The 54868-nt window shown below is 57.4% G+C and carries 58 protein-coding genes and 1 other annotated feature (1 of these 59 cut by a window edge); of the genes, 38 read left to right on the forward strand and 20 right to left on the reverse strand.

What is annotated here, in order from left to right; genetic code table 11:
- Nucleotides 1-616 precede the first annotated feature (616 nt).
- From mnmE to rpmH, 5 genes are all read right to left on the reverse strand, one after another.
- Nucleotides 617-1981: a tRNA uridine-5-carboxymethylaminomethyl(34) synthesis GTPase MnmE gene (mnmE, locus tag IM267_RS06945; RefSeq protein WP_063868610.1), complete on the reverse strand. Its 1365-nt coding sequence runs from the start codon at nucleotides 1979-1981 to the stop codon at nucleotides 617-619.
- A 72-nt stretch (nucleotides 1982-2053) separates the two neighbouring features.
- The gene (yidC, locus tag IM267_RS06950; protein WP_003861138.1) at nucleotides 2054-3697 is read right to left on the reverse strand and encodes a membrane protein insertase YidC; all 1644 of its coding nucleotides are present in this window, start codon (nucleotides 3695-3697) and stop codon (nucleotides 2054-2056) included.
- Between the two features lie 2 nt (nucleotides 3698-3699).
- The gene (gene yidD / locus IM267_RS06955; protein WP_001307474.1) at nucleotides 3700-3957 is read right to left on the reverse strand and encodes a membrane protein insertion efficiency factor YidD; all 258 of its coding nucleotides are present in this window, start codon (nucleotides 3955-3957) and stop codon (nucleotides 3700-3702) included.
- Nucleotides 3921-4280, reverse strand: coding sequence for a ribonuclease P protein component (gene rnpA, locus IM267_RS06960; RefSeq protein ID WP_006808764.1), 360 nt, complete (start codon nucleotides 4278-4280; stop codon nucleotides 3921-3923). The genes yidD and rnpA overlap by 37 nt, the downstream gene beginning before the upstream one ends.
- A 16-nt stretch (nucleotides 4281-4296) precedes the next feature.
- Nucleotides 4297-4437, reverse strand: coding sequence for a 50S ribosomal protein L34 (gene rpmH / locus IM267_RS06965; RefSeq protein ID WP_000831330.1), 141 nt, complete (start codon nucleotides 4435-4437; stop codon nucleotides 4297-4299).
- 637 nt (nucleotides 4438-5074) lie between these two features.
- Between rpmH and dnaA the strand changes: the two genes are divergently transcribed.
- The 4 genes from dnaA to gyrB are packed head-to-tail and all read left to right on the forward strand — an operon-like array spanning nucleotide 5075 to nucleotide 11087.
- Nucleotides 5075-6469, forward strand: a complete 1395-nt coding sequence (gene dnaA / locus IM267_RS06970) for a chromosomal replication initiator protein DnaA (RefSeq protein ID WP_003861124.1) — start codon at nucleotides 5075-5077, stop codon at nucleotides 6467-6469.
- A gap of 4 nt (nucleotides 6470-6473) precedes the next feature.
- Nucleotides 6474-7574: a DNA polymerase III subunit beta gene (dnaN, locus tag IM267_RS06975; protein WP_003861122.1), complete on the forward strand. Its 1101-nt coding sequence runs from the start codon at nucleotides 6474-6476 to the stop codon at nucleotides 7572-7574.
- Entirely contained in the window at nucleotides 7574-8647 is a 1074-nt protein-coding gene (recF, locus tag IM267_RS06980; protein ID WP_107534311.1) for a DNA replication/repair protein RecF, read from the forward strand. The genes dnaN and recF overlap by 1 nt, the downstream gene beginning before the upstream one ends.
- A 28-nt stretch (nucleotides 8648-8675) precedes the next feature.
- The gene (gene gyrB / locus IM267_RS06985; protein WP_063452049.1) at nucleotides 8676-11087 is read left to right on the forward strand and encodes a DNA topoisomerase (ATP-hydrolyzing) subunit B; all 2412 of its coding nucleotides are present in this window, start codon (nucleotides 8676-8678) and stop codon (nucleotides 11085-11087) included.
- 33 nt (nucleotides 11088-11120) lie between these two features.
- On the opposite strand, the gene IM267_RS06990 is transcribed toward gyrB, so the two are convergent.
- Complete coding sequence (locus tag IM267_RS06990) at nucleotides 11121-12056, reverse strand: LysR family transcriptional regulator (protein WP_193033060.1); 936 nt, start codon at nucleotides 12054-12056, stop codon at nucleotides 11121-11123.
- Nucleotides 12057-12169: 113 nt separating this feature from the next.
- On the opposite strand from IM267_RS06990, the gene IM267_RS06995 reads away from it, so the two are divergent.
- The 8 genes from IM267_RS06995 to IM267_RS07030 all read left to right on the forward strand — a co-directional run bounded on the left by IM267_RS06995 (nucleotide 12170) and on the right by IM267_RS07030 (nucleotide 20389).
- Nucleotides 12170-13195 (forward strand): NAD(P)-dependent alcohol dehydrogenase, encoded by a 1026-nt coding sequence (locus tag IM267_RS06995; RefSeq protein WP_063868615.1) that lies wholly within the window; start codon nucleotides 12170-12172, stop codon nucleotides 13193-13195.
- 113 nt (nucleotides 13196-13308) lie between these two features.
- Entirely contained in the window at nucleotides 13309-14121 is an 813-nt protein-coding gene (gene yidA, locus IM267_RS07000; RefSeq protein ID WP_045308263.1) for a sugar-phosphatase, read from the forward strand.
- Between the two features lie 225 nt (nucleotides 14122-14346).
- Nucleotides 14347-15036 (forward strand): D-galactonate utilization transcriptional regulator DgoR, encoded by a 690-nt coding sequence (dgoR, locus tag IM267_RS07005; RefSeq protein WP_003861109.1) that lies wholly within the window; start codon nucleotides 14347-14349, stop codon nucleotides 15034-15036.
- On the forward strand, nucleotides 15033-15911 hold the full coding sequence (locus tag IM267_RS07010; protein WP_112792456.1) for a 2-dehydro-3-deoxygalactonokinase: 879 nt from the start codon (nucleotides 15033-15035) through the stop codon (nucleotides 15909-15911). Before dgoR ends, IM267_RS07010 begins: the two co-directional genes overlap by 4 nt.
- Nucleotides 15895-16512: a 2-dehydro-3-deoxy-6-phosphogalactonate aldolase gene (locus tag IM267_RS07015; RefSeq protein WP_107534319.1), complete on the forward strand. Its 618-nt coding sequence runs from the start codon at nucleotides 15895-15897 to the stop codon at nucleotides 16510-16512. The genes IM267_RS07010 and IM267_RS07015 overlap by 17 nt, the downstream gene beginning before the upstream one ends.
- The gene (dgoD, locus tag IM267_RS07020; RefSeq protein WP_063868621.1) at nucleotides 16509-17657 is read left to right on the forward strand and encodes a galactonate dehydratase; all 1149 of its coding nucleotides are present in this window, start codon (nucleotides 16509-16511) and stop codon (nucleotides 17655-17657) included. The genes IM267_RS07015 and dgoD overlap by 4 nt, the downstream gene beginning before the upstream one ends.
- Before the next feature lie 113 nt (nucleotides 17658-17770).
- Nucleotides 17771-19108 (forward strand): MFS transporter, encoded by a 1338-nt coding sequence (locus tag IM267_RS07025; protein ID WP_077221130.1) that lies wholly within the window; start codon nucleotides 17771-17773, stop codon nucleotides 19106-19108.
- Nucleotides 19109-19159: 51 nt separating this feature from the next.
- Complete coding sequence (locus IM267_RS07030; RefSeq protein WP_226847963.1) at nucleotides 19160-20389, forward strand: DUF3748 domain-containing protein; 1230 nt, start codon at nucleotides 19160-19162, stop codon at nucleotides 20387-20389.
- Here the strand turns inward: IM267_RS07030 and IM267_RS07035 are convergent.
- Nucleotides 20386-20718, reverse strand: coding sequence for a YceK/YidQ family lipoprotein (locus IM267_RS07035; RefSeq protein WP_063868628.1), 333 nt, complete (start codon nucleotides 20716-20718; stop codon nucleotides 20386-20388). The genes IM267_RS07030 and IM267_RS07035 overlap by 4 nt on opposite strands.
- A gap of 248 nt (nucleotides 20719-20966) precedes the next feature.
- Nucleotides 20967-21040 (forward strand) — a sequence feature (ROSE (Repression Of Heat Shock gene Expression) occurs in the 5'-region of heat shock genes and acts as an RNA thermometer to modulate expression.).
- On the opposite strand from IM267_RS07035, the gene ibpA reads away from it, so the two are divergent.
- From ibpA to IM267_RS07060, 5 genes are all read left to right on the forward strand, one after another.
- Complete coding sequence (gene ibpA, locus IM267_RS07040) at nucleotides 21034-21444, forward strand: small heat shock chaperone IbpA (protein ID WP_003861094.1); 411 nt, start codon at nucleotides 21034-21036, stop codon at nucleotides 21442-21444. Its footprint overlaps the feature before it by 7 nt.
- 136 nt (nucleotides 21445-21580) lie before the next feature.
- Nucleotides 21581-22009 (forward strand): small heat shock chaperone IbpB, encoded by a 429-nt coding sequence (ibpB, locus tag IM267_RS07045; RefSeq protein WP_006808781.1) that lies wholly within the window; start codon nucleotides 21581-21583, stop codon nucleotides 22007-22009.
- A gap of 200 nt (nucleotides 22010-22209) precedes the next feature.
- Entirely contained in the window at nucleotides 22210-23871 is a 1662-nt protein-coding gene (locus tag IM267_RS07050) for a putative transporter (protein WP_032626695.1), read from the forward strand.
- 92 nt (nucleotides 23872-23963) lie between these two features.
- Nucleotides 23964-24311, forward strand: coding sequence for a YidH family protein (locus IM267_RS07055; RefSeq protein ID WP_063452060.1), 348 nt, complete (start codon nucleotides 23964-23966; stop codon nucleotides 24309-24311).
- Nucleotides 24301-24648 carry a DUF202 domain-containing protein gene (locus IM267_RS07060; RefSeq protein ID WP_193033062.1) on the forward strand — a complete coding sequence of 116 codons (348 nt, stop codon included), beginning with the start codon at nucleotides 24301-24303 and terminating at the stop codon, nucleotides 24646-24648. The genes IM267_RS07055 and IM267_RS07060 overlap by 11 nt, the downstream gene beginning before the upstream one ends.
- Nucleotides 24649-24680: 32 nt before the next feature.
- Here IM267_RS07060 and dsdA read toward each other — a convergent pair whose 3' ends face one another.
- Nucleotides 24681-25967 (reverse strand): D-serine ammonia-lyase, encoded by a 1287-nt coding sequence (dsdA, locus tag IM267_RS07065; protein ID WP_193033063.1) that lies wholly within the window; start codon nucleotides 25965-25967, stop codon nucleotides 24681-24683.
- A 120-nt stretch (nucleotides 25968-26087) separates the two neighbouring features.
- On the opposite strand from dsdA, the gene dsdC reads away from it, so the two are divergent.
- Both dsdC and IM267_RS07075 read left to right on the forward strand, forming a co-directional pair.
- Nucleotides 26088-27002 (forward strand): DNA-binding transcriptional regulator DsdC, encoded by a 915-nt coding sequence (gene dsdC / locus IM267_RS07070; RefSeq protein ID WP_226847965.1) that lies wholly within the window; start codon nucleotides 26088-26090, stop codon nucleotides 27000-27002.
- Between the two features lie 84 nt (nucleotides 27003-27086).
- Nucleotides 27087-28175 carry a cellulase family glycosylhydrolase gene (locus IM267_RS07075; protein WP_193033065.1) on the forward strand — a complete coding sequence of 363 codons (1089 nt, stop codon included), beginning with the start codon at nucleotides 27087-27089 and terminating at the stop codon, nucleotides 28173-28175.
- On the opposite strand, the gene emrD is transcribed toward IM267_RS07075, so the two are convergent.
- The 4 genes from emrD to tisB all read right to left on the reverse strand — a co-directional run bounded on the left by emrD (nucleotide 28078) and on the right by tisB (nucleotide 30934).
- Nucleotides 28078-29262 carry a multidrug efflux MFS transporter EmrD gene (emrD, locus tag IM267_RS07080; RefSeq protein WP_107535638.1) on the reverse strand — a complete coding sequence of 395 codons (1185 nt, stop codon included), beginning with the start codon at nucleotides 29260-29262 and terminating at the stop codon, nucleotides 28078-28080. The genes IM267_RS07075 and emrD overlap by 98 nt on opposite strands.
- A gap of 175 nt (nucleotides 29263-29437) precedes the next feature.
- Nucleotides 29438-30271 carry a DMT family transporter gene (locus IM267_RS07085; protein WP_063868642.1) on the reverse strand — a complete coding sequence of 278 codons (834 nt, stop codon included), beginning with the start codon at nucleotides 30269-30271 and terminating at the stop codon, nucleotides 29438-29440.
- A 62-nt stretch (nucleotides 30272-30333) separates the two neighbouring features.
- Nucleotides 30334-30780, reverse strand: coding sequence for a GNAT family N-acetyltransferase (locus tag IM267_RS07090; RefSeq protein WP_063868644.1), 447 nt, complete (start codon nucleotides 30778-30780; stop codon nucleotides 30334-30336).
- A 64-nt stretch (nucleotides 30781-30844) separates the two neighbouring features.
- Complete coding sequence (gene tisB, locus IM267_RS21525) at nucleotides 30845-30934, reverse strand: type I toxin-antitoxin system toxin TisB (RefSeq protein WP_017383683.1); 90 nt, start codon at nucleotides 30932-30934, stop codon at nucleotides 30845-30847.
- A 487-nt stretch (nucleotides 30935-31421) separates the two neighbouring features.
- Between tisB and IM267_RS07100 the strand changes: the two genes are divergently transcribed.
- The 10 genes from IM267_RS07100 (at nucleotide 31422) to IM267_RS07145 (ending at nucleotide 40697) form a co-directional block, all read left to right on the forward strand.
- Nucleotides 31422-31736, forward strand: coding sequence for a type II toxin-antitoxin system HigB family toxin (locus IM267_RS07100; protein ID WP_193033066.1), 315 nt, complete (start codon nucleotides 31422-31424; stop codon nucleotides 31734-31736).
- Nucleotides 31736-32152 carry a type II toxin-antitoxin system HigA family antitoxin gene (locus tag IM267_RS07105; RefSeq protein WP_063452214.1) on the forward strand — a complete coding sequence of 139 codons (417 nt, stop codon included), beginning with the start codon at nucleotides 31736-31738 and terminating at the stop codon, nucleotides 32150-32152. The genes IM267_RS07100 and IM267_RS07105 overlap by 1 nt, the downstream gene beginning before the upstream one ends.
- Before the next feature lie 146 nt (nucleotides 32153-32298).
- The gene (ivbL, locus tag IM267_RS07110; RefSeq protein WP_057979964.1) at nucleotides 32299-32397 is read left to right on the forward strand and encodes an ilvB operon leader peptide IvbL; all 99 of its coding nucleotides are present in this window, start codon (nucleotides 32299-32301) and stop codon (nucleotides 32395-32397) included.
- A 106-nt stretch (nucleotides 32398-32503) separates the two neighbouring features.
- Nucleotides 32504-34192, forward strand: coding sequence for an acetolactate synthase large subunit (ilvB, locus tag IM267_RS07115; protein WP_193033067.1), 1689 nt, complete (start codon nucleotides 32504-32506; stop codon nucleotides 34190-34192).
- A gap of 3 nt (nucleotides 34193-34195) precedes the next feature.
- Entirely contained in the window at nucleotides 34196-34483 is a 288-nt protein-coding gene (gene ilvN / locus IM267_RS07120) for an acetolactate synthase small subunit (protein ID WP_010426528.1), read from the forward strand.
- A gap of 123 nt (nucleotides 34484-34606) precedes the next feature.
- The gene (uhpA, locus tag IM267_RS07125; protein ID WP_003861054.1) at nucleotides 34607-35200 is read left to right on the forward strand and encodes a transcriptional regulator UhpA; all 594 of its coding nucleotides are present in this window, start codon (nucleotides 34607-34609) and stop codon (nucleotides 35198-35200) included.
- Nucleotides 35197-36702: a signal transduction histidine-protein kinase/phosphatase UhpB gene (gene uhpB / locus IM267_RS07130; RefSeq protein WP_193033068.1), complete on the forward strand. Its 1506-nt coding sequence runs from the start codon at nucleotides 35197-35199 to the stop codon at nucleotides 36700-36702. Before uhpA ends, uhpB begins: the two co-directional genes overlap by 4 nt.
- Nucleotides 36695-38005: an MFS transporter gene (locus tag IM267_RS07135; RefSeq protein ID WP_193033069.1), complete on the forward strand. Its 1311-nt coding sequence runs from the start codon at nucleotides 36695-36697 to the stop codon at nucleotides 38003-38005. Before uhpB ends, IM267_RS07135 begins: the two co-directional genes overlap by 8 nt.
- Before the next feature lie 132 nt (nucleotides 38006-38137).
- Nucleotides 38138-39529, forward strand: coding sequence for a hexose-6-phosphate:phosphate antiporter (gene uhpT / locus IM267_RS07140; protein ID WP_193033070.1), 1392 nt, complete (start codon nucleotides 38138-38140; stop codon nucleotides 39527-39529).
- Nucleotides 39530-39692: 163 nt separating this feature from the next.
- Nucleotides 39693-40697 carry an alpha/beta fold hydrolase gene (locus IM267_RS07145; RefSeq protein ID WP_193033071.1) on the forward strand — a complete coding sequence of 335 codons (1005 nt, stop codon included), beginning with the start codon at nucleotides 39693-39695 and terminating at the stop codon, nucleotides 40695-40697.
- Here the strand turns inward: IM267_RS07145 and IM267_RS07150 are convergent.
- Entirely contained in the window at nucleotides 40685-41587 is a 903-nt protein-coding gene (locus IM267_RS07150) for a LysR family transcriptional regulator (RefSeq protein ID WP_107534340.1), read from the reverse strand. The two genes, IM267_RS07145 and IM267_RS07150, sit on opposite strands and share 13 nt — an antisense overlap.
- A gap of 99 nt (nucleotides 41588-41686) precedes the next feature.
- On the opposite strand from IM267_RS07150, the gene IM267_RS07155 reads away from it, so the two are divergent.
- The 5 genes from IM267_RS07155 to IM267_RS07175 all read left to right on the forward strand — a co-directional run bounded on the left by IM267_RS07155 (nucleotide 41687) and on the right by IM267_RS07175 (nucleotide 44589).
- The gene (locus tag IM267_RS07155; RefSeq protein WP_063452074.1) at nucleotides 41687-42139 is read left to right on the forward strand and encodes a DUF1198 domain-containing protein; all 453 of its coding nucleotides are present in this window, start codon (nucleotides 41687-41689) and stop codon (nucleotides 42137-42139) included.
- A gap of 97 nt (nucleotides 42140-42236) precedes the next feature.
- Nucleotides 42237-42764, forward strand: coding sequence for an SRPBCC domain-containing protein (locus IM267_RS07160; protein WP_131637328.1), 528 nt, complete (start codon nucleotides 42237-42239; stop codon nucleotides 42762-42764).
- A gap of 64 nt (nucleotides 42765-42828) precedes the next feature.
- Complete coding sequence (gene nepI, locus IM267_RS07165; RefSeq protein ID WP_193033072.1) at nucleotides 42829-44019, forward strand: purine ribonucleoside efflux pump NepI; 1191 nt, start codon at nucleotides 42829-42831, stop codon at nucleotides 44017-44019.
- Between the two features lie 56 nt (nucleotides 44020-44075).
- Nucleotides 44076-44348, forward strand: coding sequence for a type II toxin-antitoxin system Phd/YefM family antitoxin (locus IM267_RS07170; protein ID WP_080329782.1), 273 nt, complete (start codon nucleotides 44076-44078; stop codon nucleotides 44346-44348).
- Nucleotides 44323-44589 carry a Txe/YoeB family addiction module toxin gene (locus IM267_RS07175; RefSeq protein WP_112792470.1) on the forward strand — a complete coding sequence of 89 codons (267 nt, stop codon included), beginning with the start codon at nucleotides 44323-44325 and terminating at the stop codon, nucleotides 44587-44589. The genes IM267_RS07170 and IM267_RS07175 overlap by 26 nt, the downstream gene beginning before the upstream one ends.
- A gap of 1 nt (nucleotide 44590) precedes the next feature.
- Here the strand turns inward: IM267_RS07175 and IM267_RS07180 are convergent, their stop codons facing one another.
- The 6 genes from IM267_RS07180 to IM267_RS07205 form a co-directional block, all read right to left on the reverse strand.
- A complete protein-coding gene (locus IM267_RS07180; RefSeq protein ID WP_193033073.1) occupies nucleotides 44591-45496 on the reverse strand; it encodes an EamA family transporter in 906 nt (301 codons plus the stop codon).
- A gap of 134 nt (nucleotides 45497-45630) precedes the next feature.
- The gene (locus IM267_RS07185) at nucleotides 45631-47010 is read right to left on the reverse strand and encodes a carbohydrate porin (protein WP_063868667.1); all 1380 of its coding nucleotides are present in this window, start codon (nucleotides 47008-47010) and stop codon (nucleotides 45631-45633) included.
- Between the two features lie 136 nt (nucleotides 47011-47146).
- Nucleotides 47147-47449 carry a PTS lactose/cellobiose transporter subunit IIA gene (locus tag IM267_RS07190; RefSeq protein WP_193033091.1) on the reverse strand — a complete coding sequence of 101 codons (303 nt, stop codon included), beginning with the start codon at nucleotides 47447-47449 and terminating at the stop codon, nucleotides 47147-47149.
- A gap of 5 nt (nucleotides 47450-47454) precedes the next feature.
- On the reverse strand, nucleotides 47455-48831 hold the full coding sequence (locus IM267_RS07195; protein WP_193033074.1) for a glycoside hydrolase family 1 protein: 1377 nt from the start codon (nucleotides 48829-48831) through the stop codon (nucleotides 47455-47457).
- A 17-nt stretch (nucleotides 48832-48848) separates the two neighbouring features.
- On the reverse strand, nucleotides 48849-50177 hold the full coding sequence (locus tag IM267_RS07200; RefSeq protein WP_003861036.1) for a PTS cellobiose transporter subunit IIC: 1329 nt from the start codon (nucleotides 50175-50177) through the stop codon (nucleotides 48849-48851).
- 11 nt (nucleotides 50178-50188) lie between these two features.
- Nucleotides 50189-50503, reverse strand: coding sequence for a PTS sugar transporter subunit IIB (locus tag IM267_RS07205; protein ID WP_045336018.1), 315 nt, complete (start codon nucleotides 50501-50503; stop codon nucleotides 50189-50191).
- Nucleotides 50504-50796: 293 nt separating this feature from the next.
- Here IM267_RS07205 and IM267_RS07210 point away from each other — a divergent pair, with 293 nt between their 5' ends.
- The gene (locus tag IM267_RS07210) at nucleotides 50797-51747 is read left to right on the forward strand and encodes a LacI family DNA-binding transcriptional regulator (RefSeq protein WP_063452081.1); all 951 of its coding nucleotides are present in this window, start codon (nucleotides 50797-50799) and stop codon (nucleotides 51745-51747) included.
- Between the two features lie 255 nt (nucleotides 51748-52002).
- Entirely contained in the window at nucleotides 52003-52422 is a 420-nt protein-coding gene (locus IM267_RS07215; protein ID WP_193033075.1) for a GNAT family N-acetyltransferase, read from the forward strand.
- On the opposite strand, the gene IM267_RS07220 is transcribed toward IM267_RS07215, so the two are convergent.
- Nucleotides 52419-53066, reverse strand: a complete 648-nt coding sequence (locus tag IM267_RS07220) for a TetR/AcrR family transcriptional regulator (protein ID WP_193033076.1) — start codon at nucleotides 53064-53066, stop codon at nucleotides 52419-52421. The genes IM267_RS07215 and IM267_RS07220 overlap by 4 nt on opposite strands.
- A 79-nt stretch (nucleotides 53067-53145) precedes the next feature.
- Between IM267_RS07220 and IM267_RS07225 the strand changes: the two genes are divergently transcribed.
- Together IM267_RS07225 and IM267_RS07230 are read left to right on the forward strand one after the other, a co-directional pair.
- Entirely contained in the window at nucleotides 53146-54645 is a 1500-nt protein-coding gene (locus IM267_RS07225; RefSeq protein WP_063868676.1) for an MDR family MFS transporter, read from the forward strand.
- 117 nt (nucleotides 54646-54762) lie between these two features.
- Nucleotides 54763-54868, forward strand: partial view of an antitoxin gene (locus IM267_RS07230; protein ID WP_193033077.1) — the 5' portion only. 155 nt of this gene lie beyond the right edge of the window; only the first 106 of its 261 coding nucleotides appear in the window; its start codon is at nucleotides 54763-54765; its stop codon lies beyond the right edge, outside the window.

Consider the following 54868-nt stretch of genomic DNA (forward strand, 5'->3'; position numbering starts at 1 on the left):
CCTGGCTCTTTCCTTCACGGGCAGGTTTCTCATAAAAGAAATGCCTTCTTCTGCCAGCAGAGGGCAGAGAAAGCCATACTCCGTTTCGCCATACTGCACGCAGAATTCCCCCCCGCCGGTTGTCGTGCCTTCAGTAAACAAGACGCACGATACTCCGGCAGGTGAGCCACGATGCTTTCAGTATCCTGCTGCCGGAAGTGACGTAAAGTCTGGCGCAGGCGCTTCAGCGACACTGTGGCTTCTCCGTGATCCAGACGGGTCTAACCTTAGCGCCTGAGCCACACAGAAAAAATGGTTAATCCGGATAAAGGTGAAAACCAGGAATTTATAAAGGTATGTATAAACTGAGTTAATAGAATGGCCTGAACCAATTACTTTGATTGCGAGGACTTTGTTGCAGCAGATAACGCTCTGATTTTCTTGCCTCGCATTAACCAGGGCTGTTCGCGCATTCATTTTAAATGCCGTCAAGAAAGTTGGACTATGAGCTACAAGATTAGATATCGGATTTACTCTCTAAAAGCTTAAACTTACGCCAGCACGCAAAATAAAAACCCGCATTAACAGGTGGTTAATGCGGGTTAGTGAACGTTCACGGACGAAGATGGACTAAAACTTACTTACCAATACAGAAGCTTGAGAAAATCCGTCCCAGCAGATCGTCGGACGTAAACTCCCCGGTGATCTCGCTCAGATTCTGCTGCGCCAGACGCAGTTCCTCCGCCAGCAGCTCACCGGCCCACGCGCCGATCAGCTGGGCTTTGCCCTGCTCAAGGTGGCGAGCCGCCTCTTCCAGCGCCTGCAAGTGACGACGACGCGCCAGGAAGCCACCCTCCATGCTGGTGTCGAAGCCCATGCTCTGTTTGAGATGGTTACGCAGGTCTTCTACGCCTTCCCCGGTACGGGCCGACAGGCGAATAAGTGAGTGACCATTCACATCGCTGAGGCCCAGCGTTTCGCCGGTCACGTCTGCCTTGTTGCGCACTACGGTGATCGGCAGTTTGGCCGGTAGACGGGCGATAAAGTCAGGCCAAATCTCTGCCGGATCAACGGCGTCTGTCGTGGTGCCGTCCACCATAAACAGCACGCGATCGGCCTGCTCAATCTCCTGCCAGGCGCGTTCGATGCCGATACGCTCGACTTCATCGCTCGCATCGCGCAGGCCCGCGGTATCGATGATGTGCAGCGGCATGCCGTCGATATGGATATGCTCGCGCAGCACGTCGCGGGTGGTGCCGGCGATATCGGTCACGATCGCCGCTTCACGTCCCGCCAGGGCGTTCAGCAGGCTCGATTTCCCGGCGTTGGGGCGTCCGGCAATGACCACCTTCATGCCTTCACGCAGCAGGCTGCCCTGGCGCGCTTCGGCGCGGACGGCATCCAGATCGTTCATCACCTGGTTCAGCTGGGCTTCGATTTTGCCGTCAGAAAGGAAGTCGATCTCCTCGTCCGGGAAGTCGATAGCCGCTTCGACATAGATTCGCAGGTGAGTAAGTGCTTCCACAAGATGATTTACGCGTGCGGAAAATGCGCCCTGCAACGAGTTCAGCGCGGAGCGGGCCGCCTGTTCGGAGCTGGCGTCGATCAGGTCAGCAATCGCTTCGGCCTGCGCCAGGTCGAGCTTGTCGTTCAGGAACGCACGCTCGGAGAATTCGCCCGGCTTCGCAATGCGCAGGCCAGGCAGGGTCAGAATACGTTTTAACAGCAGGTCGAGGATCACCGGACCGCCGTGGCCCTGAAGTTCCAGTACGTCTTCGCCGGTAAAGGAGTTCGGGCCGGGGAACCACAGCGCGATGCCCTGGTCCAGCGGGGTGCCGTCGGCATCTTTAAACGGCAGATAATCAGCGTAGCGCGGCTTTGGCAGTTTACCCAGCACCGCTTCGGCCACCTCACGCGCCTTCAGGCCGGAGATACGCAGAATGCCTACACCACCGCGTCCCGGTGGGGTTGCCTGGGCGACGATAGTGTCGTTATGGCTCATGGTTGCTCTCGTTCAATACAAATAAAAAAGGCGGTCAATCGACCGCCCTTATTTTAGCGTTAACTTACCGAATCAGGACTTTTTCTTTTCGCGGCTATGCAGGCCACGTTTTTCCAGACCACGGTAAATCAGCTGCTGCTGAATGATGGTCACCAGGTTGCTGACGATATAGTACAGCACCAGACCTGACGGGAACCACAGGAAGAACACGGTGAAGATGACCGGCATAAAGGTCATGATCTTCTGCTGCATCGGGTCGGTCACGGTGGTCGGAGACATCTTCTGGATGAAGAACATCGTCACGCCCATCAGGATCGGCAGGATGTAGTACGGGTCCTGTGCGGACAGGTCATGGATCCACAGGGCGAACGGCGCGTGGCGCAGCTCAACGGAACCCATCAGCATGTAGTACAGCGCAAGGAAGATTGGCATCTGAATCAGCAGCGGGAAGCAACCACCCAGTGGGTTTACTTTCTCTGCTTTATACAGGGCCATCATCTCCTGGCTCTGACGCTGTTTGTCATCGCCCAGACGCTCACGCATAGCCTGAATCTTCGGCTGTAGCATACGCATCTTCGCCATGGAGGTGTACTGCGCTTTCGTCAGCGGGTACATGATGCCACGAACGATAAAGGTGATAACGATGATGGAGAAGCCCCAGTTACCCAGGAAGCTGTGGATGAACTTCAGCAGCTTAAACAGCGGCTGAGAGATGAACCACAACCAACCGTAATCAACGGTCAGATCCAGGTGCGGCGCAACGGCAGCCATTTTGTCCTGGATTTCCGGACCGACCCACAGGGTGCTTGCCAGCTTACCGGTTTGACCCGGCTGTACCAGAACCGGCTGAGATTTGTAGCCGATGGCTGCAATACCGTTGCCGAGGTTCGCGGTGTAGAAATTATTCGTACCGTCGTTGTTCGGTACCCATGCCGTCGCGAAATACTGTTGCAGCATTGCGACCCAGCCGCCTTTAGAGCTGACGTTCAGGTTTTCGTTATCGGCAATGGTGTCGAATTTGTATTTCTCGTACTTGGTATCTGGCGTGGAGTATGCCGCGCCACGGAAGGTATGCAGCGCAAAGTTGCTGCTTCCGGTGTCACGGTGAGACGGCAGATTGATGGACTGCTTCAGCTGACCAAAGGTAGAGATTTCCAGCGGTTTCGCACCGGCGTTCTGTACGCTGTAGCCCACGTTCACCGCATACTCACCGCGTTTCAGGGTGAAGGTTTTGGTGAAGGTGTTGCCTGCCGCGTCGGTGTAGGTCATCGGAATAACCAGTTCGTTCTGACCATCAGCCAGCACAAACGTGTCGTTTTCGACGTTATACAGTGGACGCGCACCGTTAGCCGGGTTATCCGGGCCATCACGACCGGTCAGGCCGCTCTGTGCCTGGTAGATAAATTCAGGCGTGGTTTCCAGTAACTGGAACGGTTCGGTAGACTTCAGCTCTTTCGGGTAGGTCAACAGCAGCGCCTGCTCAACATCACCACCACGGGTGTTGATAGTCAGCTCAAGCACATCGGTCTTAACCGTAATCTGTTTCCCCTGGCCACTGGCCGGTACGCCCTGGTCGGCGGCGCTACCCGCTGCGGTGGTCGTGGTCTGCGTGGTCTGCTGCTGGGGTTGAGGATTTTTATCCTGTTCCCATGCCTGCCAGATCATGAAAGACACGAACAACAAAGCGATGATAAGAAGATTGCGTTGCGAATCCATCGTTAGTGTTCTCTGGTATCAAAGGGTCCTGGAGGGACGGGGTCGTCTCCACCTGGGTGTAAAGGGTGGCATTTTAATACGCGTTTCACCGTCAACCAACTGCCTTTTATCACTCCAAACCTGCGCAATGCCTCAATTCCGTAGCTTGAGCACGTAGGGGTGAAACGGCAATGTGGCCCGAGTAGCGGACTAATCAGGCGTTGATAGACCCTGATAAGGGCTATCAGGACCCGCGAGCCAGGCGACAGTGGCGGCGCCATAATTTTTCCAACGCTTCCGAGAGAGCACGGTTATCGAGGTCGGCAACCCCTTTTTTAGCCACCACCACGAAATCCATAGAAGGCAGTTCGTGCTGACGTAAACGGAAGCTTTCACGCGTCAGACGTTTAATCCGGTTGCGTTCATGCGCACGCTTAACGTTTTTCTTGGCGACTGTGAGACCGATACGGGGATGCCCCAGCGAATTTTGGCGGCCGAGGATGGTGATTTGCGGCGTGCCAGCCCGTAATGGCTGCTGGAAGACGAAAGTGAAATGAGTGGGAGTTAACAAACGTAACTCCCTGGGAAATGCGAGCTTAACCACTCAGGGGTTAGCTTTATTACTTGGAAACGGTCAGACGAGCGCGGCCTTTAGCACGACGACGTGCCAGAACCTGACGACCATTTTTAGTAGCCATACGAGCACGGAAGCCGTGAGAACGGTTGCGCTTCAGTACAGACGGTTGAAAAGTGCGTTTCATGGCGATTTCTACCTAAACTTGAAAAAATTCATGACTTTTGCGGATGCCCGACCGAGTTTCGAATGACGGACGCCGAAGCCGTGGGTGATTAAAGAGGCCGGATTGTAATAATTGTACACTCCGGAGTCAATTCTCTTTCCTTATTTCCCGCGTATTTCCGCACGATTTCGCGTGGAAAATGAGCAACGGACGACGCAGGAAGATGAGCATCACGCGCCGGGTCGAGGATTATACGGAGTCATCCACAAAGCGCAAGGATCGTCCCGGATCTTCGTTAGATCATTTAAGCCAAAAATCGTCTGTGCTCATTAAATTTTCCAATATGCGGGCTAAATCGCGGGGCACCCGCGTCAGGATCGTTTACACTTACCCGATTCCGGATCATCCTGTGGATAAATCGGGAAGAATCTGTGAGAAACAGAAGATCTCTGGCTCAGTTTAGGCTATGATCCGCGGTCCCGATCGGGATCCAGCGATCCTGGTCGGGCATAAACACAACATCGTTCAGGTTGTATCAACGATAGCGTGTATAACCGCAGATAGCGGTTCGCACATCACCCTGATGGGGTCATGTCGATGTGCGCCAACAATCATGAATATTCAATAGTTTTCTTTTATTGTTCGAGTGGAGTCCGCCGTGTCACTTTCGCTTTGGCAGCAGTGTCTTGCCCGATTGCAGGATGAGTTACCAGCCACAGAATTCAGTATGTGGATCCGCCCGTTGCAGGCGGAACTGAGCGATAACACGCTGGCTTTGTATGCGCCAAACCGTTTCGTGCTCGATTGGGTAAGGGATAAATACCTTAATAACATCAATGGACTGCTGAACGATTTTTGCGGGTCAGATGCCCCACAGCTGCGTTTTGAAGTGGGCACAAAGCCGGTCACCCAAACCGTTCGTGAAGTTGTCAATGTGGCAGCCCCTGCACAGGCGGCGCCCGCTCCAGCGCCTCGCGTTGCTCCTGCTCGTCAGGGCTGGGATAACGTTCCTGCCCCCGCTGAGCCTACTTACCGCTCTAACGTGAACGTGAAGCATACGTTCGATAACTTCGTTGAAGGTAAGTCGAACCAGCTGGCGCGCGCGGCGGCTCGCCAGGTTGCTGATAACCCCGGTGGCGCGTATAACCCGCTGTTCCTGTATGGCGGCACGGGTCTCGGTAAAACGCACCTTCTGCACGCGGTGGGTAACGGCATTATGGCGCGTAAGCCGAATGCGAAAGTGGTGTATATGCACTCCGAGCGCTTCGTTCAGGACATGGTAAAAGCCCTGCAAAACAATGCGATCGAAGAGTTTAAACGCTACTACCGTTCCGTTGATGCGCTGCTGATCGATGACATTCAGTTCTTTGCCAATAAAGAACGATCGCAGGAAGAGTTTTTCCACACCTTTAACGCCCTGCTGGAAGGCAATCAGCAGATCATTTTGACCTCGGATCGTTATCCTAAAGAGATCAACGGCGTTGAAGATCGTCTGAAATCCCGCTTCGGCTGGGGCCTGACCGTGGCGATCGAGCCACCGGAGCTGGAAACCCGCGTCGCGATCCTGATGAAAAAAGCCGACGAGAACGACATTCGCCTGCCGGGCGAAGTGGCGTTCTTTATTGCCAAGCGCCTGCGCTCCAACGTTCGTGAACTGGAGGGGGCGCTGAACCGCGTTATCGCTAACGCCAATTTCACCGGTCGTGCGATCACCATCGATTTTGTGCGTGAAGCGCTGCGCGATTTGTTGGCATTGCAGGAAAAACTGGTCACTATCGACAATATTCAAAAGACGGTGGCTGAGTACTACAAGATCAAAGTGGCAGATTTACTGTCTAAACGTCGTTCCCGCTCGGTGGCGCGTCCGCGTCAGATGGCGATGGCGCTGGCAAAAGAGCTAACCAACCACAGCCTGCCGGAAATCGGCGATGCGTTTGGTGGCCGTGACCATACGACCGTGCTGCACGCTTGTCGCAAGATTGAGCAGTTACGCGAAGAAAGCCACGACATAAAAGAAGATTTTTCCAATTTAATCAGAACATTATCATCGTGACGCTATGAAATTTACCGTTGAACGTGAACATTTATTAAAACCGCTGCAACAGGTGAGTGGCCCGTTAGGCGGCCGCCCAACGCTGCCTATTCTTGGAAACCTGCTGCTTCAGGTCGCGGACGGTACGCTGTCGCTGACCGGCACAGATCTGGAAATGGAAATGATCGCGCGCGTTACGCTGACTCAGCCGCACGACGCGGGCGCGACCACGGTTCCGGCACGTAAATTCTTTGATATCTGCCGTGGGTTGCCGGAAGGCGCTGAAATCGCCGTGCAGCTGGAGGGCGACCGCATGCTGGTGCGCTCTGGCCGCAGCCGTTTCTCCCTTTCCACGCTGCCCGCTGCGGATTTCCCGAACCTGGACGACTGGCAGAGCGAAGTTGAATTTACCCTGCCGCAGGCGACGATGAAGCGTCTGATTGAAGCCACGCAGTTCTCCATGGCGCATCAGGACGTTCGTTACTACTTAAACGGCATGCTGTTCGAAACCGAAGGTGAAGAGCTGCGTACCGTGGCCACCGATGGCCACCGTCTGGCGGTCTGTTCCATGCCGATTGGCGACTCGCTGCCGAACCATTCGGTGATCGTGCCGCGTAAAGGCGTGATTGAACTGATGCGTATGCTCGACGGCGGTGACACGCCGCTGCGGGTGCAGATTGGCAGCAATAACATCCGTGCCCACGTGGGTGATTTTGTCTTTACGTCGAAGCTGGTTGATGGTCGTTTCCCGGATTATCGCCGCGTATTGCCGAAGAATCCGGACAAAACGCTGGAAGCAGGCTGCGATATCCTCAAGCAGGCGTTTGCCCGCGCGGCCATTCTCTCGAACGAGAAATTCCGCGGCGTACGTCTGTACGTGAGTGAAAACCAGATCAAAATCACCGCCAACAACCCGGAGCAGGAAGAGGCAGAAGAGATTCTGGACGTCACCTACGCCGGGGCTGAGATGGAAATCGGCTTCAACGTCAGCTACGTGCTGGATGTGCTCAATGCACTGAAATGCGAGAATGTGCGCATTCTGCTGACCGACTCCGTTTCGAGCGTACAGATTGAAGATGCGGCCAGCCAAAGCGCGGCTTATGTTGTCATGCCAATGAGACTGTAATGTCGCTCACCCGTCTGTTGATCCGCGACTTTCGCAATATCGAAAGCGCGGATCTCGCTTTATCCCCCGGCTTTAACTTCCTGGTTGGCGCGAACGGCAGCGGCAAAACCAGCGTGCTGGAAGCCATCTATACGCTCGGCCATGGCCGGGCGTTTCGCAGTTTGCAGATTGGTCGCGTGATTCGCCACGAGCAGGACTCTTTTGTTCTGCACGGGCGTTTGCAGGGCGCAGAGCGGGAAACTGCCATCGGCCTGACCAAAGACAAGCAGGGCGACAGCAAGGTCCGCATCGACGGCACCGATGGCCACAAGGTGGCAGAGCTGGCGCTACTGATGCCAATGCAGCTGATTACGCCCGAGGGGTTTACTTTACTCAACGGCGGCCCCAAATACAGAAGAGCGTTCCTCGACTGGGGATGCTTTCACAATGAAGCCGGTTTCTTTAACGCCTGGAGCAACCTGAAGCGTCTGCTTAAACAGCGTAACGCCGCGTTGCGCCAGGTCACGCGCTACGTCCAGTTGCGTCCGTGGGACATGGAACTCATCCCTCTCGCGGAACAGATCAGCCGCTGGCGTGCCGAATACAGCGCAGGTATCGCCGAAGACATGGCCGATACCTGCAAACAGTTTTTACCCGAGTTCTCTCTCACCTTCTCCTTCCAGCGCGGCTGGGAGAAAGAGACGGATTATGCCGAGGTGTTAGAGAGAAGCTTCGAGCGCGACCGCATGTTGACCTACACCGCGCACGGCCCGCACAAGGCGGATTTCCGCATTCGTGCTGACGGTGCGCCGGTGGAAGATACGCTGTCGCGCGGGCAGCTGAAGCTCCTGATGTGCGCGCTACGCCTGGCGCAGGGTGAGTTCCTCACCCGCGAAAGCGGGCGACGCTGCCTGTACCTGATAGATGATTTTGCCTCGGAACTTGACGACGCGCGGCGCGGGCTGCTTGCCAGCCGCTTAAAAGCCACGCAGTCGCAGGTTTTCGTCAGCGCCATTAGCGCTGAACACGTTATGGACATGTCGGACGAAAATTCGAAGATGTTTACCGTGGAAAAGGGTAAAATAACGGATTAACCCAAGTTGAAATGAGCGAGAAACGTTGATGTCGAATTCTTATGACTCCTCCAGTATCAAAGTCCTGAAAGGGCTGGATGCGGTGCGTAAGCGCCCGGGTATGTATATCGGCGACACGGATGACGGCACCGGTCTGCACCACATGGTATTCGAGGTGGTAGATAACGCTATCGACGAAGCGCTCGCGGGTCACTGTAAAGACATCGTGGTCACGATCCATGCGGACAACTCCGTCTCCGTTACCGATGACGGTCGTGGCATCCCAACCGGTATTCACCCGGAAGAGGGCGTATCGGCTGCGGAAGTGATCATGACCGTGCTGCACGCAGGCGGTAAGTTCGATGATAACTCCTATAAGGTTTCCGGCGGTCTGCACGGCGTAGGCGTTTCCGTGGTAAACGCCCTGTCGCAGAAGCTGGAGCTGGTTATCCAGCGCGAAGGCAAAATTCACCGTCAGATCTACCAGCACGGCGTGCCTGACGCTCCGCTGGCCGTGACGGGTGATACCGATAAAACCGGTACCATGGTGCGTTTCTGGCCGAGCCTCGAAACTTTCACCAACGTTACCGAGTTTGAGTACGACATCCTGGCGAAACGCCTGCGCGAACTGTCGTTCCTGAACTCCGGCGTGTCGATTCGTCTGCGCGACAAGCGCGACAACAAAGAAGATCACTTCCACTACGAAGGCGGTATCAAGGCGTTTGTTGAGTATCTGAACAAGAACAAAACGCCAATTCACCCGAATATCTTCTACTTCTCCACCGAAAAAGACGGTATCGGCGTTGAAGTGGCATTGCAGTGGAACGACGGTTTCCAGGAAAACATCTACTGCTTTACCAACAACATTCCGCAGCGCGACGGCGGTACTCACCTTGCGGGCTTCCGCGCGGCGATGACCCGTACCCTGAACGCCTACATGGACAAAGAAGGCTACAGCAAAAAAGCGAAAGTCAGCGCCACCGGCGACGATGCCCGTGAAGGCCTGATTGCCGTGGTCTCCGTGAAGGTGCCGGATCCGAAGTTCTCCTCTCAGACCAAAGACAAGCTGGTCTCTTCTGAGGTGAAATCGGCGGTTGAGCAGCAGATGAACGAACTGCTGAGCGAATACCTGCTGGAAAACCCGTCCGACGCGAAAATCGTGGTGGGCAAAATTATTGATGCGGCACGTGCCCGTGAAGCGGCGCGTAAAGCCCGTGAAATGACCCGTCGTAAAGGCGCGCTGGACCTGGCAGGCCTGCCGGGCAAGCTGGCTGACTGCCAGGAACGCGACCCAGCGCTGTCTGAACTGTACCTCGTGGAAGGGGACTCCGCGGGCGGTTCTGCGAAGCAGGGCCGTAACCGTAAGAACCAGGCGATCCTGCCGCTGAAGGGTAAAATCCTTAACGTTGAGAAAGCACGCTTCGACAAGATGCTCTCTTCTCAGGAAGTGGCGACGCTCATTACCGCGCTCGGCTGCGGCATTGGGCGCGACGAGTACAACCCGGACAAGCTGCGCTATCACAGCATCATCATCATGACCGATGCGGACGTCGACGGCTCGCACATTCGTACGCTGCTGTTGACCTTCTTCTATCGTCAGATGCCGGAAATCGTTGAGCGCGGTCACGTCTACATTGCGCAGCCACCGCTGTACAAGGTGAAAAAAGGCAAGCAGGAACAGTACATTAAGGATGACGAGGCGATGGATCAGTACCAAATCGCGATCGCCCTTGATGGCGCGACCCTGCACGCGAACTCCAGCGCGCCAGCGCTGGCCGGCGAGCCGCTGGAGCGTCTGGTCTCCGAGTTCAACGCCACGCAGAAAATGATTGGCCGCATGGAGCGCCGCTATCCGAAAGCGCTGCTGAAGGAGCTGATTTATCAGCCAACCCTGACCGAAGCCGATCTGAGCAGCGAGCAGGCCGTAACCCGCTGGGTGAATACCCTGGTGAGCGAGCTGAACGAGAAAGAGCAGCACGGCAGCCAGTGGAAGTTCGACGTTCAGCAGAACGCTGAGCAGCAGTTCGAGCCGATTGTGCGCGTGCGTACCCACGGCGTCGATACCGACTACCCGCTGGAGCACGAATTTGTGACCGGTCCGGAATACCGCCGTATCTGCACCCTCGGCGAGAAGCTGCGCGGTCTGATCGAAGAAGATGCGTTTATCGAACGTGGCGAGCGTCGTCAGCCGGTAGCCAGCTTCGAGCAGGCGCTGGAGTGGCTGGTGAAAGAGTCCCGCCGTGGCCTCTCTATTCAGCGTTATAAAGGTCTGGGCGAAATGAACCCGGATCAGCTGTGGGAAACCACCATGGATCCGGAAAGCCGTCGCATGCTGCGCGTCACCGTTAAAGACGCGATTGCAGCGGATCAGCTGTTCACCACCCTGATGGGCGATGCGGTTGAACCACGTCGTGCGTTCATCGAAGAGAACGCCCTGAAGGCGGCGAATATCGATATTTAATCGTCGCTTTACGGCAACATAACTGGCCGCGCTTTAGCGCGGCTTTTTTATGGAAGCAGGGAGGTCCAGCGACATCACTGCCGGTAAACGGCTCGCCAGCTTATCTATGGCAATTCTTACCCTTAGCGGCAGGTGCGGCGTCTGCTGCCAGACGGCATGAACGTCGAAGCGTACATCCGGGGCCTGATTTAAGAGCGGGACAAGGTTCCCCTGCTGAATTTCTTTGATGACCATCCAGCAGGGTAACCACGCTAGGCCGTGGCCGGCCAGCGCCGCATCGCAGATCGCCTGTAAATCATCCATATTGAGTGATGAGCGGGGAATAAACGTGCGCGACGTGCCATCGTAATCCATCAGCTGCCAGGGTAAGACTCTGCCCGCACGCGTGTAGTTAATGGCCGTATGCTGGCGTAAATCATCAACGGCCTGCGGCTGGCCATTCTTAAGCAGATAATCCGGCGCGGCACACAGAACCATTCGGTGCTCACCCAGCCTTCTGGCGACCAGCACGGCGCTGTCAGCCAGGGTGCCATTGCGCACCGCCATATCAAAGCCTTCTTCCACGAGATCCACGATGCGGTCGCTGAAGGACATTTCAAGCTCAAGTCCGGGGTGTTCCTGCGTCAGCTCTGTGAGCAGCGGGGCGATACACTGACGACCAAACAGCACCGGCATGGCAACCCGCAGCCGTCCGCTGACCTGATGTTTTCCGGTTTCAAGCAACGATTCAGCGCCACGAATCTCCTCCAGCGCGCGCAGGCAGCGTTCATAAAAAAGCGCGCCGTTATCGGTCAGCCTCTGACTGCGCGTGGTCCGATGAAACAGACGAACCCCCAGCCTCTCTTCAAGACGAGCAATACTTTTTCCTACCGCCGAGCGCGACAAATGCAGACGGACGGCGGCCTGCGCAAAACTTCCTGCTTCTACGGAGGCAACGAAAACGGGAATATCTTTCAGCGTATCGGTCATGAACTGATTGTATCTTTTTGGACATCAATAGTGGGAAAACTTATCGCCACTGGCGACACAGTGTCAACGGTAGACTATCAGAACTGAAAATCATCTGATGACAGGAGAAAAAAATGACAGAAACAATGCAGCGCTGGTCAATGAACGCCCTTGGGCGCGAGAGCCTTCAGCTTGTTCAGGAGCCTGTTCCACAGCCAGGCCCGGGTGAGGTTCGCGTACGGGTAAATGCCGTTGCGCTCAACTACCGGGATAAAATGGTTATCGAAGGCACGATGCCGATTCCGCTTTCTTTCCCGTTTACCCCGGCGTCTGACATGGCGGGCGTGGTGGACAGCATTGGCGACGGGGTGACACGCTTCAAACCCGGCGCACGCGTCATCTCAACCTTTTTCCCCGAGTGGATCGACGGCAAGCCGCAGGCAGACGCGCGCGATTTGCCCTACAAAACGTCCGGTGGATACTTCCAGGGCATGCTGGCTGAATATGTGATTGTGAGTGAAAACGCGCTGGTGGCCTCCCCGGAAAGCCTGGATGACGCTGAGGCCAGCACGCTTCCTTGCGCAGGGCTTACCGCATGGTTCGCGCTGGTGGAGCGCGGACATTTACGCGCCGGGCAATCGGTGCTGGTACAGGGGACGGGCGGCGTGGCGCTATTCGCTTTGCAGATAGCAAAAGCGCACGGTGCCGAGGTGATTGTCACGTCGGGGAGTGATGAAAAACTGGCGCTGGCCAAAAAACTGGGCGCCAGCCAGGGCATTAACCGGCTGAAAGGCGACTGGGCTGAAAATGCGTTGGTACTCACGCAGGACCGCGGCATTGACCATATCATTGAAACCGTGGGAGGCGAGAACCTGAAGCATTCCCTGCGCGCCGTTGCCGTTCACGGGCGTATCTCAGTGATTGGCGTGCTGGCCGGGACAGACATTTCGCTGCCCGCGAGCGAACTGTTGCTGAAATCCCCCGTCATCCAGGGGATTGGGGTTGGGCACCGTCGGGCGCTGGAAGATTTTGTCCGTGCGGTTGACGTCACTGGCTTAAAACCGGTGATTGAGCATCGCTACCGCTTTGACGAGCTGGAACAGGCGCTTGAGCATCTGGATCGCGGCGCGTTTGGCAAAATTGTTCTCACCCGCGAGTGAGTTCCCGTTCCCGGGATAAACGTAAAAGGGGCTTTTTGTTGCGCAAAGTAGCTCTATTTTTGTGGGCTTAATCGCGTTAGCATGAGGTAGCACTCATTTATCCCGGGGACCTCATGGCCATCAAACTCATTGCAATCGATATGGACGGCACGCTGCTGCTGCCGGACCACACCATCTCTCCAGCCGTTAAAAACGCGATCGCCGCTGCACGCGAAAAAGGCGTGAACGTCGTGCTCACCACCGGACGACCGTATGCCGGGGTGCACAGCTACCTGAAAGAGCTGCACATGAACCAGCCAGGCGATTACTGCATCACCTATAACGGCGCGCTGGTGCAAAAGGCAGCCGATGGCAGCACGGTGGCGCAAACTGCACTGAGCTATGATGACTACCTGTTCCTGGAAAAACTGTCCCGCGAAGTAGGCTCCCACTTCCACGCGCTCGATCGTAATACGCTTTACACCGCCAACCGCGATATCAGCTACTACACGGTGCACGAGTCCTACGTTGCAACCATTCCACTGGTGTTCTGCGAAGCGGAAAACATGGATCCGGCAACCCAGTTCCTGAAAGTAATGATGATCGACGAACCCGCGATCCTCGACAAAGCCATCTCACGCATTCCGGCTGAGGTAAAAGAGAAATACACCGTGCTGAAAAGCGCGCCGTACTTCCTCGAAATCCTTGATAAACGCGTCAATAAAGGCACGGGCGTGAAATCGCTTGCCGATGCGCTGGGCATTAAGCCTGAGGAGATCATGGCGCTGGGCGATCAGGAAAACGATATTGCGATGATCGAGTATGCGGGCATGGGCGTGGCGATGGATAACGCGATCCCGTCGGTAAAAGACGTGGCGAACTTCGTTACCAAATCTAACCTGGAAGACGGCGTTGCCTGGGCGATCGAGAAATTCGTTCTGTCGTAACAAACGCTTAAATCATCAGCCCTGGTTGTCAACCGGGGCTTTTTTTTGCCCTGAATTTATCGAATTGTTCTTTTTGTGATCTGTATTGTAGTACAACATTAACTGATTGTACTACATTGTCACCACAGCAAAGACGAATGGCCTCACGTTTGTACTGCAAAAGTGAGGCGAAATTCAGCGGTCGCGGTAAAGTAGTGATGGACTTACAGAGCACAAGGACTCTCCATGACACTCAATAAAACCGATCGCATTGTCATCACGCTGGGCACCCAGATTGTGGGTGGCAAATACGTTCCCGGTTCGCCGCTGCCAGCAGAGGCCGAACTGTGCGAAGAGTTTGAAACCTCGCGCAACATCATCCGGGAAGTGTTCCGCTCGCTAATGGCGAAGCGGCTGATTGAAATGAAGCGCTATCGCGGGGCGTTTGTTGCGCCGCGTAACCAGTGGAACTACCTCGATACCGATGTTCTGCAATGGGTACTGGAAAACGACTACGACCCACGGCTTATCGGCGCGATGAGCGAAGTCCGAAATCTGGTGGAACCGGCCATTGCCCGCTGGGCAGCAGAGCGCGCAACGTCTGGTGACCTGGCACAGATTGAGTCAGCGTTGAACGACATGATCGCCAATAACCAGAATCGGGAGGCGTTCAACGAAGCGGACATTCGCTATCACGAGGCGGTATTGCAGTCGGTGCATAACCCGGTTTTACAGCAGCTTAGCGTGGCGATCAGCTCGCTACAGCGAGCAGTATTTGAACGTACCTGGATGGGCGATGAGGCCAACATGCCGAAAACGCTTCAGGAACATAAAGCGCTGTTCGATGCGATACGGCATCAGGACGGCGATGCGGCAGAGCAGGCGGCGCTAACCATGATCGCCAGCTCGACACGAAGGTTGAAGGAAATCACATGACATCACGCTACATCGCAATTGACTGGGGATCGACCAATCTGCGCGCCTGGCTCTACCAGGGCGAGCAGTGCCTGGAAAGCAGGCAATCAGAAGCAGGCGTCACGCGCCTGAACGGTAAATCCCCTGAAGCGGTGTTAGCAGAGGTAACACAAAGCTGGCGCGACGGTAATACGCCGGTGGTGATGGCCGGAATGGTCGGCAGTAACGTGGGCTGGAAGGTCGCACCTTACCTGTCGGTTCCGGTTCATTTCGCCTCCGTTGGTGAGCAGTTAACGTCCGTTGGCGACAATGTCTGGATTATTCCCGGTTTATGCGTCTCTCGCGACGATAACCAAAACGTGATGCGCGGCGAAGAGACGCAACTGCTCGGGGCGCGCACCCTTTCTCCTTCTTCTGTCTACGTCATGCCCGGGACGCACTGCAAATGGGTCCAGGCGGATGCTGAGCAAATTCATGATTTTCGCACCGTGATGACTGGCGAATTGCATCATTTGCTGCTTACGCATTCGCTGGTGGGGGCCGGTTTGCCGGAGCAGAACCCTTCGCCGGAGGCGTTTGCCGCCGGGCTTGAGCGCGGGATCGCATCTCCTGCCGTTTTGCCGCAACTTTTTGAGGTTCGCGCCTCGCACGTGCTGGGAAATCTTCCGCGCGAGCAGGTTAGCGAATTTCTGTCCGGCCTGCTGATTGGCGCCGAAGTCGCCACCCTGAGCGACGCGTTCGCCGGGCAGCAGACCATCACGCTCGTCGCGGGTTCATCGCTGACGTCTCGTTACCGCCAGGCGTTCCACGCTATCGGACGGGATGTTGCCGCGGTGGAGGGCGACACGGCATTTCAGGCAGGCATAAGGAGCATCGCTCATGCAGTGGCAAACTGATCTTCCCCTTATCGCGATTTTGCGCGGCATCACGCCCGACGAGGCGTTAGCGCACGTTGGCGCGGTTATCGACGCCGGGTTCGACGCGGTGGAAATCCCGCTCAACTCACCGGCGTGGGAAAAAAGCATTCCGGCAGTGGTGGCGGCGTTTGGTGATAAGGCGCTGATTGGCGCAGGAACCGTGTTGCAGCCGGAGCAGGTGGATGACCTGGCGAAAATGGGCTGCAAGCTTATCGTCACACCCAATATCAATCCCGAGGTTATCCGCCGGGCGGTGGATTACGGCATGACCGTTTGCCCGGGGTGCGCCACGGCCACAGAAGCCTTTGCCGCTCTCGATGCGGGCGCACAGTCGCTCAAAATTTTCCCGTCGTCGGCTTTTGGCCCGGATTACATCAAAGCGCTGAAGGCGGTCTTACCCGCCAGCGTGCCGGTCTTTGCCGTGGGCGGCGTCACGCCGGAAAACCTGGTGCAGTGGATAAACGCGGGTTGTGTGGGCGCGGGGCTGGGCAGCGATCTCTATCGTGCAGGCCAGTCCGTTGAGCGTACCGCCCGGCAGGCGACAGCATTTGTGAAAGCGTATCGAGAGGCAGTGCAATGAAAATAACCAAACTCACCACGTACCGTTTACCCCCGCGCTGGATGTTCCTGAAAATCGAAACCGACGAAGGCGTGGTCGGCTGGGGCGAGCCGGTGATTGAAGGCCGTGCGCGTACGGTTGAAGCCGCGGTTCACGAGCTGGGTGAATACCTGATTGGCCAGGATCCGGCGCGCATCAACGACCTGTGGCAGGTCATGTATCGGGCGGGATTTTACCGTGGCGGTCCGATCCTGATGAGCGCCATCGCCGGTATCGACCAGGCGCTGTGGGATATCAAGGGCAAAGTGCTGAATGCCCCGGTCTGGCAATTAATGGGCGGCCTGGTGCGTGACAAAATCAAAGCCTACAGCTGGGTGGGCGGCGACCGCCCTGCGGAAGTCATCGACGGTATCCGCCAGCTGCGCAACATTGGTTTTGACACCTTCAAACTCAACGGCTGCGAAGAGATGGGCGTTATCGACAACTCGCGCGCAGTAGACCGGGCGGTGAACACCGTGGCGCAAATCCGTGAGGCTTTCGGCAACGAGATTGAGTTTGGCCTGGACTTCCACGGCCGCGTCAGCGCGCCGATGGCCAAAGTGCTGATTAAAGAGCTGGAGCCGTATCGCCCGCTGTTTATCGAAGAGCCTGTACTGGCCGAGCAGGCGGAATACTATCCAAAACTGGCAGAACAGACGCACATTCCCATCGCGGCGGGTGAACGCATGTTCTCGCGCTTCGAGTTTAAACGCGTGCTGGAAGCGGGCGGCATTGCGATCCTGCAACCGGACCTCTCCCACGCGGGCGGCATCACCGAATGCTACAAAATTGCCGGCATGGCAGAAGCCTACGATGTGGCGCTGGCGCCGCACTGTCCGCTTGGGCCGATTGCGCTGGCAGCCTGTCTGCACGTGGACTTCGTCTCCCGCAATGCGGTGTTCCAGGAACAAAGCATGGGCATTCACTATAACAAGGGCGCGGAGCTGCTCGACTTTGTGAAAAACAAAGAAGACTTCAGCATGGAAGGCGGTTTCTTTAAACCGTTAACGAAGCCGGGCCTTGGCGTGGAAATTGACGAAGCCAAAGTCATTGAGCTGAGTAAAAATACGCCGGACTGGCGTAACCCACTGTGGCGTCATGAGGACGGTTCCGTAGCCGAGTGGTAAAGCCGGATGGCGCTACGCTTATCCGGCCTACACTCCCGTAGGCCCGGTAAGCGAAGCGCCACCGGGCAAAAAAACATACATACAAAAATATAACCCTCTGTAAATTACAGGGCATGGTGAGCGGCTTCGCTATGCCCAAAATCTGGAGACAGATTGCGATGGATATTCCAGTTACTGCTGCAAAAACCGGGCGTCGCCGTTACCTGACGCTGATGATGATCTTTATTACCGTGGTCATTTGCTATGTCGACCGCGCCAACCTCGCCGTGGCATCGGCTCATATCCAGGAAGAGTTCGGCATCACCAAAGCGGAAATGGGCTATGTCTTCTCGGCGTTTGCCTGGCTGTATACGCTCTGTCAGATCCCCGGCGGCTGGTTCCTTGACCGCGTGGGATCGCGTCTGACCTACTTTATCGCTATTTTGGGCTGGTCCGTGGCGACCCTGTTCCAGGGCTTCGCCACCGGGCTGATGTCGCTGATTGGCCTGCGCGCCATCACCGGGGTGTTTGAAGCGCCCGCGTTCCCGACCAACAACCGCATGGTGACCAGCTGGTTCCCGGAACATGAGCGTGCCTCTGCCGTAGGCTTTTACACCTCCGGGCAGTTTGTGGGCCTGGCATTTCTGACGCCGCTGTTAATCTGGATCCAGGAGCTGCTGAGCTGGCACTGGGTGTTTATCGTCACCGGCGGGATCGGCATTATCTGGTCGCTCATCTGGTTCAAGGTGTATCAGCCGCCGCGTCTGACCAAAAGCATCACCAAAGCCGAGCTGGACTACATCCGCGACGGTGGCGGTCTGGTAGATGGCGATGCTCCGGTGAAAAAAGAGGCGCGTCAGCCGTTAACCAAAGCGGACTGGAAGCTGGTCTTCCACCGTAAGCTGGTGGGCGTGTATCTGGGACAGTTCGCGGTGACCTCCACGCTGTGGTTCTTCCTCACCTGGTTCCCGAACTACCTGACGCAGGAAAAAGGGATCACCGCGCTGAAGGCGGGCTTTATGACCACCGTGCCGTTCCTGGCGGCCTTCTTCGGCGTACTGCTCTCGGGCTGGCTGGCGGACAAGCTGGTGAAAAAAGGCTTCTCGCTGGGCGTGGCGCGTAAAACACCGATTATCTGCGGGCTGCTGATCTCTACCTGCATCATGGGGGCGAACTACACCAACGATCCGGTGTGGATCATGACCCTGATGGCGGTGGCATTCTTCGGGAACGGCTTTGCCTCCATCACCTGGTCTCTGGTGTCGTCCCTGGCGCCGATGCGTCTGATCGGCCTGACCGGCGGCGTGTTTAACTTCGTTGGCGGGCTGGGCGGGATCACCGTGCCGCTGGTCATCGGCTATCTGGCGCAGGACTACGGCTTTGGTCCGGCTCTGGTGTATATCTCTGCCGTGGCGCTGATCGGCGCGCTCTCCTACATCCTGCTGGTGGGCGACGTGAAACGAGTAGGCTAACGCCTTAGGATGTTTTACCCTGATGCGATAACCGCGCATCAGGGTATCCTTATGAAACAAATCACCTTCGCTTCCCGCCACCACCAGCTCACCAATATCAACACATGGACCCCAGACAGCCAGTGGCTTGTCTATGACGTGCGGCCATCCGGCGCGTCGTTTACCGGTAAAACCATTGAGCGGGTCAATGTCAGTACGGGCGAGGTTGAGGTGATCTACCGTGCCGCTGACGGCGCGCATGTCGGCGTGGTAACCGTTCATCCTGCTGAGGATAAATATGTATTTATCCACGGCCCGAAAAACCCCGATGCAGACTGGCAGTATGATTTTCACCATCGTCAGGGAGTGATTGTGCACAACGGCGAGGTGAGCAATCTCGATGCGATGGATATCACCGCGCCTTACACGGCAGGTGCGCTGCGTGGCGGCAGCCACGTCCACGTTTTTAGCCCGAACGGGCAGTTCGTCAGCTTTACCTACAACGACCATGTGCTGCACGAGCGCGATCCGAAGCTGGATTTGCGTAACGTCGGGGTAGCAGCGCCTTTCGGCCCGGTAAACCCACAGGGGAACCATCCGCGGGAATATGCTGGCACCTTCTGGAGCGTGCTGGTAAGCCGTACAACGTCGAACCCGCAACCAGGCAGCGATGAGATTAACCGCGCCTATGAAGAGGGCTGGGTGGGCAACGACAGGCTGGCATTTATCGGCGATACGGTGTCTGCGAAAGGCGAAAAGGTGCCTGAACTGTTTATTGTGGACCTCCCCAAAGATGAGCAGGGCTGGAAACGGGCAGGCGAGGCGCCGTTGCAGGGAACGCCTGAGACGATGCCCGCGCCTCCTGTGGGCATCACGCAACGCCGCTTAACCTTCACCCATCAGAAGGCGTATCCGGGGCTGGTGAACGTGCCGCGCCACTGGGTGCGCAGCAATCCGCAGGGGACGCAGATTGCGTTTTTAATGCGGGACGATAACGGCGTTGTGCAACTGTGGCTTATCTCACCTGAGGGCGGCGAGCCGCGCCAGTTGACCCACAGTGAGGGTGATATCCAGTCGGCCTTTAACTGGCATCCTTCTGGCCGCACACTTGGGTTTGTGCTCGAAAGCCGCATCGCCTGCTGCGATGCGCAGACCGGAAAGGTGACGTTTTTGACGTCCGATCATGGCAATCCGCCGTCTGCTGACGCAGTGGTTTTTTCCCCGGACGGGCGTTTTATCGCGTGGATGGAAGAGAAGGACGGTTTCCGCCAGCTGTGGCTAACGGAAACCGCACGGAATTAGCGCGGGGGCATCTCTGCGGGCGGGATGACGGAGTTGGTTGCCAGCGTCTCCTGCTCGCTTTTCTCAACGCGCGAGCGCACTGAGCTGTCGGTGCGGAACATATCCCACGGCAGCAGAAGCGTATCGGCAACCGCCGTAAACGGCATATCAAGAATCGCCAGAGATTTGGTACCCCAGTTTGTCTCATCATCAGAGATCATGGCGGCACTGGCGCGCGTCCCCGGATATGTTCCTTCTTTACCGCCGGTGTGCGACATCACGCTCGAACACCCGCAAAGTAAAACAACCCCGCTGAACGTCGCCAGCTTAATCAGAACATTTCTCATCATCACTCAGTCATCTTTAGTAGCACGGCATTGACCTGCAACTCAGGGTTATAGCGAGGCGCGTCCAAAATGGACAGTTCAAAACATCTGCACTGTGGTCGCCATCGCAATTTAACCCTTTGTGCTGTGCCCCTGAGTCTATGCGACATCCAGCAAAGTGCAAAAAAATCTCGCATTAATACGCTTGAAAAGCCCGTATCCAGACCCATTTTAAGGATGTACCCCGATAACGGACACGCCTGATGGGTGTTCGGGGGAACGGAAGCCTGTCCATGGTGGAAGGCTACATTTTCTCGCTGATTTCAGGAGCTTTTATCTATGCGTAACTTCGATCTCTCTCCGCTATACCGTTCTGCCATTGGTTTTGATCGTCTGTTCAACCACTTAGAAAACAACCAGAGCCAGAGCAACGGCTATCCTCCTTACAACGTTGAACTGGTTGACGAAAACCACTACCGCATTGCGATTGCTGTCGCCGGTTTCGCAGAGAGCGAACTGGAGATCACTGCCCAGGACAATCTGCTGGTGGTGAAAGGCTCCCATGCGGGCGAGCAGAAAGAACGAACCTACCTTTACCAGGGCATCGCAGAGCGCAACTTTGAGCGCAAGTTCCAGCTGGCTGAGAACATCCACGTCAAGGGCGCGAACCTGGTGAACGGCCTGCTGTTTATCGAACTGGAACGTGTGATTCCGGAAGAGAAAAAACCACGCCGTATCGAAATCAACTAATTATGCGGGTCGCTAACGCGGCCCACCTGAAATTGCTTGCCGTAAAGGGAGCATATGCGAATCCGTAAGGGTTTGCAGGTACAACTGCGCACAAAATTAAACTGTGCCGAACTCGCTTCTCAGAAGGAGATTTAGTATGCGTAACTATGATTTTTCCCCTCTTCTGCGTCAGTGGATCGGTTTTGACAAACTGGCTAACGCGCTGCAAAGCGCGACCGAACAGCAGACGTTTCCGCCGTACAACATCGAAAAAAGCGATGATAATCACTACCGCATCACGCTCGCGCTGGCCGGGTTCCGTCAGGAAGATCTCGACATCCAGCTTGAGGGCACGCGCCTGACCGTGAAAGGGTCGCCGGAAAAACCAGACACCGAGACCAAATGGCTGCATCAGGGGCTTGTCACTCAGCCGTTCAGCCTGAGCTTTACGCTGGCAGACCATATGGAAGTGTCTGGCGCGACGTTTACCAACGGGCTGCTGAATATTGACCTCACCCGTAACGTGCCGGAAGCCATTGCGCCGCAGCGCATCGCCATTAGCGAACGTCCGGCGTTGAATAGCTAATACATTTTTTGCCGGGTAGAGGCTGCGCAAAACCTGCCGAACCTGTAGGTCGGGTAAGGCGCAGCCGCCACCCGACACTACCCACAGACTGCACGAAGCCCTGCCCCGGCAGGGCTTTTTTGTGCGCCATCCCCCATACAGCCGCCGCTGGCTCTGAGAGAATCCTTAGTATAACTATGGTTATACACAGGATGTGGATCATGAGTGATATCGCGTTAACCGTGAGCGTGTTGGCCCTTGTCGCGGTAGTCGGGTTGTGGCTGGGGAATATCAAAATCCGCGGCGTCGGGTTTGGTATCGGCGGGGTGCTGTTCGGCGGGATTTTTGTCGGCCATTTTGCCGACCAGCTTGGGTGGGTGCTCAGCGCCGATATGCTGCATTTCATTCAGGAATTTGGCCTGATCCTCTTTGTGTATACCATCGGTATTCAGGTGGGTCCGGGTTTCTTCGCTTCGCTGCGCGTCTCCGGTTTACGCCTTAATCTCTTTGCTTTCGGCATTGTTGTGATGGGTGGGCTGGTCACCGCTATCCTGCATAAACTCTTCGCTATTCCGTTGCCCGTCGTGCTGGGTATTTTCTCCGGAGCCGTCACTAACACGCCTGCGCTCGGGGCGGGTCAGCAAATTCTGCGCGATTTGGGTATCCCGGCTGATGTCGTCGATCAGATGGGGATGAGCTACGCCATGGCCTATCCGTTTGGCATTTGCGGTATTTTGCTCTCGATGTGGCTGGTGCGCGTGCTGTTCCGCATTAACGTTGAACAGGAGGCGAAGGAGCATGAAAGCACCCTGACCAACGGCCATGCGCTCATTAAAACCATCAACATTCGCGTCGAAAATCCCAATCTGAACAATATGGCGATACAGGATGTTCCCATTCTGAACAGCGCGACCATTATCTGTTCACGCCTGAAACGCGATGACACGCTGATGGTGCCTTCGCCCGATACCCTTATTCAACACGGCGATCTCCTGCATCTGGTAGGGCAACCGGCGGATTTAAACAATGCCCGGCTGGTGATTGGTCAGGAAGTAGATACCTCGCTCTCGACCCGTGGAACGGATATGCGCGTGGAGCGCGTGGTGGTGACCAATGAGAAGGTGCTGGGCAAGAAAATACGCGATTTGCAGGTTAAAGAGCGCTATGACGTGGTGATCTCCCGTCTTAATCGCGCCGGCGTGGAGCTGGTGGCCAGTCAGGATGCGAGCCTGCAATTCGGTGATATTCTCAACCTGGTCGGGCGTCCGTCATCCATTGATGCCGTAGCGGACATGGTGGGAAACGCGCAGCAAAAACTCCAGCAGGTGCAGATGCTGCCGGTCTTTATCGGTGTCGGGCTTGGGGTGATGCTTGGCTCCATCCCTCTGTACGTGCCCGGCTTCCCGGTAGCGCTGAAGCTGGGTCTGGCTGGCGGGCCGCTCATTATGGCGCTGATCCTCGGGCGTATCGGCTCCATCGGTAAGCTCTACTGGTTTATGCCGCCGAGCGCTAACCTGGCGCTGCGGGAGTTAGGCATCGTGCTGTTTCTGGCGGTGGTGGGGCTGAAATCCGGCGGCGATTTTGTCGATACCCTGGTGAACGGCGAAGGGATGAGCTGGGTAGGATACGGCATATTTATTACCGCCATCCCGCTGATAACGGTCGGATTACTGGCGCGTATGTTCGCTAAAATGAACTATCTCACGCTGTGCGGCATGCTGGCTGGCTCTATGACCGATCCGCCCGCGCTGGCGTTCGCCAATAACCTGCACGCCACCAGCGGCGCGGCGGCGCTGTCTTACGCCACGGTTTATCCGCTGGTGATGTTTCTGCGCATCATCACCCCACAGCTACTGGCGGTACTGTTCTGGGGAATGGGCTAGCTTCGCTGACCGGCATTACCCGATGCCGGTCTCCTTGTCCCCGTTAATTTACGCTATGCTGAAGCCTGCTTCTGGCACGACAAGGAACCTTCATGAACATTTCCCGCCTCGGTGAAGCGCCGGACTACCGCTTCTCACTGGCTAACGAGCGTACATTTTTAGCGTGGATCCGTACTGCCCTGGGCTTTCTGGCCGCAGGCGTTGGCCTTGATCAGCTCGCCCCTGATTTTGCCACCCCGCTGATCCGCGAAGCGCTGTCCCTGCTGCTGTGTCTGTTAGCCGGCGTGTTGGCGATCTACGGCTACCTGCGGTGGCTGCGCAACGAAAAGGCGATGCGTCTGAAGCAGGATCTCCCTTACACGCGCGGTTTGCTTATCATCAGTACGATTTTGCTGCTGGTGGCTGGTATCGTGATGTTACTGGTGTTCTATGCCGGATAGCCGCAAAGCGCGGCGGGAAGCAGACCCCGGGCTTCAGCCGGAGCGTACCTCGCTGGCCTGGCTACGCACGCTGCTGGGGTATGGCGCGCTGATTGCGCTTGCCATTAAGCACAACTGGCACCGCACGGGGATGCCATTCTGGATCTCCATCGTTGTGCTGGCGCTGGTAGCCATTATTTTATGGCGCTATACCCGCAGCCGGAACCTGATGGACGTCGCGCACAGTGATTTCGCACAGCCAGGGGCGGTGCGGGATAAGTTCCTGATCGCCCTGGCCGTGCTGTCCCTGTCGCTGCTGTTTGCGGTAACCCATATTCAACAAATTTTGCATCTGTAGGCCGGGTAAGGCGCAGCCGCCGCCCGGCATAATTACTTCCCTTTCGCCAGATAATTCGCCATCTCGTCATCCGGCACCATGCCGCCGCCGGTTGCCCAGACCAGGTGCGTCGTATTGGCATCTGACTTTATCCGTACCGGCCCCACCATCCCCGCCAGCGCCGACGGCTCCAGGCGAATGCCTTCCTCCTGCGCCAGCCAGCCGAGCAGGTCGTACATGCTCTGATCGGAGAGGGTAAAGAACCCGTCAAGCAGACGCTCCATCGCGCGACCCACGAAGCCGGACGCGCGGCCTACCGCCAGCCCGTCCGCCGCCGTCACGTTATCAATACCCAGATCCTGTACGGCGATCTCATCGTGCAGACCGGTGTGGACACCCAGCAGCATGCATGGCGAGTGCGTAGGCTCGGCGAAGAAACAGTGCACGCTGTCGCCAAAGGCCAGCTTCAGGCCAAACGCCACGCCGCCGGGCCCGCCGCCGACGCCGCACGGCAGATAGACGTTTAGGGGATGTTCAGCGTCCACCACGCGCCCCTGTGCGGCAAACTGCGCTTTCAGGCGCTCGCCCGCCACCGCATAGCCCAGGAACAGCGTGCGGGAGTTCTCATCGTCAATAAAGAAGCAGTTCGGATCGCTTTCCGCTGCTTTGCGCCCTTGCTCCACCGCCACACCGTAATCCTGCTCGTATTCCACGACGGTCACGCCGTGGCTGCGCAGCCTGGCTTTTTTCCATTCACGGGCGTCGGCAGACATATGCACCGTGACCTTAAAGCCGATGCGCGCGCTCATGATGCCGATGGACAGCCCAAGGTTGCCGGTTGAGCCCACGGCGATGCTGTACTGGCTGAAGAAGTCCTTGAAGCGCGGCTCCAGCAGAATGCTGTAATCGTCATCCAGCTTGAGCAAGCCTGAGGCCAGCGCCAGTTTTTCCGCGTGAGCCAGCACCTCATAAATGCCGCCGCGCGCTTTAATGGAGCCGGAAATAGGCAGATGGCTGTCTTTTTTCAGCAGCAGCGTGCCGGGGATCGTTACGCCACATTCCTGCTCCAGACGCGTTTTCATTGCCGGAATGGCGACCAGTTCAGATTCAATAATTCCGCCCGCTGCCGCCGTTTCCGGGAAGGCTTTCGCCAGATACGGCGCGAAGCGTTCCAGGCGCGCGTGGGCGTCGTCAACGTCGGCTTTGGTCAGCCCGACATAGGGCAACCCTTCAGCCAGCGTCGTGGTACGCGGGTTGAGCCAGGTGGTTTCTTTCAGGGCAATCAGATCCTCAACCAGAGGAAACCGTGCGGTTAACGCGTTGATCGTTGCGCTTTTCATCGTCCATCTCTTCGCAAGGGGTTCATCCGGTATTAAGCATAAAAAAGAGGCATACTGACAAATGATATAAATTGCGTTTCAGGTGAACCAGATTGAACCAACCACGAAGAGATGAGGGCGATGGTGGAAGATAAGCGGCGGCTAAACGGCTGGCAGCTGTCCAAAATGCATACCTTTGAAGCGGCTGCCCGGTATGAATCTTTTGCGCTGGCAGCCGCTGAGCTGTCCCTGACCCCCAGCGCGGTAAGCCACCGCATCAGCCTGCTGGAAGACGAGCTGGGCATTCAGCTGTTTACACGCTCGCACCGTAAAGTTGAGCTGACGCAGGAGGGGAAGCGCGTGTACTGGACGCTAAAATCCTCGCTCGACGCGCTGAACCAGGAAGTACTGGACATTAAAAACCAGGCGCTGTCGGGCACGCTGACGGTTTATTCCCGTCCGTCGATCGCCCAGTGCTGGCTGGTGCCGATGCTTGGCGACTTTACCCAACGCTATCCGTCTATTTCGCTGAACGTGCTGACGGGCAATGAAGACGTGAATATGCAGCGAACGGGCGTCGATCTGGCGCTCTATTTCGATGATTCACCGCCGAAGCAGCTCGGTTATCACTACCTGATGGATGAAGCGATCCTGCCGGTCTGCTCACCGGAATATGCCAGGGAGCACGCGCTGGTGCAAAATCCCGATAACCTTCACCGCTGTACGCTGCTCCATGACCGTCAGGCCTGGAGCCACGATTCCGCCACGGATGAATGGTCAAGCTGGGCGACGCATTTTGGCGTGAATATGCCGCCCTCATCCGGGATTGGATTCGACCGTGCGGATCTGGCGATTATTGCCGCGACGCACCACGCCGGCGTTGCGATGGGGCGAAAAAGGCTGGTGCAAAAGCATCTCGCGCGCGGCGAGCTGATTGCTCCTTTCGGCGAAAAGACGCTTAAATGTCATCAGCACTACTACGTCTCAACGCTTTCGGGCCGGCAATGGCCAAAAATTGACGCCTTTATCGGCTGGCTGAAAGAGCGGGCGAACTGAAGAATTATTACGCTTTGGCTCTACACCAAATGCGAAAAAGCGTGCTAAATACAGGCTAACGATTTGATTTTCGCAAGGTGCGACGTGCTGAAGCCTTTCATTGTCACCGTGTTAGCGATCGCTTCCGGCTGGGCCTGTGCCGCTGAGCCGCCGCTGACGGCTGCCCGTTACGCGCAGATGCTGGGTGTCGGGATGGACGTCGACTGGGCCCGCACCGAGCGCGGTATCCGCGAGTTTGATCCGCTGGTGGTCCGTGATTTTCGGGCGAAAGGCATACGTCATGTCCGCATTCGGGTGGCGGGCGAACCCACGGAAGCGCGACTGATTCACCTGCGCAAGCTGGTGGAGGCCTGCGAGCAATACGGCATCATCCCCATCGTCGCTTATCAGGCAGATGAATATAAAAACGACCCGAAAACGGATACCGAAAAAGCGGTGATTGATTGGTGGATTGCCGTGGCGCATTATTTTAGTCAGCGTTCACCGTTGCTGGGCTTTGACCTGATCTACGAACCGGCGGACAAGCTCAACCACAACATGGTTTCCCTCAACCGGGTGTATGAGAAAGCGATCAAAGGCATTCACGCCATTGATGCCAGCCGCATGATTTTTATCGCACCTCGCCTGCGCGCCGCGCCGGAGGATTTATCCAGCCTGAAGCTGCCCGCGCACAGCCAGAATTACCTGCTGGCAGAGTGGCATATTTTCCCGTGGGGTCCGCTGAAAACGAACGGCAAATACCCGTGGACGTCCGGAACCGCGGCGGAGAAAACGGCTATTCGCAACCGAATCAACGCCGCCCTGCGCTGGCAACAAAAAACCGGGCACGTGAGTTGGGTAGGTGGCTGGGGTGTGGGCGAGTCGAAAACCCTGACGCCAACCGCCTCGCAAATGGCGTTTGCCACGTTTATGGCGTGCCAGCTGCAAAAGGCTGCTATTCCGTATGCGATAAACGCCGATGTTCAGTTTTATGACGGGGAAGAGGGGGCGTGGCGTCCTGCGCCAGAGCGGCTATTGCAGGCGATGATTGCGCCCGGGTGTGAAAAGCCCGGCGAGAAGCCGGGCCATCATGCGGTTAAACAGGCTGTTCGTGATGCGAGACACGCGACGCCAGCGGCAGCCAGCACAGCAAAATCAGCAGCCCCATCAGGGTCATCAGCAAGCCTAAACTAGCCTGCCCGGTCTGCGGCATCATCGCGGAGAGCCAGGCGAGCGCGCCGGAACCAATATTCTGCAAACCGCCCACCAGGGCACCAGCGGTACCCGCGAGGAACGGGAACGGCTCCATTGCGCCGCTGGTGGCGAGCGGGAACAGCATGCCCGCGCCGAAGAAGAACAGCGCCGCCGGGACGAGCAACGTCCAGACCGACATCACGTCAAACAGCCCCGGGATCCACATCATCAGCCCGGCCAGCAGGCAGCTAATCACGGCCTGCCACATCAGCGTGGAGAAGCGTTTGTTCGGACGTCCGGCGAACCATGCGCCGAAGAACGCCGCCGGGATCGGCAGAATAAACAGGATACTCACCACCATGCTGCTCAGGCCAAGGCCTGCGCCCAGCAGCACGCCGGAACAGGCTTCGAACACGGCAATGCCCGCCAGGCCGCCAATCAGCATCAATAAATAACAGGTAAACGACCCGTTGCCGAACAGCGTTTTATAGCTGGCGATAAGCTTCGTACGCGGCGCGTCCTGCGGACGTGTTTCCGGCATCCAGCGCGCCATGCTGAAGGTGACGATCGCGCACAGCACCAGCAGGAAGGCGTAACAGGCGCGCCAGGACCACACGGTGTCCAGCAGGCCACCAATCAGCGGCGCGAGCAGCGGGCTCACCAGAATACCCATGTTTAACAGGCTGTTGGCGTGACGGAGCTGGGTGCCTTGATACATATCTCGCGGCAGGGTACGCGCCATAACCCCGCCGACGCCGGTGCCAACACCCTGGAGAGCGCTGGCGGCAATCAGTACGGTCAGGCTATGGGTGGTAATGGCAATGACCGTCGCCACCATGAAAATGCTCATGCCCACCAGAATGACCGGGCGACGCCCGACGCGATCGGACAGGGGACCATAAACCAGCTGTGAAACGCCATAGGTCAGCAGGTAGGCTGCCATCACGCTCTGTACCGCCCCTTCGCGGACGTTTAGATCTTTTGCCATATCGGCAATCGCCGGAATATAGATGGTTTGCGCCATCTGCCCGACGGCCACCAGTAACACCAGCATCAACAATAAGTTCACGTTCCGTTGCTTTTTCATGTCGCTGAATACTTTTGCCAAAAGAGAGAAATAAAGAATAAGTGACTACGCATTCCCATAAATGCGCGAGGAATCTACCACAGTGAGATGACAATTTAAGCATTACTGTGATGAATGACAGAGGGCGTGAAGGCAGGATTTGTAAACAAGATCGGCAACTAATGTTGCCAGCGAATTACGCCAGACGCAGCAGGACCGCACCGGCGGCTATACCCAGCGCCGCCGCGATGCGCAGGCCAGCAACTTTCTCTTTTAAAAGCACAAATGCGATTAATGCGCCGAAGAGAATCGAGGTTTCACGCAGCGCCGCGACCACCGCCAGCGGCGCCTGCGTCATCGCCCAAAGCGCCAGACCGTAAGATCCCATCGTCCCGACGCCGCCGAGTAGCCCCTTTTTCCAGTGCAGGCGCAGATAGGCTGACGCCTCACGGCGGCGGGCTACCATCGCCCAGCTCAGCAGGCAGAAGCCGTTCATGAAGAAGGTCCAGAGCGTGTAGCCCAGCGCCGAGTCTGATAACCGCACGCCGGTGCCGTCCACCAGCGTATACCCGGCGATAAAACAGGCGTTCAGCAGTGCCAGCCAGATCCCCTTGCGCGACTGCATGCGGCCATTCATCGCCATCGCCAGAATTGACAGGCAAATGACGCCGATACCGGACCAGGCGAGCCAGGAGAGATGGTCCCCGAGCGCCAGCACGCTGATCAGCGCCACCAGCAGCGGGGCGGTACCGCGCATCAGCGGATAGGTCTGGCTCATGTCGGAGACCTGATAGGTTTTTGCTACCAGTACCGTATACACCACCTGTAACGCGCAGGAGACGAACAAATAAGGCCAGCTTGCAGCCGTCGGCTGGGGAGAGAAAGGCAGTAAAATCAGGGCAATAAGCGCGGCTGAACCGCTGACGCCAATCGCAGAGTAGAGCTTGTCCGTTCCGGCCTTAACGATGGCGTTCCAGCTGGCATGCAGCAGTGCGGCGAACAGTAAAATGCAGAAAACGGTGATGGTCATGGCGTTTCAAATGGTGAAATGTCATCCAACTGTAACATTCACCCTTCGATGCTGCCAGACGCTTACACTGCGCAAAAAAGGCGGTGCGTGACCCGGGGTTCGTCTGACACCAGCCTGAAGCCCGCCCGATGATAAAATCCGTACGCAGTTTCCGGCGCATGGGTATTAAGAAAATCAAACCAGATGCTGGCATCCGCCATCACCACGGTCAAAAGCTGCTTTCCAATGCCCAGCCCGCGGCACTTTTCGCTGACATAGAGATGACGAATACGTCCGGCGCGCGGCTGCTGGCTGAACGGATCGCGATTAAGACCGCACACGCCCACCAGCTTGCCGTTAAGAAACGCCCCCAGCAGCTTTTCACCCGGGGCATTAAAGCGGTTTTCACCCCGCTGCCAGTTCTCTTCCAGCCTGCGCAGCATGTTGAAATTCAACGCGATACTCTCGGCCTTCAGGGCGATATAGCCCGGCTCATCAGGCGTAACAGGCTCAATTAACAGACGCGACATAGCATTCCCTCGTTATTAAAGAGGGGCGGTTGCCCGCCCCTCTCAGGTGCGACTTGAACCTGAATCACCGAACGTATTTCAGGACAGCATCAAGCAGTTGCAATACAGCAACAATGAGTTTGAGGACAAGTATGACCATATCCACGACGCTCATACGCGTCTCCTTTTGGTTAAAAGGAGCACGATGCTGGCGTACCTTTCCGCCGCCTGTGGCCAGCACCTGGATTGACGTAACACAGTGTGCTCACTTCAGGGGTTAAGGCACTGACGGCACCACCCGTTTCAGCCAGGACTTCGTTGCGCCGGTAAACTGCGGCCCCCTCGCTCACTGCGAACACCCTCAGTATAGATAAATACTGTATGCATGAACAGTATTTTATGGACAAAATTTGGAAGGCGATCCATACTCAAAAACGTCAAAATCCGTGCCGGAATTGCGCGTTCGTCTTCGATCGCGTATACTTTTCGCGTTGACGTAACACAGTGTGTTCTGCGGCGACCAACCGCAAAACCCTGAAAAAAACCTCGCTTAGGCGGGGTTTTTTGTTTTCTGAGGTTAGACAAAAAATTGACGGGCGTTGACATATTGGCAATGCATGTTATTGTTGCCATTATGGCAACGGACGCGGCAGGCATGCAGTATGCATTTAATCTCAATGAAGGCAGTTTGTGAGGCGGTAAGCCAGTTTCCACAATACAGGGATGAACTTCTCTTTTTGGGAAGAGTTATCGAAAAAAGCCATTGCCCGACGCCTGCTGCGCTAAGAAAACTGTTTCCAACGCTGGATAACTTCAAGTATCTCGATAAGCATTATGTTATTGATATTGCAAATAACAATCTCAGAGTAGTGGCTCTCATTTTCTTTGAAAGCCAAAAGTTTTATGTGCGCCATGTTTTTACTCATAAGGAATATGACCGTTTTACGGAGAAACATCGCACTAAGGGGAAGAAATGATGATCGTTGCTGATGCACTAAAAGCTACGCATGACCTTGTTGCGGCTGTTCCTCTGCTGGGTGAACATCCTAACGAGAAGGATTACCAGGACGCACTTGAGCTGGTTGAGTATCTGCTCATGCATGAACCTGGCAGCCCTTTACTGGATATTGTATGTGCGAGAATCAGCCGCTACGAAGCAAACCGGCCTGAAATTGTCGCGCTACGCCAGGAGATGGAATCTGTTCCCGTGGGGATTGCGGTGTTAAGAACGCTTATGGATCAGCACAAACTCACTATTTCGGATTTTCAGGATGAAATAGGCAGTAAATCAATGGTTTCAAGGGTACTCAATGGGCAGCGTCAGCTCACACTGAACCATATAAAAAAACTGGCGGCCCGCTTTGGCGTTTCGCCTGCGCTGTTTATTGAGTGAGATAAAAGCCTTTTTATGGTTTCATCACCCAACAAACGAAACGTGATCCCTGACGCATTTTTGCGCAGATGAAAATATTTCCATTGTCACGCCCGAAAACCTGTGTTTGTATAAATTCAATCAATGATTCTAAACACAGGTCCCCAATGACTTCATCCATCTTCACTTCGACCCTACTAAAAACTGCGCAACCAGCCGCAGTGGTCGTCGTGCGTGTGGTGGTGGTCGTCGGCAATGCGCCGTAGGGACTGGATCAACACACGAATCCAAAACCCCGCCGGCGCAAACCGGGCGGGGTTTTTCGTTTAGGACCCTCCCCGGAAGGCTGGCTCAGAAGAAAAGGACTGGAGCATGGCAAGTTCGGGCACAACATCCACAAAGACGCGTTTTACAGGCGCGCAGCTGATTGTTCATTTACTGGAACGGCAGGGCATCACCACGGTTGCGGGTATCCCGGGTGGAACCGTGCTGCCGCTGTATGATGCGTTAAGTCAAAGCACACAGATCCGCCACGTGCTGGCGCGTCACGAGCAGGGAGCCGGTTTTATCGCTCAGGGCATGGCGCGTACCCAGGGCAAACCTGCGGTGTGTATGGCCTGTAGCGGGCCGGGCGCCACTAATCTGGTGACCGCCATCGCCGACGCGCGTCTCGACTCCATTCCGCTCATCTGCATTACCGGCCAGGTCCCGTCCTCGATGATCGGCACCGATGCGTTCCAGGAAGTGGACACCTACGGCATCTCTATCCCCATCACCAAACATAACTATTTAGTTCGCGATATCAGCGAGCTGCCTCAGGTGATCAGCGATGCGTTCCGCATTGCGCAGTCTGGCCGCCCGGGTCCGGTGTGGATAGACATTCCTAAGGACGTACAGACCGCAGAGATCGAGATCGACGTGCTGCCTGCGCCGGGCGAGCGTGCCCCCGCACCGGAATTCAGCGCTGAGAGCGTGCGCGACGCCGCAGCCATGATTAACGCCGCCAGACGTCCGGTGCTCTATCTGGGCGGCGGGACGATTAACGCCGCGGATGAAATCCGTGCGTTCGCGGAAAAGGCCAGCCTGCCGACCACGATGACCCTGATGGCGCTGGGCATGCTGCCCAAAGCGCACCCATTGTCTTTAGGGATGCTGGGCATGCACGGCGCGCGCAGCACCAACTACATCCTGCAAGAGGCGGATTTGCTGATTGTTATGGGTGCACGTTTTGATGACCGGGCTATTGGCAAAACCGAGGAGTTCTGCCCGAACGCCAAAATTATTCATGTGGATATCGACCGCGCCGAGCTGGGTAAAATCAAGCAGCCGCACGTGGCGATTCAGGGCGACGTGGCCGACGTGCTGGCGCAGCTGATCCCGCAGACGGACGCAGCTGACCGCGCCGACTGGCGCCAGCTGGTGGCCGATCTGCAACGCGAGTTCCCGGGCGCCATCCCAACCGAGGGCGACCCGCTGAGCCACTACGGGCTGATCAACGCCGTGGCCGCCTGCGTGGACGACAGCGCGATCATCACCACCGACGTCGGCCAGCACCAGATGTGGACCGCGCAGGCCTATCCGCTGAACCGCCCGCGCCAGTGGCTGACCTCCGGCGGCCTCGGCACCATGGGCTTCGGCCTGCCGGCGGCAGTAGGCGCGGCGCTCGCCAACCCGGACCGCAAGGTTATCTGCTTCTCCGGCGACGGCAGCCTGATGATGAACATTCAGGAAATGGCGACCGCGGCCGAAAACCAGTTAGACGTGAAAATCATCCTGATGAACAACGAGGCGCTGGGCCTGGTGCACCAGCAGCAGAGCCTGTTCTACAAGCAGGGCGTGTTTGCCGCGACCTATCCGGGGACGATCAACTTCATGCAGATTGCCGCCGGTTTTGGCCTGCACACCTGCGATCTGAACGCCGAAGACGATGCCCACGCGGCGTTGCAGGAGGCGATTGCTCGTCCGGGCCCGGCGCTGATCCACGTGCGTATCGACGCGCAGCAAAAAGTGTATCCGATGGTGCCGCCGGGTGCGGCCAATACTGAGATGGTGGGGGAATAAGCCATGCAGAAACAACACGATAACGTCATTCTGGAACTCACCGTCCGCAACCACCCTGGCGTGATGACGCACGTCTGCGGGCTGTTTGCCCGCCGGGCGTTTAACGTCGAAGGTATTTTGTGTCTGCCGATTCAGGGCAGCGAGCACAGCCGCATCTGGCTACTGGTCAACGACGACCAGCGTCTGGAGCAGATGATGGCGCAGATCGACAAGCTGGAGGACGTCACCAAAGTGGCGCGCAACCAGTCCGATCCCACCATGTTTAACAAAATTGCGGTGTTTTTCGAGTAAATCACTTAAGGTAAGAGGCTTTTGCCGGATGACGCTGCGCTTATCCGGCCTACAAGGACGTTACGCGTAGGCCGGATAAGGCGTTTACGCCGCCATCCGGCATTTCAGACCGCAGGAACACACATGACCACCATCGCTCTCATCGACGACCACCTTATCGTCCGCTCCGGCTTTGCCCAGCTCCTCAACCTCGAACCGGATTTTCAGGTTGTGGCCGAGTTTGGCTCCGGGCGCGAGGCGCTGGCGGGCCTGCCGGGGCGCGGGGTGCAGGTCTGTATCTGCGACATCTCGATGCCGGATCTCTCCGGGCTGGAGCTGTTGAGCCAGCTGCCGAAAGGGATGGCGACGATCATGCTCTCGGTCCACGACAGCCCGGCGCTGGTCGAGCAGGCGCTCAACGCGGGCGCGCGCGGCTTCCTCTCTAAACGCTGTAGCCCGGACGAGTTGATTGCCGCCGTGCGCACTGTCTCTACCGGCGGCTGCTACCTGACGCCGGATATCGCCATCAAGCTGGCGGCCGGACGGCAGGATCCGCTCACCAGACGCGAGCGCCAGGTGGCGGAGAAGCTTGCCCAGGGCATGTCGGTAAAAGAGATTGCCGTAGAGCTGGGCCTGTCGCCCAAAACCGTACACGTTCATCGCGCCAACCTGATGGAAAAACTCAACGTCAGCAACGACGTTGAGCTGGCGCGCCGCATGTTTGACAGCTGGCAATGAGTTCCGCTTTTTCACGGCTGATCGCCGTCGCTGCCAGCTTTTTTATCTTCTCCGCCGCGTGGTTTTGCCTGTGGAGCATCAGCCTGCACCTGGTGGAACGCCCGGAGCTGGCGGTGCTGCTGTTTCCCTTTGGCCTGCGTCTGGGATTAATGCTCCAGTGCCCGCGCGGATACTGGCCCGTTTTGCTAGGCGCGGAGTGGCTGATGCTGGTCTGGCTGGCGCAGGAGGTGGCCCTCGCGCATCTTCCCTTATTGATGACCGGAAGCCTGCTCACGCTTCTCCCCGTTGCCCTGATTTCCCGCTATCGTCACCAGCGCGACTGGCGCACGCTGCTGCGTCAGGGGGCGGCGCTGATTGCCGCCGCGCTGTTGCAGTCTCTGCCGTGGATGGGCGAAAAGGAGGTGCTCAACGCCCTGCTGCTGACCCTGACCGGGGGACTGACGCTGGCCCCGACCTGCCTTGTGATCTGGCACTACCTCACCAGCACCGTCTGGCAGCCGCTCGGCCCGGCGCTGGTCTCCCAGCCGGTGAACTGGCGCGCCCGGCACCTGATCTGGTATTTGCTGCTGTTTGTTGTGAGCCTGTGGCTACAGCTGGGTCTGCCCGCTGAATTATCGCGCTTCACGCCGTTTTGTCTGGCGCTGCCGATTATCGCTCTGGCCTGGCACTACGGCTGGCAGGGCGCATTGATCGCCACGCTGATGAATGCCATCGCGCTGATCGCCAGCCAGACCTGGCACGATCATCCGGTGGATCTGCTGCTCTCGCTGCTGGCCCAGAGCCTGACCGGGCTGCTGCTCGGGGCGGGCATTCAGCGTCTGCGTGAGCTGAACCAGTCCCTGCAAGCCGAGCTGGCGCGCAACCGTCGTCTGGCGGAGCGTCTGCTGGAAACCGAGGAGAGCGTGCGTCAGGAAGTGGCTCGCGAGCTGCACGACGATATCGGCCAGACCATTACCGCCATCCGCACGCAGGCGGGCATCGTCCAGCGTCTGGCGGCGGATAACGCGGGCGTGAAGCAGGGCGGGGCGCATATCGAACAGCTTTCGCTGGGCGTCTATGATGCCGTTCGCCGCTTGCTGGGACGGCTGCGTCCGCGCCAGCTTGATGACCTGTCGCTGGAGCAGGCGATACGCTCCCTGATGCGTGAGATGGAGCTCGAAAGCCGCGGCATTGTTAGCCATCTCGACTGGCGTATTAACGAACCTGCGCTGAGCGAAGGCCAGCGCGTGACGCTGTTCCGCGTCTGTCAGGAAGGGCTGAACAACATCGTCAAACACGCCAATGCCAGCGCGGTGACGATCCAGGGCTGGCAGCAGGACGAGCGACTGATGCTGGTGATAGACGACGACGGCTGCGGCCTGCCGCCGGGCTCCGGCCAGCAGGGGTTTGGCCTGGCGGGGATGCGCGAGCGCGTCAAGGCGCTGGGCGGCACGCTGAACCTTTCCTGCACCCACGGGACGCGCGTCAGCGTCAGCCTGCCGTTAAGGACGCATCATGTTTAAAACGCCCGCCAGCGTAGCCCCGTTAAGCAACAAAGCGGAAATCGACGCCCGCTACCGCTACTGGCGTCGCCATATCCTGATCACCATCTGGCTCGGCTACGCCCTGTTCTACTTCACCCGCAAAAGCTTCAACGCCGCCGCGCCGGAAATCCTCGCCAGCGGCGTGATGACGCGCACCGATATCGGCCTGCTGGCGACGCTGTTTTACATCACCTACGGCCTGTCGAAGTTCTTCTCCGGCATCGTCAGCGACCGCTCCAACGCGCGCTATTTTATGGGCGTTGGGCTGATCGCCACCGGCGTGGTGAACATCCTGTTCGGCTTTTCCACCTCGCTATGGGCCTTTGCCCTGCTGTGGGCGCTGAACGCCTTTTTCCAGGGCTGGGGCGCGCCGGTCTGCGCCCGCCTGCTCACCGCCTGGTACTCGCGCAACGAGCGCGGCGGCTGGTGGGCAATATGGAACACCGCGCATAACGTCGGCGGGGCGCTGATCCCGATGGTGGTGGGGGCTGCCGCGCTGCACTACGGCTGGCGCACGGGGATGATGATTGCCGGTGCCCTCGCGATTGTCGCCGGGCTGTTCCTCTGCTGGCGCCTGCGCGACAGGCCGCAAACCGTCGGCCTGCCTGCGGTGGGCGACTGGCGGCACGACGAGATGGAGATCGCCCAGCAGCAGGAGGGCGCCGGGCTGTCCCGCCAGGAGATCCTCACCAAATACGTGCTGAAAAATCCGTACATCTGGCTGCTGTCCCTCTGCTACGTGCTGGTCTACGTGGTGCGCGCGGCCATCAACGACTGGGGCAACCTGTACATGTCCGAGACGCTGAGTGTGGATCTGGTCACCGCCAATTCGGCGGTCACAATGTTCGAGCTGGGTGGGTTTATCGGCGCGCTGGTAGCGGGCTGGGGATCGGACAAGCTGTTCAACGGCAACCGCGGCCCGATGAACCTGATTTTTGCCGCCGGGATTTTACTCTCTGTGGGCTCGCTGTGGCTTATGCCGTTCGCCAGTTACGTCATGCAGGCGGCGTGCTTCTTCACCATCGGCTTTTTCGTCTTTGGCCCGCAGATGCTGATCGGCATGGCGGCGGCGGAGTGCTCGCACAAAGAGGCGGCAGGCGCGGCGACGGGCTTTGTCGGGCTGTTTGCCTACCTCGGCGCGTCGCTCTCCGGCTGGCCGCTGGCGCGGGTGATCGACATCTGGCACTGGAGCGGATTCTTCGCGGCGATCGCCATCGCGGCGGGCATCTCGGCCCTGTTGCTGCTGCCGTTTTTGCACGCTCAGGCGCCGCGCGAAGCGTGACGCGCCTCACCTTTTGTTGCCGAGTGGCGCAAAACCAGGAAATTTTCCCGGTTTCACCTGGACGCTGTCTCAGGCATCTCTCCCGGCTGATTTTTACAATGCTGCAAAAATCAGCTCAGGAGTAAACCAACCATGCTGGCCTTCTTAAACCAGGTGCGCAAGCCGACCCTGGATCTGCCGCTCGACGTGCGGCGCAAGATGTGGTTCAAACCGTTCATGCAGTCTTATCTGGTGGTCTTCATCGGCTACCTGACCATGTACCTGATCCGCAAAAACTTTAACATCGCGCAGAACGACATGATCTCCACCTACGGGCTGAGCATGACGCAGCTGGGGATGATTGGCCTGGGCTTCTCCATCACCTACGGGGTGGGGAAAACGGTGGTGTCCTACTACGCGGACGGCAAAAACACCAAGCAGTTCCTGCCGTTTATGCTGATCCTCTCCGCCATCTGTATGCTCGGCTTCAGCGCCAGCATGGGCGCGGGCTCCGTCAGCCTGTTCCTGATGATTACTTTCTACGCCCTGAGCGGTTTCTTCCAGAGCACCGGCGGGTCGTGCAGCTACTCCACCATCACCAAATGGACCCCGCGCCGCAAGCGGGGTTCGTACCTGGGCATGTGGAACATCTCCCACAACCTCGGCGGGGCGGGAGCGGCAGGCGTGGCGCTGTTTGGCGCGAACTACCTGTTCGACGGCCACGTGATCGGCATGTTTATCTTCCCGTCGATTATCGCCCTGATCGTCGGCTTTATCGGTCTGCGCTTCGGCAGCGACTCCCCGGAATCCTACGGCCTCGGCAAAGCGGAAGAGCTGTTCGGGGAGGAGATCAGCGAAGAGGACAAAGAGACCGAAGAGAACGAGATGTCCAAATGGCAGATCTTTGTTGAGTACGTGCTGAAAAACAAAGTGATCTGGCTGCTGTGCTTCTCAAACATCTTCCTGTACGTGGTGCGCATCGGCATCGACCAGTGGTCAACGGTGTATGCCTTCCAGGAGCTGAAGCTCTCTAAAGAGGTGGCGATTCAGGGCTTCACCCTGTTCGAAGTGGGCGCGCTGGTCGGCACGCTGCTGTGGGGCTGGCTCTCCGACCTCGCCAACGGCCGTCGCGCGCTGGTGGCCTGCGTCGCGCTGGCGCTGATTATCGCCACGCTCGGCATCTACCAGCACGCCAGCAACCAGTACGTTTACCTGGCGTCCCTGTTCGCGCTCGGCTTCCTGGTGTTTGGCCCTCAGTTGCTGATTGGCGTGGCGGCCGTAGGGTTCGTGCCGAAAAAAGCGATCGGCGCCGCCGATGGGATTAAAGGCACCTTCGCCTACCTGATCGGCGACAGCTTCGCCAAGCTGGGCCTGGGGATGATCGCCGACGGCACGCCGATTTTCGGCCTCACCGGTTGGGCGGGCACCTTCGCGGCGCTGGATGCGGCAGCGATTGGCTGTATCGTCCTGATGGCGATGGTCGCGGTGCTGGAAGAACGTAAAATTCGCCGCGAGAACCGCGCGCAGAAATTAAAAGCGGCCTGAGTGTGCAGGTAACGTCTTTGCCCGGTGTGTGATGCCGGGCTTTTTTTATTTGCTCGTCCTACCTTTACTCCGCTTTACACATTCGCTCCTCTCCATGCTCTACAGTGTTTTTTGCTGCCGCCTTTCGTGCAGCCTTAGCCCCTTTTGCTAACGGAGAGCTTGCATGTTAACCCGACGATTGTCCTGCCTGGCGCTGCTGATGGCGCTGGCGTCCCCCGCAATGGCCGCGGATGCCCCCACCTACGGCGAGAAGCTGGAAGGTTTCGACTACGGCTGGCCGGTAAAACACTTTACCTTTACCTCGCAAAACCAGCCTCTGGATATGGCTTACCTGGACGTGAAGCCGGAAAAACCCAACGGACGTACCGTGGTGCTGATGCACGGCAAAAATTTCTGCGCCGGTACCTGGGACGGCACGATCCGTGCGCTGTCGGCCAGCGGGTATCGCGTGATCGCACCCGACCAGATCGGCTTCTGTAAATCCACCAAGCCGGACCATTATCAGTACACCTTCCAGCAGCTGGCGGACAACACCCACGCGCTGCTCACATCGCTTGGCGTCGATCGCGCGACGGTTATCGGCCACTCGACCGGCGGCATGCTGGCAACCCGCTACGCGCTAATGTGGCCGCAGCAGGTAGAGCAGCTGGTGATGGTGAACCCGATTGGCCTGGAAGACTGGAAAGCCCGCGGCGTGCCGCATATCACGGTTGACCAGTGGTACCAGCGCGAGCTGAAGGTCAGCGCCGACGGCATTCGTCAGTACGAGAAAAACACCTACTACGCCGGGGAGTGGAAGCCGGAATACGAACGCTGGGTCACCATGCTTGCCGGGCTGAACAACGGGCCGGGTAAAGCGCGCGTGGCGTGGAACTCGGCGCTGCTCTACGACATGATCTACACCCAGCCGGTTATCTATGAATTTAGCGACCTGAAGATGCCGGTATTATTGATGATCGGCACGAAGGACAACACCGCCATCGGGAAAGACCTCGCCCCGCCGGAGATCCGCAAGACGCTCGGCAACTATGCGGTGCTGGGGAAAGAGACGGCGAAGCGCATTCCGCACGCGACGCTGGTTGAGTTTAACGACATGGGCCACGCGCCGCAGATGCAGGATCCTGAGCGCTTCCACGAGGCGCTGCTGAAAGGGCTTCAGGCGCGCTGACTGGTTTCCAGCAACAGCCCGCGCAGCCACGCCTGCGCGGGGTTGCGGTGCGTTCTGCCGTGCCAGGCCATGCTTTTGGTAAAGCCGGGTACGGGAATCGGTGTCTCGCAGACGAACATCCCCGTCTGGTTTTCCGCGATGCGTGACGGCACGACGGCAATCATATCGCTGAGGGCCAGCACGTCCGGCAGCACCAAAAAGTTGCTCACCGATAACCCCACGTGCCGCATGCGGCCAATTTTCTCCAGCGCGCTATCCGTTACGCCACGAAAACCATCGCCCTCGTAAGAGACGAGTACATGCTCCAGGGCGCAAAAACGGTCTAACGTGATTGGTTTTCCGGCATCCGGATGGTCGGCACGCATCATGCAAACATACCGTTCATCATAAAGCGCACGGCTGTGAAGCTCATCTGGCGTGGTGTGCGGAGTGATCAGCGCCACGTCAACGCTGCCCTGTTCAAGCTGGCTGACCAGGCGACCCGGTTCCACGGGCACGACTCGCACGCGGACAGAGGGAGCCTGCACCTTAAGGGCGGCGATAAAGGGTACGACGACCGCACGCAGGGCGTAGTCAGTCGCGGCGAGGGTGAAGGTGAGCGCTGCGGTGATAGGGTCAAACGCCACGGGCTGAAGCAGCATGTCGATATCAGCGAGAATGCGCTTCACCGGAGCGGCTAACGCTTCGGCGCGCGTGGTTGGCACCATCCCGTGCGGCGCACGAATAAACAGCGGATCGTCAAAGTAATCCCGCAGGCGGTTGAGCATGCCGCTCACCGCAGGCTGGGTCAGTGCAAGACGCCCCGCCGCGCGGGTGACGCTGCGCTCGTCCAGCAGGGCATCCAGCGTTTTCAGCAGGTTAAGATCCAGCGTGCGCAGATCCGCTTTCATGACGTTTTTCCACCTCTTTTCCGTTCACTATTATGGCGCTGCCCGCTGTCGACGCGCTGCGTTTCCCGCTATGATGAGCGGCTAGTCTAAGGAGAACGCATGGTCTGGATAATGCTGGCAACGCTTGCCGTGGTGTTTGTGGTTGGATTTCGTGTCCTGACTTCAGACTCCCGCCGCGCCATCAAACGTTTAAGCGAGCGGCTGGGGATCACCCCGATGCCGGTCGAGTCGATGATTGACCAGTTCGGTAAAACGCCGGGCAATGAGTTTATCCGCTACCTTGAACGCCCCGACGAGGCGCATCTGCAAAATGCCGCGCAGGTGCTACTGATCTGGCAGGTCTGCATCGTCGATGGCAGCGAAGAAAATCTGCATACCTGGCACCGTATGCTGCGTAAGGCTCGCCTTGCCGCACCCATTACCGATGCGCAGATTCGCCTCGCGCTCGGCTTTATGCGCGAAATAGAGCCCGATCCGCAGGAGCTTAACGCCTTCCAGCTGCGCTACAACCAGCTCTTCCTGCCGGAAGAGGGTGTGTTTTATCTGCACTGATATCACGAATCGTGATGAAGAGTATAAAGCATCGTCATTAGATTTATACCACTCGCGGGGGCACCATCATCTCATCCACTAACTGATGAGGTGAACCATGAAACAATCCGCCATTATCTGGCCGAACGACTACCTGCCGGGTACCACCGATAACTTTGCATCTAACGAAATCATTGTTGCCGGGCTGAGCGCGAAAGAAGTCTGGGCGCAGCTCAACGACACCTCCCTCTGGCCGGGCTACTACAGCAATGCCGAAGACATTCGTTTTCACGACGGCAGCGGCCCGGCGCTGAGCGCTAACGCCCGCTTTCGCTTCACCACCTTCGGCTTCCCGGTTGAAGCGCAGGTGACGGAGTATGTTCCGCCGACGGACGGTGAAGCTGCGCGCATTGCCTGGCACGGCTGGGTGGAAGGGGATGCGAATTCTCGTCTGGATGTGATCCACGCCTGGCTGTTTGAAGATCTTCCGGGAAACCGCGTGCGCATTCTGACGCAGGAATCGCAGAAAGGCGTGCCGGCGCAGGAGCTTGCTCGCACCGTGCCGAACCCGATGATTAACGGGCACCAGGAGTGGATCGTCGGGCTGGCAAATGCGGCGATGCAAGAAAAGTTGTCAAATCGTTAAATCCGTCACACTTTTGATGATAAACTGCGCGACTTTTCCGCACGTTTTTATCTCAGGTGATGCCATGACAGAACATATCCAGCCCACGACCCCGCCGCAGGCCAAAGAGGTGTCTCGCCCCAACTGGTCGGCGGTTTTCTCCGTGGCGTTCTGCGTCGCCTGCCTGATCACCGTTGAGTTTCTGCCGGTGAGCCTGCTGACGCCGATGGCGCAGGATCTGGGCATTTCCGAAGGCGTGGCGGGGCAATCCGTTACCGTTACCGCCTTTGTGGCGATGTTCGCCAGCCTGTTTATCACCCAGGCGATTGGCACTATTGACCGTCGTAAAGTGGTCATCCTGTTCAGCGTGCTGCTGACGCTCTCCTGCCTGCTGGTCTCTTTCGCTGAAAGCTTCACCCTGCTGCTGCTGGGTCGCGCCTGCCTGGGGCTGGGATTAGGCGGCTTCTGGGCGATGTCGGCCTCGCTGACCATGCGCCTGGTGCCCGCGCGCACCGTGCCAAAAGCGCTGTCCGTTATCTTCGGCGCGGTCTCCATCGCGCTGGTGATCGCCGCGCCGCTGGGCAGCTTCCTCGGCGGGATTATCGGCTGGCGTAACGTGTTCAACGCGGCGGCGGTGATGGGCGTGCTGTGCATTATCTGGGTGTGGAAAGCGCTGCCGTCCCTGCCGGGCGAAGCGGCACACCACAAACAGAACATGTTCGCGCTGCTCAAGCGTCCGGGCGTGCTGGCGGGGATGACCGCCATCTTCATGGCCTTTGCCGGGCAGTTTGCCTTCTTCACCTATATTCGCCCGGTCTATATGACCATGGCGGGCTTTGACGTGGACGGCCTGACGCTGGTGCTGCTGAGCTTTGGTATCGCCAGCTTCGTCGGCACCTCGCTGTCGTCCCAATTCCTGAAGCGCTCCCTGAAGGTGGCGCTGGCGGGTGCGCCGTTGGTGCTGGCGATCAGCGCTGCGGTGCTGGTGCTGTGGGGCAGCGATAAGTGGGTTGCGTCGGCGATTGCGATTGTCTGGGGCTTTGCGTTTGCGCTGGTGCCGGTGGGCTGGTCGACGTGGATCACCCGCTCGCTTGCCGATCAGGCGGAAAAAGCCGGGTCGATTCAGGTGGCAGTGATCCAGCTGGCGAACACCTGCGGCGCGGCGGTGGGCGGCGTGGCGCTCGACCATCTGGGGCTGACGTCACCGCTGGTGATTTCCGGCACGCTGATGCTGCTGACCGCGCTGCTGGTGGCGGGGAAGGTTAAGGCGCGCTGATTGATTAATAGTCACCCTATCGATATACTTGTACCGTAACTTGTACAGGAGGAGATATGCAGGTTGTGACGTTTACCGAAGCACGAAGCCGACTCAAAGATGTGTTGGACGACGTGAATGACAACGTGGAGACCACCATCATCAGCCGCCGAAACGGGGGGGATGCGGTGGTGATGTCTTTACAGCACTACAACTCAATGATGGAAACCATCCATCTGATGAGTTCGCCTGCCAATGCCAGTCGACTGATGGAGTCAATCGCACAGGTCAACACCGGAAAAACCACGCAGAGGGATTTGATAGATGACCAGGCTACTGATTTGGACTGATAACGGCTGGGATGATTACCTGTGGTGGCAGGAGCAGGATAAGAAAACGCTTCGCAGAATCAATAAATTGATTGAAGATGCGAAGCGTCAACCCTTCGATGGCCTGGGTAAGCCGGAACCGCTTAAAGGTAACCTTTCCGGATACTGGTCCCGTCGAATCAATGATACTGACCGTCTGGTTTACGGGGTGTCGGATAGCGCTCTCACTATTTTAATGTGCCGCTATCATTATTCTTCGTAGATCATGCCGATGCCTTCACCCGTCTTCTCGAATCCATCGAAATCAGCACTACCGACGACACAATCAACAGCGTCCCCAGCCAGTCAGGCAGGGTGAACGCCACGCCCAGCAACACCACCGACAGCAGCGCACTGCTCAGCGGCTCGGCGCAGCTCAGAATGCTCGCCTTCGGCCCGCCGATCATCTGCGCGCCCTTCAGATACAGGCTGAACGTCAGCGCCGTGCCGATCACCACCAGGTAGAAAAACGCCAGCAGCAGGCCGCCGTCGATGGCGAAGGTTGTTCCGCGTCCGGCGTAGAACGGCGTCAGCATCAGTCCCGCAATCAACATGCTCCAGCCGACAATGGGCAGCGTGCCGTAGCGGGCGATCAGCGTCGACGGATAGGTGGTGTAAAACGCGGCGGCAAACGCCGAGGCGATGCCGAAGAACAGCGCGGCAGGGGAGATGGAGAGCGAGGTCGGGTCGCCGTGGGTCACCAGCAGGAAGGTGCCGATCAACGACGTGAAAATCGCGGACAGGACAAATACGCCGGGACGCGTTTTCCGCGCCAGGGCGAACCACGCCACGATAATGGTCGGCGACAGGAACTGGAGCACGGTCGCCGTAGCAGCGTTGGATTTTTCAATCGTCAGCAGGAAGGTAAGCTGCACGGTAAGCGCGCCGACCAGCGAGAAAAACAGCAGGCTGAGGGCGTCCTTGCGGTTTTTGATGACCGCGAAAATTTTGTCGCCGTGAACGAAGGAGAGCGTCAGCAGGATCACGCCGGTAAACAGCAGGCGAACCATGGTCAGGTAAGGCGAAGAAATGTGGCTTTTCTCCATGATGTACTGCGCACAAACGCCGGAACTGCCCCATAAAACGGCGGCTATCAGGACGTTCAGCATCCCTTTGCGTGTGGAACCCATGTTCTCCCCTGTTATGTTGGTTTTTTTGTAGCATAACATGGGATCTTGCCGGGTGGCGCTACGCTTACCCGGCCTACAAAACCTTGTAGGCCCGTGCAAGCGCAGCGCCGCCGGGCGAAACAAACGGCACTGTATTAGAACCACGCCTCCCACATCGCGCCGACGTTGAAGTCGTCGAGGGTCTCGTCTTTGGTGTTGTTTACGCGCGCGGTGCGTTCATTATCCACCTTGCCGCCGGTCACGTAGAAGCGCAGCATCGGGCGGAACTCCGGCCCCATGGCGATAGACATGTTCTGCGACAGGGTCAGCTTCCAGCCCTTGTTGTCGCCGCCGTTGTCATAATCAACGTGCTGCCAGCCCGCTTCCAGCCAGGTGGAGTGAACGTCGTTCCACCAGTGCATCGGGCGCACGATGGCGTTGTAGTTCTTGCGGTTGTCGGCGTCATCGCGGCTGTTGTCATAGTCGTGGAAGGCGAGGATGTACTCCACCTGCGTAGCCTGGGTGAATTTATACAGCCCTTCGAAGCTGGCGTAGACCGTGGTCAGGTCTTCGGTTTTGTTGAACACGCTGTTGTCCGCGTTATCGGAGTAGCGGGCGATCACCTTGTTCACGCCGCTGTCGTTGGTGTGGCTCAGCACCACGCCGCCCTGCCAGGCGTTCAGACGCTCGTCGCTCTCAACGGCTTTAGAGTCGAAGCCGTAGTTGGCGTACAGCTCCATGTCGATCGGGCCGAGCTTCATGCCGTGAATTTTGGAGGTCGCGGCGTAGTTGCCCTTGTCGCCCGTGCCGGAACCGCCGGTACAGGTGATGCGCGACGGGTTCGCTTCGTCTTCCATCACTTCCGGGCTACAGGATTCGACCGCCGCCACGGCAGCCACGTCAAACTGCACGCCGCCAATGTCGAAGTTCTTCACCCCGGCGCCCTGGCCGTCGTGGTTCATCCAGAAGTAATCGTTAATGCCCTGCTGCGGACGCTGGTGAAAGTCACGACCGGCCCAGAAGTAGGCGTTCGGGTTGGAGGCCATAATGTTGGTCACGCCCGCGTAGGCTTTCTTCAGGTTAACTTCGTCGCCCCAGTGGTCGATCATCACGTTGATGTCCCAGATGGCGCCGTTGTCCCCTTTGAAGGCCTTGGAGAGCTGGAATTCACCGCCGTTGCCTTCGTTACCCAGACGACCAATCGCGGACGCGCCGTTGTAGGAGCCGTCCACCGCCACGTATTTCTGATCGGCGGCCTGGAAGTGCGCGCCGTAGCGGGCATAGCCGGTAAATTTCACCCCGAACGGGATCGCCATATCCGGAGACTGCGCCGCGCTCTGCGGCTCGGTGATGACGTCCGCTTTTTTCGCGACCGCCGCATCCATTTTGGCCTGACGCTCGGCCAGGGCTTTATCTACCGCTTTCGCCACAATGGCGTCGATTTGCTCCTGGGTAAATTCTTGTGCGAGGACGGAAATTGGGCACAGCGCGGCGATAACCGCCATGGTTAATGGAAGTTTTTTAATCGTATTCATGGTTATCTCAATATAGTTTAATTTTATTCAGACAATAACCATCCCGCTCCGATCTGACAGAGTATGTCGCTATCATCAGAACAAGTGGATCTCTATTTAGGGTACAGAGGTATTACAGTAATTAATTCGCCATAGACTATCTCTGATATAAATGAATAATTTCTTCAGATAATTCACGCGCCAGCAGGGAATTCATTAAATGATCCTGGGCGTGCACCATAATTAACGTCATCGGCTGGCGGGCTTCGCCCGCATCCTGCTCGATCAGTTTGGTCTGCATCTTGTGCGCCTGGCGCGCGTAGCCGTCGGCTTCGCGCAGCAGGCTTTTGGCTTCATCAAGGTTACCCTGGCGCGCCGTGTGCAGCGCTTCAAAGCACAGGCTGCGGGACTGCCCGGCGTTGACGATAATTTCCATTACGGCTTCTTCTAGTGCGATCATCATTATTACTCTTTTTCAAAACTATTATTTAAGGCAGTGGCAGCAAACCACTCGCCGCTTTTCTTCATAGTGCGCTGCTGCGTCTCTAAATCGAGCTGGATAAAACCGTAGCGGTTTTTATAGGCATTACACCACGACCAGTTATCAATAAACGTCCACATATGGTAGCCAAGGCAATTGCACCCTTCGCTAATCCCTTTATGCAGCCACGATAAATGCTCTGAAATAAACTCGATGCGGTATTGATCGTTAATCTGACCATGTTCTATAAAGCGCTGTTCATTTTCGACGCCCATGCCGTTTTCCGAAATAAAGCAGCGAGGGTTACCGTAATTGTCGCGCAGGTTAACCAGAATATCGTAAATACCCGGCGCGTAGATTTCCCAGCCGCGGTACGGGTTCATCTTGCGGCCCGGCATCTCGTAGTTATCAAAGAACCACTCCGGCATAAACGGCGCCTGCGGGTTCACCGCGCTGTCGCGACACTTCACGCGACGCGGCTGATAGTAGTTCACGCCGAGCAGGTCGATTTTTCCTTCCGCAATCAGCGCGCTGTCTTCCGGCTTGCAGGCAGGCAGCTGGTCGTACGCCTTCAGCAGCGCCACCAGGTCCGCCGGATATTCCCCGCGCAATACCGGGTCAAGGAAGCTGCGGTTAAACATCAGGTCTGCGATGTGCGCGGCCTTCACGTCCGCCGGGTTCTGCGAACGCGGATACGACGGCGTCAGGTTCAGCACGATGCCGATCTCCCCCGCGTAATGACCGGCGCGGTAGGCCTGAACCGCCTTCGCGTGGGCCAGCACGGTGTGATACGCCACGGCCGCTGCCCGACGAAAATCCACCACGTTCGGGTAGTGGAAGTCGTACAGATAACCGCCCTCTACCGGCACAATCGGCTCGTTGAAGGTAAACCAGTGCAGCACGCGATCGCCAAACAGCTCGAAGCAAATCTGCGCATAGCGGGCGTAAGCGTTCACCACGTCACGGTTTTCCCAGCCGCCGATCTCCTGCATCGCCATCGGCATGTCGAAATGGAACAGGGTCATAAACGGCGTGATGCCCTGTTCATTCAGCTCATCAATGACCTGATTGTAAAAATCGACCGCTTCCGGGTTCACTTCACCGATACCGTCGGGGATCAGGCGCGCCCAGCTAATCGAGGTGCGAAAGCTGTTGTGGTTCAGCTGTTTTAACAGCTGAATATCCGTTTTCCAGTGCTGATAAAACGTGGAGGTCTGCTGCGGCCCCACGCCGTTGTGAAAACGGTTCGGCTCGCGGGCAAACCAGTAATCCCACGTGGTTTCCCCCTCTCTTGCCCCTTCGGTCTGGAGAGCGGAGCTGGCGCTGCCCCACCAGAAGTTATCGGGAAATGCGTATTTCATGACTCTTCCTCTTTGACTTAATTGCTTGTGGCTTCAGCGGCACCCACGGTTGCAGCCTGCGCTTTTTGCTCTTCGTTTTTGATGAGCGTACGTTCGTAGGCGCGCAGGAACGGCAGGTACATCAGCGCCGACATCACCATGCAGACGAGGCACATCACCACCGGGCTGAGCGCCCAGTTCGCCGCCCACGAGGCGCCAATCGGCGCGGGCGTGGTCCACGGGGTTAACGACACCACCTGCGCCAGCCAGCCGAGCTTCGTCGCGCCGTACGCCAGGCAGGCGTTGACCAGCGGAACAAACACAAACGGGATAAACAGCATCGGGTTCATGATGATCGGCGCGCCGAACAGAATCGGTTCGTTGATGTTAAAGAAGCTTGGCACAACGCCCATTTTGCCGATGGTGCGCAGGTGCGTAACGCGGCTGCGCAGCAGCAGGAACGCCAGCGGTAGGGTTGAGCCTACGCCGCCAATCAGCAGGTAGTGGTCCCAGAAGCCTTGCAGATAAACGTGCGGCAGCGCAGCGCCCGCCGCCAGTGCCGCCTGGTTTGCCGAGAGGTTCGCCATCCAGAACGGGTTCATGATGCCGGTGACAATCAGCGACCCGTGAATACCGGCAAACCAGAAGATCTGGCACAGCAGCACGGAGAGCAGAATCGCGGGCAGGGAGTCAGACGCCGAGACCAGCGGCTCCAGCAGATGCATGATCGCCTGCGGGATAATCATGCCGGTCTGCGCTTCAATGAACAGGTTCAGCGGGTGCAGCGTCCCGATCACCACCATCACCGGGATCAGGATCTCAAACGAACGCGCCACGCCGGTTGGCACTTCCTTCGGCAGGCGGATGGTGACGTTGTTCTGCTTCAGCCACGCATAGACGCGGGTAGAGTAAATCGCAGTAATCAGCGCGGTGAAAATGCCCTGACCAGAGAGGTACTGCGTGGAGATTTTGCCGTCGGCATACGGCGCGGCGACCAGCAGGAAAGCCATAAAGGCCAGCAGGCCGGACATCACCGGGTCGAGGTTAAACTGACGCCCCAGGCTCGCGCCAATCCCCACCGAGATGAAGAACGTCATTACCCCCATGCTGAGGTTAAACGGCAGCATCAGCTGTTCGCGGTAGGTCTCGGAAAAGTCCAGCCAGCCGCGGGCGAAGCTGTTGGTGGTATCCGCCGAAAACGGCGGGAAGATAAACACCAGCATAAATGAGCCGATGATCATGAACGGCAGCGCGGCGGTAAAGCCGTCGCGGATGGCAATCACATACTTTTGCTGACCCAGCTTCGCGGCCAGCGGGGTAATTGATTGCTCAATGACCGCGACCATAGATTGATATAACGAACTCATGTGAACACCTTTTAGTGTGCCGCTTCGATGAGCGACAGAGCATAGTCCAGTACTTTATCGCCACGCTGCATGCCATAGTCCATCATGTCGATGGGCTGCACCGGAATGCCTTGCGTCGCTGCCTTGTCTGAAAGCGTCTTTAACATGTATTTCACTTGCGGTCCGAGAAGTACCACCTGATAGTGCGGAAACTGCGTATCGAATTCGGATACGCCGTACGCATCTATCTTCACGGGCAAGCCCCGTTCTTTTGCAACATCGACCATTTTGCTGACCAGCAGGCTGGTGGACATCCCGGCAGAGCAGCACAGCATAATCTTGAACATCGACAACCATCCTCAAAATGTAAAAAGTTATTGCGAGGATGATTGGACATGATACGGAAACCGGTTTCCATTCATAAAAGACAGAAGTGTGACAACCATCAATATCCCCTGCTTATGGGGCTTATTAACTGGATGTGGGTCACATAATTTGGCTGTTTTGACATCAATTTGAGTGGAAACGGAAAATCGGTTTCCATGGAAAACGGAAACGGATATACTCCGTTCTGGCTATAATGTGAGCCGTAGCGGTGATGGAAATTACAGGCGCCAGTTGCGTCTGACAGGGGAGAAAGATGTCTACAATCAACGATGTATCACGTCTGGCCGGGGTGTCCAAAGCCACGGTATCACGGGTGTTGAGCGGGTCGCGTGGCGTTAAGGAAGCCAGCCGTCAGGCTGTGCTGAAAGCGGTGGATGAGCTGAACTATCGTCCTAACGTGATTGCCCAGTCGCTGCTCAGCCAGTCGACGGGCTGCATTGGGGTGATTTGCGCGCAGGAGAACATTAACCAGACCACCGGTTACCTTTACGCGCTGGAAAAGCACCTCAGCCAGCATCAGAAACACCTGCTGCTGCGTTTCGCGCACACCAAAACAGAAGTGATGAACGCCCTTGAAGAACTCTCCTGCGGCTTATGTGATGACATTCTGGTGATTGGCGCGCGTTTCCCGCTGGATGTCGACATGGACAACGTGATTCTGGTCGACTGCATGGAGGCCGATAACGCCAACAGCATTCAGTTCGATCACGCGTTCGCGGCTGAAACGGCGTGTAACTACCTCACCAGCCAGGGGCGTCGCCAGATTGCCCTGATCCACCCGCACGGCAGCGGATTCGCTGACCAGGTGCTGCTGGGCTACAAGCACGCGCTGGAGAAAAACTTCCTGCCCTTTAATCGCAACCTCGTGTTTATGGACGCGACCTCGTCGTCCGTTGCGCTTCAGGAATTACTCAACAACGCGTCCACGCTGAACTTCAACGCGTTGCTGGTGGCAGACGAGCAGGAAGCCCAGCGGGTGATCCCGCAGCTTCAGGCGTTTAATAAATCGGTACCGGAAGACATCATGGTCTTTAGCCTGGCCGGTTCGCTGCATCTGCCGGGTATCCCGGTGATCCCGGCTATTGAGTATTCCATGGACGCCATGGCGGCGCGCATCGTGACCTGGCTGAATGAAAAAACGCAGATGCTGGGGTCGTACGTGCTGCGTGGGGATTTAATTATTCCGGATGTGCGCAAGCGTTAAAGATGTTTTCCAGGCCGGGTAAGCGTAGCGTCACCCGGCGCTTAACCCTCAGTAATCTTCCATACAATCTACCTGACTCACCGCATCCCAACAGGCGCCCAGGCGCGCTGATTTCATCATGACCTCCGGTAAAGTCACGGCTTTTTCCTGAAATTTAGGGTGGCTTTCAGCGTCGTGACCCCAGCCAAAAGTATGAATTTTCCCTGCTATGCATCTGTGCGATAGTGAAACAGCACAAAAAATAAGGAGAACGCTATGCATCTGACCACGACAGAGAACGTCACGGCTGAAGAAAAAGAAGAATTATTAACGGGGCTAAGAGCCTATAACGCGCAGTATTTAGATCTTGCGACGTTTAGCGGCGATATTGGCGTATATGTGCGAGACGACAACGGCGTCATGCTGGGCGGGTTAATCGGCGTACGTAAAGGCGACTGGCTGAACATCGACTATCTGTGGGTTAGCGACAGCGTGCGCGGAACGGGCGTTGGCAGCCAGCTCATCAAAACGGCCGAAGAAGAGGCCCGCCGCAAAGGCTGTCGTCACGCGCTGGTGGATACGGTCAGCTTCCAGGCGCGTCCGTTCTATGAAAAGCAGGGTTATCAGGTGCAAATGTCCTTGCAGGATTACCCTTATCAGGGAATGCAGAGACACTACCTGACCAAACATCTTTAACCGCCGATCCCGTTGCCGATCACGGCTAACACGTGGCGCACAACTTTCTCCGGCGAGAGGGCGCTAAGCCTCTCGTCGTTGCGCATGCGTGAGAACGGCACCAGCACCAGGCTCAGCAGCGTCGTGAACAGCAGTTCGGGGGCCAGGGCCGGATTCAGCTTTCCTTCCTGCTGCCAGCCTTTAATGGTTGCCAGCGTGGTCTGATATTTCTCATCGCCAAAACGTTCCTGCAAATGCGTACGCAGTACCGGCATCTCGCCAATCACCTCCTGCATCCACAACGGTGCAAACCAGTGGTGCTCTTCCGCCAGTTCGGCCAGCACCTTAACCATTTTCGTAAGGGCATTGACCGGAGACTCCCGGTTGTCGGCGAAAATGGTCCCGATCCGCTCGCGTAACGGCAGAAAGCGCTCCTCGATCATCGCATCCAGCAGCTGCTCTCTGGAGTTGAAGTAATAGTGCAGCATGGCGGGCGTCACGCCAGCTTCGCGGGCGATGGCGTTCAGCGAGGTATTGGCAATCCCCTGGCGGGAAAAGAGGTTCAGGGCGATATCCAGCAGCTGCTCGCGGCTGGCGGTAACGCGTTTGCCGCCGCGCGGACGACCGGGACGGCGGGGTTCAGAATTGTCTTTTAGTGCTGGCACGTTCGCGCTGTCTCTTGATCTTATCCATAACTTACCTGAATATTAATTATTCGATTAATTAATTTCAAGCGATTCTCTTATGGAGTCTGACGTCATGACTCAACCTGCGAAAAACGCGCCGTCGATCAAGCTGCTGTTCAGCGCACTTCTGCTGGTGATGCTGCTCTCGGCGCTGGATCAGACCATTGTTTCCACCGCGTTGCCGACCATCGTCGGCGAGCTGGGCGGGCTGGATAAGCTCTCCTGGGTGGTGACGGCCTATATCCTCAGTTCGACCATCGTGGTACCGCTGTACGGCAAATTCGGCGATCTGTTTGGGCGTAAAATCGTCCTGCAAATCGCGATTGTGCTTTTCCTTGTGGGGTCGGCACTGTGCGGTCTGGCGCAGAACATGACCCAGCTGGTACTGATGCGCGCCCTGCAAGGGCTGGGGGGCGGCGGTCTGATGGTGATCAGCATGGCGGCCGTAGCGGATGTGATCCCGCCTGCCGAACGTGGTCGCTATCAGGGGCTGTTTGGCGGCGTGTTTGGCCTGGCGACGGTGATAGGCCCGCTTATCGGCGGGTTTCTCGTTCAGCACGCCTCCTGGCGCTGGATTTTCTACATAAATCTGCCGCTGGGGCTGTTTGCGCTGCTCGTTATTGGCGCGGTCTTCCACGGCAGCGCGCGGCGCAGCAAGCATGAGATTGATTACCTGGGGGCGATTTACCTCAGCATGGCATTGCTGTGCATCATTCTGTTTACCACCGAAGGGGGGACGCTTCGCCAGTGGAGCGACCCGCAGCTGTGGTGCATTCTGGCCTTCGGCCTGACGGGGATCGCCGGGTTTATTTACGAAGAGCGGCTGGCGTGGGAGCCGATTATCCCGCTGTCGCTGTTCCGCGACCGCAGCTTTCTGCTCTGTAGCCTGATCGGTTTTATTATCGGCATGTCGCTGTTTGGCTCCGTCACTTTCCTGCCGCTCTATTTACAGGTGGTAAAAGACGCCACGCCGACGCAGGCCGGCTTGCAGCTGATCCCCCTGATGGGCGGGCTGTTGCTCACCTCAATCATCAGCGGGCGCATCATCAGCCGCACCGGGAAATACCGCCTGTTTCCGATCCTCGGCACGCTGCTCGGTGTGGTGGGAATGGTTTTACTGACGCGCATTTCAGTCACGTCCCCCACCTGGCAGCTGTATCTGTTTACCAGCGTGCTCGGCATGGGGCTTGGGCTGGTGATGCAGGTGCTGGTGCTGGCGGTGCAGAACAGCGTGTCTGCCGATCAATACGGCGTAGCGACCTCTGGGGTGACGCTGTTCCGCTCCATCGGCGGGGCTATTGGCGTTGCGCTGTTTGGCGCGGTGTTCACCCATATTCTGCAATCAGGCCTGACAGAAAGACTGCCGGAAGGGGCTGAACTGCCGCGTGAACTCAATCCCGTTGCCATTCACCATCTGCCTGATGCACTGCGTCTGGACTATCTGGATGCGTTCGGCTCGGCTATCCATGCGGTGTTTATGCTTGCGGCAGGGATTATGGTGCTGGCGTTTGTGCTGTCGTGGTTTTTGCGCGAAGCGCCGCTGCGTCGGCAGGCGTGAGGTTAGCGGTTCTGTTATTTATTGCGAGTCGCTTTCTGAATTTTAAATGTCTCTCTTGTCGCTTTCCGGGGCGCGAGCGCATGCTGTGGGCTGGTCAATAAACCCACAGAGGTTGCCATGGAGCGCACAGCGAAACTATTCAAAAAAGGACGACACCAGGCCGTGGTCTTGCCTGAGGAATTTGCGTTTGAAACGGAGAGTGTTTATATCCGCCGGGATGAGG

The sequence above is a fragment of the Enterobacter cloacae complex sp. P15RS genome (assembly GCF_014895905.1).
Taxonomy (GTDB): Bacteria; Pseudomonadota; Gammaproteobacteria; order Enterobacterales; family Enterobacteriaceae; genus Enterobacter; species Enterobacter quasihormaechei.

What these genes read in the sequence shown, in the direction of transcription:
- mnmE (WP_063868610.1), bottom strand. Translation starts at nt 1,981, where the DNA reads ATGAGCCATAACGACACTATCGTCGCCCAGGCAACCCCACCGGGACGC.
- yidC (WP_003861138.1), bottom strand. Translation starts at nt 3,697, where the DNA reads ATGGATTCGCAACGCAATCTTCTTATCATCGCTTTGTTGTTCGTGTCT.
- yidD (WP_001307474.1), bottom strand. Translation starts at nt 3,957, where the DNA reads ATGGCGCCGCCACTGTCGCCTGGCTCGCGGGTCCTGATAGCCCTTATC.
- rpmH (WP_000831330.1), bottom strand. Translation starts at nt 4,437, where the DNA reads ATGAAACGCACTTTTCAACCGTCTGTACTGAAGCGCAACCGTTCTCAC.
- dnaN (WP_003861122.1), top strand. Translation starts at nt 6,474, where the DNA reads ATGAAATTTACCGTTGAACGTGAACATTTATTAAAACCGCTGCAACAG.
- recF (WP_107534311.1), top strand. Translation starts at nt 7,574, where the DNA reads ATGTCGCTCACCCGTCTGTTGATCCGCGACTTTCGCAATATCGAAAGC.
- gyrB (WP_063452049.1), top strand. Translation starts at nt 8,676, where the DNA reads ATGTCGAATTCTTATGACTCCTCCAGTATCAAAGTCCTGAAAGGGCTG.
- IM267_RS06990 (WP_193033060.1), bottom strand. Translation starts at nt 12,056, where the DNA reads ATGACCGATACGCTGAAAGATATTCCCGTTTTCGTTGCCTCCGTAGAA.
- IM267_RS06995 (WP_063868615.1), top strand. Translation starts at nt 12,170, where the DNA reads ATGACAGAAACAATGCAGCGCTGGTCAATGAACGCCCTTGGGCGCGAG.
- yidA (WP_045308263.1), top strand. Translation starts at nt 13,309, where the DNA reads ATGGCCATCAAACTCATTGCAATCGATATGGACGGCACGCTGCTGCTG.
- dgoR (WP_003861109.1), top strand. Translation starts at nt 14,347, where the DNA reads ATGACACTCAATAAAACCGATCGCATTGTCATCACGCTGGGCACCCAG.
- IM267_RS07010 (WP_112792456.1), top strand. Translation starts at nt 15,033, where the DNA reads ATGACATCACGCTACATCGCAATTGACTGGGGATCGACCAATCTGCGC.
- IM267_RS07015 (WP_107534319.1), top strand. Translation starts at nt 15,895, where the DNA reads ATGCAGTGGCAAACTGATCTTCCCCTTATCGCGATTTTGCGCGGCATC.
- dgoD (WP_063868621.1), top strand. Translation starts at nt 16,509, where the DNA reads ATGAAAATAACCAAACTCACCACGTACCGTTTACCCCCGCGCTGGATG.
- IM267_RS07025 (WP_077221130.1), top strand. Translation starts at nt 17,771, where the DNA reads ATGGTGAGCGGCTTCGCTATGCCCAAAATCTGGAGACAGATTGCGATG.
- IM267_RS07030 (WP_226847963.1), top strand. Translation starts at nt 19,160, where the DNA reads ATGAAACAAATCACCTTCGCTTCCCGCCACCACCAGCTCACCAATATC.
- IM267_RS07035 (WP_063868628.1), bottom strand. Translation starts at nt 20,718, where the DNA reads ATGATGAGAAATGTTCTGATTAAGCTGGCGACGTTCAGCGGGGTTGTT.
- ibpA (WP_003861094.1), top strand. Translation starts at nt 21,034, where the DNA reads ATGCGTAACTTCGATCTCTCTCCGCTATACCGTTCTGCCATTGGTTTT.
- ibpB (WP_006808781.1), top strand. Translation starts at nt 21,581, where the DNA reads ATGCGTAACTATGATTTTTCCCCTCTTCTGCGTCAGTGGATCGGTTTT.
- IM267_RS07050 (WP_032626695.1), top strand. Translation starts at nt 22,210, where the DNA reads ATGAGTGATATCGCGTTAACCGTGAGCGTGTTGGCCCTTGTCGCGGTA.
- IM267_RS07055 (WP_063452060.1), top strand. Translation starts at nt 23,964, where the DNA reads ATGAACATTTCCCGCCTCGGTGAAGCGCCGGACTACCGCTTCTCACTG.
- IM267_RS07060 (WP_193033062.1), top strand. Translation starts at nt 24,301, where the DNA reads ATGCCGGATAGCCGCAAAGCGCGGCGGGAAGCAGACCCCGGGCTTCAG.
- dsdA (WP_193033063.1), bottom strand. Translation starts at nt 25,967, where the DNA reads ATGAAAAGCGCAACGATCAACGCGTTAACCGCACGGTTTCCTCTGGTT.
- dsdC (WP_226847965.1), top strand. Translation starts at nt 26,088, where the DNA reads ATGGTGGAAGATAAGCGGCGGCTAAACGGCTGGCAGCTGTCCAAAATG.
- emrD (WP_107535638.1), bottom strand. Translation starts at nt 29,262, where the DNA reads ATGAAAAAGCAACGGAACGTGAACTTATTGTTGATGCTGGTGTTACTG.
- IM267_RS07085 (WP_063868642.1), bottom strand. Translation starts at nt 30,271, where the DNA reads ATGACCATCACCGTTTTCTGCATTTTACTGTTCGCCGCACTGCTGCAT.
- IM267_RS07090 (WP_063868644.1), bottom strand. Translation starts at nt 30,780, where the DNA reads ATGTCGCGTCTGTTAATTGAGCCTGTTACGCCTGATGAGCCGGGCTAT.
- tisB (WP_017383683.1), bottom strand. Translation starts at nt 30,934, where the DNA reads ATGAGCGTCGTGGATATGGTCATACTTGTCCTCAAACTCATTGTTGCT.
- IM267_RS07100 (WP_193033066.1), top strand. Translation starts at nt 31,422, where the DNA reads ATGCATTTAATCTCAATGAAGGCAGTTTGTGAGGCGGTAAGCCAGTTT.
- IM267_RS07105 (WP_063452214.1), top strand. Translation starts at nt 31,736, where the DNA reads ATGATCGTTGCTGATGCACTAAAAGCTACGCATGACCTTGTTGCGGCT.
- ivbL (WP_057979964.1), top strand. Translation starts at nt 32,299, where the DNA reads ATGACTTCATCCATCTTCACTTCGACCCTACTAAAAACTGCGCAACCA.
- ilvB (WP_193033067.1), top strand. Translation starts at nt 32,504, where the DNA reads ATGGCAAGTTCGGGCACAACATCCACAAAGACGCGTTTTACAGGCGCG.
- ilvN (WP_010426528.1), top strand. Translation starts at nt 34,196, where the DNA reads ATGCAGAAACAACACGATAACGTCATTCTGGAACTCACCGTCCGCAAC.
- uhpA (WP_003861054.1), top strand. Translation starts at nt 34,607, where the DNA reads ATGACCACCATCGCTCTCATCGACGACCACCTTATCGTCCGCTCCGGC.
- uhpB (WP_193033068.1), top strand. Translation starts at nt 35,197, where the DNA reads ATGAGTTCCGCTTTTTCACGGCTGATCGCCGTCGCTGCCAGCTTTTTT.
- IM267_RS07135 (WP_193033069.1), top strand. Translation starts at nt 36,695, where the DNA reads ATGTTTAAAACGCCCGCCAGCGTAGCCCCGTTAAGCAACAAAGCGGAA.
- uhpT (WP_193033070.1), top strand. Translation starts at nt 38,138, where the DNA reads ATGCTGGCCTTCTTAAACCAGGTGCGCAAGCCGACCCTGGATCTGCCG.
- IM267_RS07145 (WP_193033071.1), top strand. Translation starts at nt 39,693, where the DNA reads ATGTTAACCCGACGATTGTCCTGCCTGGCGCTGCTGATGGCGCTGGCG.
- IM267_RS07150 (WP_107534340.1), bottom strand. Translation starts at nt 41,587, where the DNA reads ATGAAAGCGGATCTGCGCACGCTGGATCTTAACCTGCTGAAAACGCTG.
- IM267_RS07155 (WP_063452074.1), top strand. Translation starts at nt 41,687, where the DNA reads ATGGTCTGGATAATGCTGGCAACGCTTGCCGTGGTGTTTGTGGTTGGA.
- IM267_RS07160 (WP_131637328.1), top strand. Translation starts at nt 42,237, where the DNA reads ATGAAACAATCCGCCATTATCTGGCCGAACGACTACCTGCCGGGTACC.
- nepI (WP_193033072.1), top strand. Translation starts at nt 42,829, where the DNA reads ATGACAGAACATATCCAGCCCACGACCCCGCCGCAGGCCAAAGAGGTG.
- IM267_RS07170 (WP_080329782.1), top strand. Translation starts at nt 44,076, where the DNA reads ATGCAGGTTGTGACGTTTACCGAAGCACGAAGCCGACTCAAAGATGTG.
- IM267_RS07175 (WP_112792470.1), top strand. Translation starts at nt 44,323, where the DNA reads ATGACCAGGCTACTGATTTGGACTGATAACGGCTGGGATGATTACCTG.
- IM267_RS07180 (WP_193033073.1), bottom strand. Translation starts at nt 45,496, where the DNA reads ATGGGTTCCACACGCAAAGGGATGCTGAACGTCCTGATAGCCGCCGTT.
- IM267_RS07185 (WP_063868667.1), bottom strand. Translation starts at nt 47,010, where the DNA reads ATGAATACGATTAAAAAACTTCCATTAACCATGGCGGTTATCGCCGCG.
- IM267_RS07190 (WP_193033091.1), bottom strand. Translation starts at nt 47,449, where the DNA reads ATGATCGCACTAGAAGAAGCCGTAATGGAAATTATCGTCAACGCCGGG.
- IM267_RS07195 (WP_193033074.1), bottom strand. Translation starts at nt 48,831, where the DNA reads ATGAAATACGCATTTCCCGATAACTTCTGGTGGGGCAGCGCCAGCTCC.
- IM267_RS07200 (WP_003861036.1), bottom strand. Translation starts at nt 50,177, where the DNA reads ATGAGTTCGTTATATCAATCTATGGTCGCGGTCATTGAGCAATCAATT.
- IM267_RS07205 (WP_045336018.1), bottom strand. Translation starts at nt 50,503, where the DNA reads ATGTTCAAGATTATGCTGTGCTGCTCTGCCGGGATGTCCACCAGCCTG.
- IM267_RS07210 (WP_063452081.1), top strand. Translation starts at nt 50,797, where the DNA reads ATGTCTACAATCAACGATGTATCACGTCTGGCCGGGGTGTCCAAAGCC.
- IM267_RS07215 (WP_193033075.1), top strand. Translation starts at nt 52,003, where the DNA reads ATGCATCTGACCACGACAGAGAACGTCACGGCTGAAGAAAAAGAAGAA.
- IM267_RS07225 (WP_063868676.1), top strand. Translation starts at nt 53,146, where the DNA reads ATGGAGTCTGACGTCATGACTCAACCTGCGAAAAACGCGCCGTCGATC.